The 54,740-nt window shown below is 63.1% G+C and carries 55 protein-coding genes, 1 tRNA gene and 2 rRNA genes (1 of these 58 cut by a window edge); 28 read left to right on the plus strand and 30 right to left on the minus strand.

Features of this window, described 5'->3' with window-relative positions:
- The 3 genes from FJ428_RS12490 to FJ428_RS12500 all read left to right on the plus strand — a co-directional run.
- Positions 1–2,234 (plus strand): 23S ribosomal RNA (locus FJ428_RS12490); it begins 577 nt to the left of the window's first position.
- Positions 2,235–2,506: 272 nt separating this feature from the next.
- Positions 2,507–2,621: ribosomal RNA gene (gene rrf, locus FJ428_RS12495) — 5S ribosomal RNA — on the plus strand.
- 233 nt (positions 2,622–2,854) lie between these two features.
- A tRNA-Met gene (locus tag FJ428_RS12500) sits at positions 2,855–2,931 on the plus strand.
- Between the two features lie 293 nt (positions 2,932–3,224).
- Here FJ428_RS12500 and FJ428_RS12505 read toward each other — a convergent pair.
- Positions 3,225–3,731 carry an Hsp20/alpha crystallin family protein gene (locus tag FJ428_RS12505; protein ID WP_140584074.1) on the minus strand — a complete coding sequence of 169 codons (507 nt, stop codon included), beginning with the start codon at positions 3,729–3,731 and terminating at the stop codon, positions 3,225–3,227.
- Between the two features lie 78 nt (positions 3,732–3,809).
- Positions 3,810–4,292 (minus strand): Hsp20 family protein, encoded by a 483-nt coding sequence (locus FJ428_RS12510; RefSeq protein WP_140500457.1) that lies wholly within the window; start codon positions 4,290–4,292, stop codon positions 3,810–3,812.
- A 26-nt stretch (positions 4,293–4,318) separates the two neighbouring features.
- Here FJ428_RS12510 and FJ428_RS30270 point away from each other — a divergent pair, with 26 nt between their 5' ends.
- Together FJ428_RS30270 and FJ428_RS12515 are read left to right on the plus strand one after the other, a co-directional pair.
- Positions 4,319–4,468 carry a hypothetical protein gene (locus tag FJ428_RS30270; RefSeq protein WP_181165362.1) on the plus strand — a complete coding sequence of 50 codons (150 nt, stop codon included), beginning with the start codon at positions 4,319–4,321 and terminating at the stop codon, positions 4,466–4,468.
- A gap of 91 nt (positions 4,469–4,559) precedes the next feature.
- The gene (locus tag FJ428_RS12515) at positions 4,560–4,877 is read left to right on the plus strand and encodes a DUF982 domain-containing protein (protein WP_140500455.1); all 318 of its coding nucleotides are present in this window, start codon (positions 4,560–4,562) and stop codon (positions 4,875–4,877) included.
- 123 nt (positions 4,878–5,000) lie between these two features.
- On the opposite strand, the gene FJ428_RS12520 is transcribed toward FJ428_RS12515, so the two are convergent.
- Entirely contained in the window at positions 5,001–5,279 is a 279-nt protein-coding gene (locus tag FJ428_RS12520) for an usg protein (RefSeq protein WP_140500453.1), read from the minus strand.
- 24 nt (positions 5,280–5,303) lie between these two features.
- The gene (locus FJ428_RS12525) at positions 5,304–5,645 is read right to left on the minus strand and encodes a hypothetical protein (protein ID WP_224518916.1); all 342 of its coding nucleotides are present in this window, start codon (positions 5,643–5,645) and stop codon (positions 5,304–5,306) included.
- Between the two features lie 336 nt (positions 5,646–5,981).
- Here FJ428_RS12525 and FJ428_RS12530 point away from each other — a divergent pair, with 336 nt between their 5' ends.
- From FJ428_RS12530 to FJ428_RS12545, 4 genes are all read left to right on the plus strand, one after another.
- Positions 5,982–6,296, plus strand: coding sequence for a co-chaperone GroES (locus tag FJ428_RS12530; RefSeq protein WP_140513826.1), 315 nt, complete (start codon positions 5,982–5,984; stop codon positions 6,294–6,296).
- 57 nt (positions 6,297–6,353) lie between these two features.
- Entirely contained in the window at positions 6,354–7,985 is a 1,632-nt protein-coding gene (gene groL / locus FJ428_RS12535) for a chaperonin GroEL (protein WP_140513825.1), read from the plus strand.
- A 72-nt stretch (positions 7,986–8,057) separates the two neighbouring features.
- Positions 8,058–8,369: a hypothetical protein gene (locus FJ428_RS12540; RefSeq protein ID WP_224518917.1), complete on the plus strand. Its 312-nt coding sequence runs from the start codon at positions 8,058–8,060 to the stop codon at positions 8,367–8,369.
- A gap of 338 nt (positions 8,370–8,707) precedes the next feature.
- Entirely contained in the window at positions 8,708–9,004 is a 297-nt protein-coding gene (locus tag FJ428_RS12545; RefSeq protein WP_140565961.1) for a DUF982 domain-containing protein, read from the plus strand.
- A gap of 87 nt (positions 9,005–9,091) precedes the next feature.
- Here the strand turns inward: FJ428_RS12545 and FJ428_RS12550 are convergent, their stop codons facing one another.
- Complete coding sequence (locus FJ428_RS12550) at positions 9,092–10,009, minus strand: LysR family transcriptional regulator (protein WP_140879510.1); 918 nt, start codon at positions 10,007–10,009, stop codon at positions 9,092–9,094.
- Between the two features lie 134 nt (positions 10,010–10,143).
- Here FJ428_RS12550 and FJ428_RS12555 point away from each other — a divergent pair, with 134 nt between their 5' ends.
- On the plus strand, positions 10,144–10,782 hold the full coding sequence (locus tag FJ428_RS12555) for a DsbA family protein (protein ID WP_140632842.1): 639 nt from the start codon (positions 10,144–10,146) through the stop codon (positions 10,780–10,782).
- Between the two features lie 34 nt (positions 10,783–10,816).
- On the plus strand, positions 10,817–11,428 hold the full coding sequence (locus tag FJ428_RS12560) for an NAD(P)-dependent oxidoreductase (protein ID WP_140879511.1): 612 nt from the start codon (positions 10,817–10,819) through the stop codon (positions 11,426–11,428).
- A 40-nt stretch (positions 11,429–11,468) separates the two neighbouring features.
- On the opposite strand, the gene FJ428_RS12565 is transcribed toward FJ428_RS12560, so the two are convergent.
- Together FJ428_RS12565 and FJ428_RS12570 are read right to left on the minus strand one after the other, a co-directional pair.
- Entirely contained in the window at positions 11,469–12,923 is a 1,455-nt protein-coding gene (locus FJ428_RS12565) for an ROK family protein (RefSeq protein ID WP_140879512.1), read from the minus strand.
- Between the two features lie 35 nt (positions 12,924–12,958).
- Positions 12,959–13,867, minus strand: coding sequence for a tagatose-bisphosphate aldolase (locus FJ428_RS12570; RefSeq protein WP_140879513.1), 909 nt, complete (start codon positions 13,865–13,867; stop codon positions 12,959–12,961).
- 282 nt (positions 13,868–14,149) lie between these two features.
- Here FJ428_RS12570 and FJ428_RS12575 point away from each other — a divergent pair, with 282 nt between their 5' ends.
- The 4 genes from FJ428_RS12575 to FJ428_RS12590 all read left to right on the plus strand — a co-directional run bounded on the left by FJ428_RS12575 (position 14,150) and on the right by FJ428_RS12590 (position 18,360).
- Entirely contained in the window at positions 14,150–15,055 is a 906-nt protein-coding gene (locus tag FJ428_RS12575; protein WP_140624446.1) for a sugar-binding domain-containing protein, read from the plus strand.
- Between the two features lie 427 nt (positions 15,056–15,482).
- Positions 15,483–16,460 (plus strand): ABC transporter substrate-binding protein, encoded by a 978-nt coding sequence (locus FJ428_RS12580; protein ID WP_140500438.1) that lies wholly within the window; start codon positions 15,483–15,485, stop codon positions 16,458–16,460.
- Between the two features lie 99 nt (positions 16,461–16,559).
- Complete coding sequence (locus tag FJ428_RS12585) at positions 16,560–17,621, plus strand: ribose ABC transporter (protein WP_140500436.1); 1,062 nt, start codon at positions 16,560–16,562, stop codon at positions 17,619–17,621.
- Complete coding sequence (locus FJ428_RS12590; protein WP_140500435.1) at positions 17,614–18,360, plus strand: ATP-binding cassette domain-containing protein; 747 nt, start codon at positions 17,614–17,616, stop codon at positions 18,358–18,360. The genes FJ428_RS12585 and FJ428_RS12590 overlap by 8 nt, the downstream gene beginning before the upstream one ends.
- Positions 18,361–18,372: 12 nt before the next feature.
- Here the strand turns inward: FJ428_RS12590 and FJ428_RS12595 are convergent, their stop codons facing one another.
- The 6 genes from FJ428_RS12595 to FJ428_RS12625 form a co-directional block, all read right to left on the minus strand.
- Complete coding sequence (locus FJ428_RS12595; protein WP_140624445.1) at positions 18,373–18,879, minus strand: L-2-amino-thiazoline-4-carboxylic acid hydrolase; 507 nt, start codon at positions 18,877–18,879, stop codon at positions 18,373–18,375.
- Entirely contained in the window at positions 18,876–19,667 is a 792-nt protein-coding gene (locus FJ428_RS12600; protein ID WP_140657216.1) for an ATP-binding cassette domain-containing protein, read from the minus strand. Before FJ428_RS12600 ends, FJ428_RS12595 begins: the two co-directional genes overlap by 4 nt.
- Positions 19,664–20,665 (minus strand): ABC transporter ATP-binding protein, encoded by a 1,002-nt coding sequence (locus FJ428_RS12605; protein ID WP_181167288.1) that lies wholly within the window; start codon positions 20,663–20,665, stop codon positions 19,664–19,666. Before FJ428_RS12605 ends, FJ428_RS12600 begins: the two co-directional genes overlap by 4 nt.
- Positions 20,662–21,492 (minus strand): ABC transporter permease, encoded by an 831-nt coding sequence (locus FJ428_RS12610; protein ID WP_140879514.1) that lies wholly within the window; start codon positions 21,490–21,492, stop codon positions 20,662–20,664. The genes FJ428_RS12605 and FJ428_RS12610 overlap by 4 nt, the downstream gene beginning before the upstream one ends.
- Positions 21,489–22,475 carry an ABC transporter permease gene (locus FJ428_RS12615; RefSeq protein WP_140558319.1) on the minus strand — a complete coding sequence of 329 codons (987 nt, stop codon included), beginning with the start codon at positions 22,473–22,475 and terminating at the stop codon, positions 21,489–21,491. The genes FJ428_RS12610 and FJ428_RS12615 overlap by 4 nt, the downstream gene beginning before the upstream one ends.
- A gap of 258 nt (positions 22,476–22,733) precedes the next feature.
- The gene (locus FJ428_RS12625; protein ID WP_140879515.1) at positions 22,734–24,344 is read right to left on the minus strand and encodes an ABC transporter substrate-binding protein; all 1,611 of its coding nucleotides are present in this window, start codon (positions 24,342–24,344) and stop codon (positions 22,734–22,736) included.
- 367 nt (positions 24,345–24,711) lie between these two features.
- Here FJ428_RS12625 and FJ428_RS12630 point away from each other — a divergent pair, with 367 nt between their 5' ends.
- The gene (locus tag FJ428_RS12630) at positions 24,712–25,899 is read left to right on the plus strand and encodes a Xaa-Pro peptidase family protein (RefSeq protein ID WP_140879516.1); all 1,188 of its coding nucleotides are present in this window, start codon (positions 24,712–24,714) and stop codon (positions 25,897–25,899) included.
- A 123-nt stretch (positions 25,900–26,022) separates the two neighbouring features.
- Here the strand turns inward: FJ428_RS12630 and FJ428_RS12635 are convergent, their stop codons facing one another.
- The 4 genes from FJ428_RS12635 to FJ428_RS12650 are packed head-to-tail and all read right to left on the minus strand — an operon-like array spanning position 26,023 to position 29,061.
- Positions 26,023–26,496, minus strand: a complete 474-nt coding sequence (locus FJ428_RS12635) for a hypothetical protein (RefSeq protein ID WP_140500419.1) — start codon at positions 26,494–26,496, stop codon at positions 26,023–26,025.
- A gap of 51 nt (positions 26,497–26,547) precedes the next feature.
- The gene (locus FJ428_RS12640) at positions 26,548–26,982 is read right to left on the minus strand and encodes a cupin domain-containing protein (RefSeq protein WP_140879517.1); all 435 of its coding nucleotides are present in this window, start codon (positions 26,980–26,982) and stop codon (positions 26,548–26,550) included.
- Between the two features lie 2 nt (positions 26,983–26,984).
- Complete coding sequence (locus tag FJ428_RS12645; protein WP_140500416.1) at positions 26,985–27,854, minus strand: phosphoenolpyruvate hydrolase family protein; 870 nt, start codon at positions 27,852–27,854, stop codon at positions 26,985–26,987.
- A gap of 10 nt (positions 27,855–27,864) precedes the next feature.
- Positions 27,865–29,061 (minus strand): Tm-1-like ATP-binding domain-containing protein, encoded by a 1,197-nt coding sequence (locus FJ428_RS12650; RefSeq protein ID WP_140879518.1) that lies wholly within the window; start codon positions 29,059–29,061, stop codon positions 27,865–27,867.
- Positions 29,062–29,182: 121 nt separating this feature from the next.
- On the opposite strand from FJ428_RS12650, the gene FJ428_RS12655 reads away from it, so the two are divergent.
- The 7 genes from FJ428_RS12655 to FJ428_RS12685 all read left to right on the plus strand — a co-directional run bounded on the left by FJ428_RS12655 (position 29,183) and on the right by FJ428_RS12685 (position 35,891).
- A complete protein-coding gene (locus FJ428_RS12655; RefSeq protein WP_140879519.1) occupies positions 29,183–29,866 on the plus strand; it encodes a TetR/AcrR family transcriptional regulator in 684 nt (227 codons plus the stop codon).
- A gap of 357 nt (positions 29,867–30,223) precedes the next feature.
- Positions 30,224–31,540, plus strand: coding sequence for an ABC transporter substrate-binding protein (locus tag FJ428_RS12660; protein WP_140500410.1), 1,317 nt, complete (start codon positions 30,224–30,226; stop codon positions 31,538–31,540).
- A 69-nt stretch (positions 31,541–31,609) separates the two neighbouring features.
- Positions 31,610–32,515 (plus strand): sugar ABC transporter permease, encoded by a 906-nt coding sequence (locus tag FJ428_RS12665; protein ID WP_140500408.1) that lies wholly within the window; start codon positions 31,610–31,612, stop codon positions 32,513–32,515.
- Between the two features lies 1 nt (position 32,516).
- Complete coding sequence (locus FJ428_RS12670; protein ID WP_140879520.1) at positions 32,517–33,476, plus strand: carbohydrate ABC transporter permease; 960 nt, start codon at positions 32,517–32,519, stop codon at positions 33,474–33,476.
- Positions 33,473–33,706: a hypothetical protein gene (locus tag FJ428_RS12675; RefSeq protein ID WP_140513808.1), complete on the plus strand. Its 234-nt coding sequence runs from the start codon at positions 33,473–33,475 to the stop codon at positions 33,704–33,706. Before FJ428_RS12670 ends, FJ428_RS12675 begins: the two co-directional genes overlap by 4 nt.
- Entirely contained in the window at positions 33,703–34,806 is a 1,104-nt protein-coding gene (locus tag FJ428_RS12680) for an ABC transporter ATP-binding protein (RefSeq protein ID WP_140500402.1), read from the plus strand. Before FJ428_RS12675 ends, FJ428_RS12680 begins: the two co-directional genes overlap by 4 nt.
- A complete protein-coding gene (locus FJ428_RS12685; RefSeq protein ID WP_140513807.1) occupies positions 34,806–35,891 on the plus strand; it encodes an ABC transporter ATP-binding protein in 1,086 nt (361 codons plus the stop codon). Before FJ428_RS12680 ends, FJ428_RS12685 begins: the two co-directional genes overlap by 1 nt.
- A gap of 328 nt (positions 35,892–36,219) precedes the next feature.
- On the opposite strand, the gene FJ428_RS12690 is transcribed toward FJ428_RS12685, so the two are convergent.
- From FJ428_RS12690 to FJ428_RS12700, 3 genes are all read right to left on the minus strand, one after another.
- Positions 36,220–36,651 (minus strand): DUF4437 domain-containing protein, encoded by a 432-nt coding sequence (locus FJ428_RS12690; RefSeq protein ID WP_140879521.1) that lies wholly within the window; start codon positions 36,649–36,651, stop codon positions 36,220–36,222.
- Positions 36,652–36,796: 145 nt separating this feature from the next.
- Complete coding sequence (locus FJ428_RS12695) at positions 36,797–37,768, minus strand: AraC family transcriptional regulator (RefSeq protein WP_140879522.1); 972 nt, start codon at positions 37,766–37,768, stop codon at positions 36,797–36,799.
- A 106-nt stretch (positions 37,769–37,874) separates the two neighbouring features.
- Complete coding sequence (locus tag FJ428_RS12700; RefSeq protein ID WP_140879523.1) at positions 37,875–38,861, minus strand: AraC family transcriptional regulator; 987 nt, start codon at positions 38,859–38,861, stop codon at positions 37,875–37,877.
- Between the two features lie 91 nt (positions 38,862–38,952).
- Between FJ428_RS12700 and FJ428_RS12705 the strand changes: the two genes are divergently transcribed.
- Entirely contained in the window at positions 38,953–40,167 is a 1,215-nt protein-coding gene (locus tag FJ428_RS12705; RefSeq protein WP_140879524.1) for an MFS transporter, read from the plus strand.
- 120 nt (positions 40,168–40,287) lie between these two features.
- Here the strand turns inward: FJ428_RS12705 and FJ428_RS12710 are convergent, their stop codons facing one another.
- Positions 40,288–40,635, minus strand: coding sequence for a GFA family protein (locus FJ428_RS12710; RefSeq protein WP_140650464.1), 348 nt, complete (start codon positions 40,633–40,635; stop codon positions 40,288–40,290).
- 120 nt (positions 40,636–40,755) lie between these two features.
- Between FJ428_RS12710 and FJ428_RS12715 the strand changes: the two genes are divergently transcribed.
- Positions 40,756–42,051, plus strand: a complete 1,296-nt coding sequence (locus FJ428_RS12715) for an amidase (protein ID WP_140879525.1) — start codon at positions 40,756–40,758, stop codon at positions 42,049–42,051.
- An 18-nt stretch (positions 42,052–42,069) separates the two neighbouring features.
- On the opposite strand, the gene FJ428_RS12720 is transcribed toward FJ428_RS12715, so the two are convergent.
- From FJ428_RS12720 to FJ428_RS12740, 5 genes are read right to left on the minus strand one after another with little or no spacing between them, the layout of a single operon-like run.
- Positions 42,070–42,459, minus strand: a complete 390-nt coding sequence (locus FJ428_RS12720) for a hypothetical protein (protein WP_140522584.1) — start codon at positions 42,457–42,459, stop codon at positions 42,070–42,072.
- A gap of 41 nt (positions 42,460–42,500) precedes the next feature.
- Positions 42,501–43,481: a hydroxyacid dehydrogenase gene (locus tag FJ428_RS12725; RefSeq protein WP_140879526.1), complete on the minus strand. Its 981-nt coding sequence runs from the start codon at positions 43,479–43,481 to the stop codon at positions 42,501–42,503.
- Between the two features lie 5 nt (positions 43,482–43,486).
- Complete coding sequence (locus FJ428_RS12730) at positions 43,487–44,203, minus strand: FadR/GntR family transcriptional regulator (protein WP_140513801.1); 717 nt, start codon at positions 44,201–44,203, stop codon at positions 43,487–43,489.
- A 2-nt stretch (positions 44,204–44,205) separates the two neighbouring features.
- Entirely contained in the window at positions 44,206–45,375 is a 1,170-nt protein-coding gene (locus FJ428_RS12735) for a mandelate racemase/muconate lactonizing enzyme family protein (RefSeq protein WP_140500381.1), read from the minus strand.
- A gap of 56 nt (positions 45,376–45,431) precedes the next feature.
- Positions 45,432–46,319 carry a sugar phosphate isomerase/epimerase gene (locus FJ428_RS12740; RefSeq protein WP_140513800.1) on the minus strand — a complete coding sequence of 296 codons (888 nt, stop codon included), beginning with the start codon at positions 46,317–46,319 and terminating at the stop codon, positions 45,432–45,434.
- A 399-nt stretch (positions 46,320–46,718) separates the two neighbouring features.
- Between FJ428_RS12740 and FJ428_RS12745 the strand changes: the two genes are divergently transcribed.
- The 3 genes from FJ428_RS12745 to FJ428_RS12755 are packed head-to-tail and all read left to right on the plus strand — an operon-like array spanning position 46,719 to position 49,907.
- Positions 46,719–47,774, plus strand: coding sequence for a sugar phosphate isomerase/epimerase (locus FJ428_RS12745; RefSeq protein WP_140513799.1), 1,056 nt, complete (start codon positions 46,719–46,721; stop codon positions 47,772–47,774).
- Positions 47,775–47,829: 55 nt separating this feature from the next.
- Positions 47,830–49,017: a Gfo/Idh/MocA family oxidoreductase gene (locus FJ428_RS12750; RefSeq protein WP_140500376.1), complete on the plus strand. Its 1,188-nt coding sequence runs from the start codon at positions 47,830–47,832 to the stop codon at positions 49,015–49,017.
- A gap of 38 nt (positions 49,018–49,055) precedes the next feature.
- Complete coding sequence (locus FJ428_RS12755; RefSeq protein WP_140879527.1) at positions 49,056–49,907, plus strand: sugar phosphate isomerase/epimerase; 852 nt, start codon at positions 49,056–49,058, stop codon at positions 49,905–49,907.
- A 363-nt stretch (positions 49,908–50,270) separates the two neighbouring features.
- Here the strand turns inward: FJ428_RS12755 and phnE (FJ428_RS12760) are convergent, their stop codons facing one another.
- From phnE (FJ428_RS12760) to phnC, 4 genes are all read right to left on the minus strand, one after another.
- Positions 50,271–51,629, minus strand: a complete 1,359-nt coding sequence (gene phnE, locus FJ428_RS12760; RefSeq protein ID WP_140513797.1) for a phosphonate ABC transporter, permease protein PhnE — start codon at positions 51,627–51,629, stop codon at positions 50,271–50,273.
- A 2-nt stretch (positions 51,630–51,631) separates the two neighbouring features.
- Positions 51,632–52,588, minus strand: a complete 957-nt coding sequence (gene phnE, locus FJ428_RS12765) for a phosphonate ABC transporter, permease protein PhnE (protein ID WP_140558348.1) — start codon at positions 52,586–52,588, stop codon at positions 51,632–51,634.
- Positions 52,589–52,646: 58 nt separating this feature from the next.
- Complete coding sequence (gene phnD / locus FJ428_RS12770; RefSeq protein WP_140500369.1) at positions 52,647–53,555, minus strand: phosphonate ABC transporter substrate-binding protein; 909 nt, start codon at positions 53,553–53,555, stop codon at positions 52,647–52,649.
- 92 nt (positions 53,556–53,647) lie between these two features.
- The gene (gene phnC, locus FJ428_RS12775) at positions 53,648–54,496 is read right to left on the minus strand and encodes a phosphonate ABC transporter ATP-binding protein (protein ID WP_140500368.1); all 849 of its coding nucleotides are present in this window, start codon (positions 54,494–54,496) and stop codon (positions 53,648–53,650) included.
- Positions 54,497–54,740: the final 244 nt, after the last annotated feature.

Here is a 54,740-nt window from a genome sequence, read left to right on the forward strand (position 1 = left end):
CTACAAACAGTGGGAGCCCGCAAGGGTGACCACGTACCTTTTGTATAATGGGTCAGCGACTTAGTGTGACGAGCAAGCTTAAACCGCTAGGTGTAGGCGCAGCGAAAGCGAGTCTGAACAGGGCGTTCAGTTCGTCGCATTAGACCCGAAACCGAGTGATCTAGCCATGAGCAGGTTGAAGGTAAGGTAACACTTACTGGAGGACCGAACCCATAACTGTTGCAATAGTTCGGGATGACTTGTGGCTAGGGGTGAAAGGCCAATCAAACTCGGAAATAGCTGGTTCTCCGCGAAATCTATTTAGGTAGAGCGTCGACCGAATACCCCAGGGGGTAGAGCACTGGATGGGCTAGGGGTCCTCACCGGATTACCAAACCTAACCAAACTCCGAATACCTGGGAGTACTAGTCGGCAGACACACGGCGGGTGCTAACGTCCGTCGTGAAAAGGGAAACAACCCTGACCTACAGCTAAGGTCCCCAAGTTATGGCTAAGTGGGAAAGGATGTGAGGATCCCAAAACAACCAGGATGTTGGCTTAGAAGCAGCCATCATTTAAAGAAAGCGTAACAGCTCACTGGTCTAAATAAGGGTCTTTGCGCCGAAAATGTACCGGGGCTAAAGCCATACACCGAAGCTTAGGGTTCGTGAGCAATCACGAGCGGTAGCGGAGCGTTCTGTAAGCTGATGAAGCCATACCCGTGAGGGGTGGTGGAGGTATCAGAAGTGCGAATGCTGACATGAGTAACGTAAGGGGAGTGAGAGACTCCCCCGCCGAAAGACCAAGGGTTCCTGCTTAAAGCTAATCTGAGCAGGGTTAGCCGGCCCCTAAGACGAGGCGGAAACGCGTAGTCGATGGGAACCACGTTAATATTCGTGGGCCTGGAGGTAGTGACGGATCACACAAGTTGTCCAATCTTATCGGATTGAACGGGCAGCGGAGTGGTTCCAGGAAATAGCTCCTCCTTATAGACCGTACCCGAAACCGACACTGGTGGTCTGGTAGAGTATACCAAGGCGCTTGAGAGAACTATGCTGAAGGAACTCGGCAAATTGCACGCGTAACTTCGGAAGAAGCGTGACCCTTTTCTGCGCAAGCAGAGGAGGGTGGCACAGACCAGGGGGTAGCGACTGTTTATCAAAAACACAGGGCTCTGCGAAGCCGCAAGGCGACGTATAGGGTCTGACGCCTGCCCGGTGCTGGAAGGTTAAGAGGAGGGGTGCAAGCTCTGAATCGAAGCCCCAGTAAACGGCGGCCGTAACTATAACGGTCCTAAGGTAGCGAAATTCCTTGTCGGGTAAGTTCCGACCTGCACGAATGGCGTAACGACTTCCCCGCTGTCTCCAGCATAGACTCAGTGAAATTGAATTCCCCGTGAAGATGCGGGGTTCCTGCGGTTAGACGGAAAGACCCCGTGCACCTTTACTATAGCTTTACATTGGCATTCGTAGTGGCATGTGTAGGATAGGTGGTAGGCTTTGAAGCCTGGGCGCCAGCTCAGGTGGAGCCACCCTTGAAATACCACCCTTATCACTATGGATGTCTAACCGCGGCCCGTTATCCGGGTCCGGGACAATGTATGGTGGGTAGTTTGACTGGGGCGGTCGCCTCCTAAAGAGTAACGGAGGCGCGCGATGGTGGGCTCAGAACGGTCGGAAATCGTTCGCTGAGTGCAATGGCATAAGCCTGCCTGACTGCGAGACTGACAAGTCGAGCAGAGACGAAAGTCGGTCATAGTGATCCGGTGGTCCCGCGTGGAAGGGCCATCGCTCAACGGATAAAAGGTACGCCGGGGATAACAGGCTGATGACCCCCAAGAGTCCATATCGACGGGGTTGTTTGGCACCTCGATGTCGACTCATCGCATCCTGGGGCTGGAGCAGGTCCCAAGGGTATGGCTGTTCGCCATTTAAAGCGGTACGTGAGTTGGGTTCAGAACGTCGTGAGACAGTTCGGTCCCTATCTGCCGTGGGTGTAGGAATATTGAAAGGATCTGTCCCTAGTACGAGAGGACCGGGATGGACGGATCTCTGGTGGACCTGTTGTGGCGCCAGCCGCATAGCAGGGTAGCTATATCCGGACGGGATAACCGCTGAAGGCATCTAAGCGGGAAACCCACCTTAAAACGAGTATTCCCTGAGAACCGTGGAAGACGACCACGTTGATAGGCCGGGTGTGGAAGAGCGGCAACGCTTGAAGCTTACCGGTACTAATAGTTCGATCGGCTTGATCGTTCTCATTCCTTATGCCCATCGTGAAACACGATGGTCTGGCCAGCGCTCACGCATGAGCGGCCCTTACGGGCCTATGCTCCGCGAGGGCGCCGGACGACCGGCGACGCGCAGTCGCGCTTGCGGGCTTCGCCCGAAAGCAAACTGTGGATGTCGCTCAGGCACAAAAAGACAGGTGAAGAGCAACGAGCCAATAGCGAATAGGCATCCCCTATTCACTATTGCCTACTGCCCAATCCCTAACCCAGCTTCTCGAATAACGTGCGTTTTGCCGACCTGGTGGTTATGGCGGAGCGGCTGCACCCGATCCCATTCCGAACTCGGCCGTGAAACGCTCCAGCGCTGATGGTACTTCGTCTCAAGACGCGGGAGAGTAGGTCGCTGCCAGGTCTGCCAAACGCACGTTAAACTCACATCCAATCGGATGGATGTGAAATCTTCTCTTCACGAACAGGCCCGCCAACGGGACAACGGGCCGCGTAAGCGGCCCTTTCAATTTGGCGGCGCGAAGCAGGCAATCGCCCGCTTCCAAACATCGAAGCAGAAACACCTGCTTCCAGAAATCGAAGCAGAAAACACCTGCTTCCAGAGGTCGAAGCAAGCTCACGCTTGCTCATAGGTGGCGCGGGGTGGAGCAGCCCGGTAGCTCGTCAGGCTCATAACCTGAAGGTCACAGGTTCAAATCCTGTCCCCGCAACCAAATCAAAACAGCCCGGCTCACCCCGGGCTGTTCTTGTATCCGACTGATGGCCGCCCGCTGATTTGAGAACCCTCATCACAGGCCCAGCAAACACCCAAAGCCGACGCAGAGGGTCAAAAAGAAATCCAAGCCAAAGCCAAGCCAAAGCGTTCAGCGGGCCACCGCACAAAAGGCAGACCTGTCGCCGAAGATAATCCAGCCAGCAAGCGATCGCGTCCGCAGTGTAAGCCGTCAATACTGCCGTCTCGACCAGAACCGGCGGGTGGGTTTGTCCCACCGCCGGCATAGGTGGTTCAACTCTTGATCTCGATCCGCTTTGCCTGCGCTTGCGCTCTCGCGGTCTTCGGCAATGTAACCGTCAGGACGCCGTTCCTGAAGCGCGCTTCGACATTGTCTTGCTCTACCTCGATGCCGAGCGGAATGCGGCGCTCGAAACGACCGTAATAGCGCTCGGAGAACTGGCGCTCCTTGTCCTCGGTCTCGGACCGCTTTTCGCCCTTCAGGGTCAGCACGTCGTCATCGAGCAGGACCTCGATGTCCTTTTCCTCCATGCCGGGCACTTCGGCCGTGACACGGACCTCCTTTCCAGTGTCGGAGATCTCGACGCTTGGCCAGCGTGCGCCGTCGGCGGCAACGGAAGACAAGGACGGCAGCCCCGAACCGAAACCACGGAAAACATCGTCGAAAAGACGGTTGACCTCGCGGTGCAACGACATGAACGGATCACGTTCGCCATCGCGCAAAAGGCTGGGCACCTGTCCGCGTTCCCGGCCAAAAGGAATGAGATCACGTACGCTCATTGTCTTTCTCCTCTTTGCTTGCGTCTCCACCACCGGGCGACCGGCGTCCGGTTGGTGGAAGCCCTGACCCGAATTGCCTCACGCGGCCTGTTTTTCCACTTGCACGGGCTTTGCCGCGGATTTTTCCTTGGCTTTGGCCATGCTGGTGCCGATCTCGATCTTGCGCGGTTTCATCTCTTCGGGAATCTCACGCTGAAGATCGACGGTCAGGAGACCGTTGACGAGGCCGGCGCCGGTCACCTTCACATGGTCGGCAAGTTCGAAGCGTCGCTCAAACGGCCGTCCGGCGATGCCGCGATGCAGGTATTCGCCATTGTCCTCTCCGGCACGCTCGCCGGCGATGACGAGCATGTTGGGTTCATGCACGATGCTCAATTCGTCTTGACCGAAGCCGGCTACCGCCATGGTGATGCGGTAGGCGTCGTCACCGGTCCTGGAGATGTCGTAGGGCGGCCAGTTGTCGACGTTCGCCGTGCGGCTGGCATTCTCCAGCAGGTCGAAAATGCGGTCGAAGCCTATGCTCGACCGATAGAGCGGTGAAAAGTCGAAAGCGGTTCTCATAGCCATATCCTCCTTCGCTGAGCAACATGGGTACGAGGAGTGCCAAGGATGCGGCACTCCTTGACCTGCCGGCCCTTCCGGCGCCGGCGGAATCGATCTGGGAACTGACGGGCGTGGCGTCAAGAGGCCTGATCGAACGTCTCGTCGAGATTCCGGCGGCCCTTGACGCGGCCTGAACGGCTGACCATCTCGATCACGGATGGACGGTCGCCGGTGACGCCATCCGATTGCTTACTCGCAAAAAGACGTCAAAAAACGGAGGAAGTGATGAACGATATTCGGTTTCCCCAGCCGATTACCCTCGAATTGTCGGACGCCCCACGCAAGGTCGCCAGCAGCTTCGAGGCTCTGGAATGCCTGGATCAACAATGGCCGAAATGGGCGCGCGGACCAAGCTGGCGCGCCGCCGGCCGTGCATGCCGTGATGCGCTGGATGGCTGGCGCAGCGGGCGTGCCGCCTACAAGGCCTTCTTGAAGGCGGCCAAGCGAGCCGGCCTGACGAGGGGCCGCTCCGCTTCGCCCCAGCAATTCCGTTCCGCGGCGATGTCAAGGACGGCCCAGCCGATGGCTGTCAGAGCAGGATGACACGAATCCCATCACTCATCCTGCTCGGGAACTCTGATTTTAGGTATGCTCAATCGAGCCTTTGAGCGCGCCGCGTTGCAGGCGACGCGCTTCAGGTTTTTTGATCCGCTCAATGTGATCCGCTCAATGGATGGCAACGATGCCGTCAACGGCGCGCCATTCCGACGGTGTGATTAGACGATGATGTGCGACGCGCACGGAATGCAGCGTGCCGTCCAGTTCGCTTTCCCAATAGCCAAGGAAGCCCTTCAGCTCCGGGAAATCGGGAGCGAGGTCGTATTCCTGCCAGACATAGAGCTGCAGCAGGTTGGGGTAGTCAGGCATATGATAGTGAATCTCGGCCGTGGTCAGGCCGTAGCCATCCATCTGCAGGCGGAATTCTCTGCTGACCGCAGTCACCATATGTTTCTCCTTTCGCTTACGACCTCATGCATTCATCCTGGCGAAGTCGTGCCGGAATTCATCCGGCGTGGACCGCGGCGCCGGCACGTCGATGTCGAGCTTGCACAAGGCCTCCATGACGTGGTCGAAGGAAACCGGCCGCTCGACTCCCGGCGGCAGGCGCAGTTCCGGCATCGACTCCACCGCGCAGGCATCCGAGGCCCAAGACGACAGGATCGCCCGCTTTTCCCAGAGGTCGAGCGCGTCGTCTTCCAATACCTCGTCAGGATGTTTGAAGTGCCTCGCCGGCGAAAGCAGCCGGTCAAGCGAGGTGTCGGGCGTGTCAGTCAGGGAAGGCATGATCGGCGAAAATTTCTGTCGGTCCATCGTTGTCCTCCGTCTGCAAAAACTCCTCGATAGCGTCCAGTTTCCGGCTGTGCTTCGGCAGCGCCGGCCAGGATAATCTTGTTGGCCCTCTACCAAAATTCAAGCGGTGAAATCGTCGACTTGGTGAGAATTCCTGCATGATAACAACGCGTTGGCACTCTCGTGCGACGAGTGCCAAAATTTTTGCGCCAACCTCTTGAAACCGGAAAATTCCAAAACTAGCTCGATATGCGCGCGCGATGCCTGAACAAGGGTCGCGGCACCTCGTGCCGGGCCGATATTGCCGGTCCGGCGCGGAGGAACCTCAAAAACTGTTTGTCCTTGAAGGAGAACGACATGACGTTCCGCCCATTGCACGACCGTATCCTGGTCCGCCGCATCGAAGCCGAGGAGAAAACGGCTGGCGGCATTATCATTCCCGACACAGCCAAGGAAAAGCCGCAGGAAGGCGAGGTGATCGCCGCCGGCCCCGGCGCCCGAAACGAAGCCGGGCAGCTACAGCCGCTCGACGTCAAGGTGGGTGACCGCATTCTGTTCGGCAAATGGTCCGGCACCGAGATCAAGCTCGGCGGCCAAGACCTGATCATCATGAAGGAAAGCGATGTGATGGGCGTGATCGAGCAGACCGCGACCGTGAAGAAGGCCGCCTGACGGCTTCTTGCCAAGTTATCAGTCAACGAAAGCTGCCTAAATTGAAGGAGTGATCCAATGGCTGCCAAGGAAGTGAAATTCCATACCGAAGCCCGCGAGAAGATGCTGCGCGGCGTCGACATTCTGGCCAATGCGGTGAAGGTGACGCTCGGTCCCAAAGGCCGCAACGTCGTTATCGATAAATCCTTCGGCGCGCCGCGCATCACCAAGGATGGTGTGACGGTGGCCAAGGAGATCGAACTGGAAGACAAGTTCGAAAACATGGGCGCGCAGATGGTGCGCGAAGTCGCTTCGAAGACCAACGACATCGCCGGCGACGGCACCACGACCGCGACCGTTCTGGCCCAAGCCATCGTCAAGGAAGGTGCCAAGGCCGTTGCCTCGGGCATGAATCCGATGGATTTGAAACGCGGCATCGACAAGGCCGTGGAGGCGGTCGTCGCCGAACTGAAGGCCAACGCTCGCAAGGTGACGAAAAACGATGAGATCGCCCAGGTCGGCACCATTTCGGCCAATGGCGATCCCGAGATCGGCCGGTTCCTCGCCGAGGCGATGGAGAAGGTCGGCAATGAAGGTGTCATCACGGTGGAGGAGGCCAAGACCGCCGAGACCGAACTGGAGGTGGTCGAAGGCATGCAGTTCGACCGCGGCTATCTCAGCCCGTACTTTATCACCAACCAGGACAAGATGCGCGTCGAGCTCGAAGAGCCCTACGTGCTGATCCACGAGAAGAAACTGTCCAACCTGCAAGCCATGCTCCCCGTCCTCGAGGCAGTCGTGCAGTCGGGCAAGCCGCTGCTGATCATCGCCGAGGATGTCGAGGGCGAGGCGCTCGCCACGCTGGTCGTGAACAAATTGCGCGGCGGCCTGAAGGTCGCGGCAGTCAAGGCGCCCGGCTTCGGCGATCGCCGCAAGGCGATGCTGGAGGATATTGCCATCCTCACCGGCGGCACGGCGATCAGCGAGGATCTCGGCATCAAGCTCGAGAACGTCACGCTGCAGATGCTGGGCCGCGCCAAGAAAGTGGTGATCGAAAAAGAAAACACCACCATCGTCGACGGCGTTGGCCGCAAGGAAGAGATCCAGGGCCGCATCGCCCAGATCAAAGCGCAGATCGAGGAGACTACCTCCGACTACGACCGCGAGAAACTGCAGGAGCGGCTGGCGAAGCTCGCCGGTGGCGTCGCCGTCATCCGTGTCGGCGGTTCGACGGAAGTCGAGGTGAAGGAGCGCAAGGACCGTGTCGACGACGCGCTGCATGCGACCCGTGCGGCGGTCGAGGAAGGCGTACTCCCGGGCGGCGGCGTCGCGTTGCTCCGGGCCGCCAAGGCGCTCGATGCCTTGCCGATCGACAATGCCGACCAGAGGACCGGTGTCGAGATCGTGCGGCGTGCGATCGAGACCCCGGTGCGCCAGATCGCGGAGAACGCCGGCGCCGAGGGCTCGATCATCGTCGGCAAGCTGCGTGAGAAGAGCGAGTTCGGCTGGGGCTGGAACGCCCAGACCAACGAGTTCGGCGATCTCTACGGTCAAGGCGTCATCGATCCGGCAAAGGTCGTGCGCACCGCGCTTCAGGATGCCGCTTCCGTCGCTGGCCTGCTGGTCACCACCGAGGCGATGGTAGCCGAGAAGCCAAAGAAGGAGGCCGCGACCCCTGCCATGCCCGCCGGCGCGGGCATGGACTTCTAGGACGCTTGGAGGCCGCCCGCTCCCAGAAGTGGGAGCGGGCGCTTCCCGGGGAAAGTTTGGAGAGAGACCACTATGACCGGTATCGGTTCGGTTTCGGCGCCCACGCATCCGGCAAACGAATTTCTCGCCTACGAGGCAGAATGCAGGAGCGTGCTGGGGCCATTGTTGATGCGCGTTCTCGACATGGCCGAGTCCGCAGGCTGGAGCCGCCGTACGGCGGCGTCGACGCTGATGTTCCTGGCCGCGCAGCATGTGTCGGCAGCCTCGGAAGGCTCCGGCGGCTCAACCAGGGATGGAGGACGCGATCATCGGAGCCCCACAGCAAACGATGGACCGATGTCCGGTTGGGAAGAGGACCGACATGATCGTGGGCCAATTGCGTGAATGCCTGAAAACGTTGAGGTGGAAAGCGGCAGACCTCGTCGACGAGCTTGGTTGCCCGCAAAGCCAGGTCGCCGCCTGGCTCGATGGGCGGGCGCTTCCGCCGCTTTCCGTCCTTGCCTGGCTCGAGGCGCTCGCCAGGGCGCATAGGGCGCTACCGGCGCCTGGCCGAGGCTCGCCGGTGCTCAAGCCAAGCCCGGTCGAGCCAGCCGAGATCAGGCTCGTGGCCGCCGGAAATCCGACGACACCGGCGCACCCGCCCTATCCGCGCCGACCTGTCTTCGCGCACCAGGCTGCGCGACATGCTTCGGTTCGTTTGCCATCGAATGGAGGTTTAAATCATGGCACAGATGCGCTTTGAAGAACCCGTGACGATCTTGGTCGGAATGGGGCTTCCGGTAACGATCGAGACTGCGATGGAAGCATATGCCGTGTTGCAGGACTGGCCCGTTGCCAGCCGAAACGGCGCCCATGCCGTCGCCCTCAACGCTTGCAAAGCCGGCATTGCCGGCAAGATCGATGCGGAAACCGTGCGGGCGACCTTGATCGCCTTCGCGCGCCGCAATGACATTCTGGTGCCGAATATGATCTCGCCTGCCAGTATCGCATCCGGTGGCCGCGCCGTGCGAGCGGATTGAGTATCTATTTGCGACCTATCGGTGAGCGCCCCGGCGATCCAAAATGATCGGCCCGTCAGCCTCGAGCTGGCGGGCTGTCTCGTCGCCTCAGGCCGTTTCGACGAGACGCGAGCGTTTCTTCTCGGCGGCCGCCAGCAACTCGACGAAGGCGCGGACCTTGGCTGGCCGGAACCGGGCCGGAGGGAAAACGGCATGGATGCCGCCGGCAGGCAACATCCAGTCGGCAAATACCGGCACGAGACGCCCCTCGGCGATATCGTCGCCGACACTGTAGTCGGGAAATACGCCCAATCCGATACCGGCGAGCACGCAGGCAAGAGCCGCCGGGCTCTTGTCGCACATGATGACCGGGTTGAGTTCGGTCAACACCGTTTCTCCCTCTCTTGAAAACAGCCATTGGCCGATGCCGCGCAGCTGGGCGTTGCCGACCCAGGCAAGCGATCTTGCCTGGCGCGGGGTGACATCGGGCGGCAGGCTTGCGGCGAAGGTCGGGTTCGCCACCACGACCTGCTGTATCGTGCCCAGGCGCCGCGCCTGATTGGACGAATCCGCAAGCCAGCCGACGCGGATGCCGAGGTCGATCTGCTCGTCCACCAGATTGCTGACGGCGTCATCGAAAATCGCCTCGACGCGCATATGCGGATAAGTTCGGAGATAGGCGGCCATGACCGGCGCAACGATCTTCGTGCCATAGTCGAGCGGCGCGGTCAGCCTCAGCATTCCCTTGGGTTCGACTGCCCCGTGCGAGATCTCACCATAGGCCGCTTCTGCTTCGCGCAGGATGATCATCGCGCGGTCGTAGAAGAGGCGACCCTCCTCGGTCGGCGTGACACGCCGCGTCGTGCGCCGCATGAGCGTCGCGCCCAATTCCTGCTCAAGCCTGCCGACCTGGTGGCTGACCACGGCCTTGGCCACGCCAAGCCGGTCCGCCGCCGTGGTGAACGAGCCTGTCTCCATCACCGTGGTGAAATAGACGAGCCGATTGAGATTGAGGAGTTCGGTCACATGCTTTGTCTGATTAGATCAGACAGTTTGTATTATTGGGCACCATTTATTGCAAGACCATCACCTGCCACATGTAAGCCAAGACATTTGGCGGACGGGGCAGCCAACGCCACCGCAACGGAGACCGGGCGACCGTGGGCAATCCAGAAGTGACCTACCTTTTCGATCCGCTCTGCGGCTGGTGCTATGGCGCAAGCCCGATGCTCGAAAAACTGTCCGGCAGCGGCGTGCGCGTCGAGCTCTTGCCGACCGGCCTGTTTTCGGGGGCAGGCGCTCGGCCGATGGATGACGGTTTTGCCGCCCATGCCTGGGCGAACGACCAGCGCATCGAGCGGTTAACGGGACAGGTTTTCACGCAGGCCTATCGCGACAACGTGCTGAATGTTCGCGGCACGTTGCTGGATTCCCATGCCGCGACCCTCGCGATTACCGCAGCGGGCCCGGAAGATCCCGGCCGCCGGCTGGCCGCGCTGAAGGCGATCCAGAACGCGCGCTATGTCGATGGGCGCGATATCGTCACGGTCGGCGGTGTCGCCGAGGTGCTCGCCGACGCCGGCATGGCCGATGCCGGCGAACTGGTGAAGGCGCCAACCGAAGGATTGCTGACAGCTCACCGCGAACTGGTCGGCCGAGGCCGCGCGCTGTTCCAGCGCCTGCATTCCAACGGCGTGCCTTCGCTCGCCATCATGAGCAACGATGCGCCGCGCCTCATCGGTTCGAACGCGCTGTTCGGCAGTTTCGACAATCTCCTCGCTCATATCGCGGCCGCGTGATCCCCAACCGACCTCCAAAGGAATGGAAAAAGACATGGCAAAAGTCGCTCTCATCGGCGCATCGGGCGCAGTCGGTTCGCGCCTGCTCAAAGAACTCTCCGGCCGTGGCCACACGGTCACCGGCATCGCCCGCAATCCTGAAAAAATCGCGGCGCTGCCTGGCGTGACGGCCAGGAAGGGCGATGTCTTCGACATGGAAGGCCTGGCCAAGCTGATCCGCGGCCATGATGTGGTGACCAGTTCGGTGCATTTCCTCGACAGCGATGCCGACACGCTGATCGCCGCGGTGCGAGCCTCCGGCGTGAAGCGCTACCTGGTCGTCGGCGGTGCGGGCAGCCTTGAGGTCGCGCCCGGCAAGCGGCTGGTCGACACGCCCGAATTTCCCGACATCTACAAGGCCGAGGCGCAGAAGGGCGCCGACTTCCTCGACAAGCTGAAGACCATCGATGACCTCGATTGGACGTTCCTGTCGCCATCCGCCATGTTCATCCCGGGCGAGCGGACCGGCAAGTTCCGCCTCGGCAAGGACACGCTTCTGGCTTCGGACAAGGGCAGCAGCATTTCCTTCGAGGATTACGCCATCGCGATGGTCGACGAGATCGAGAAGCCCGCCCACATAAAGCAGCGCTTCACCGTCGGTTATTGACTAGGCAGGCCAGGCCAGCTGCTTCTTGTCCACCAACATTCTAAACGTCGCCCGTCATCGTCGCTCGCAGCCATGCCGTGATGGCATCGAGGTCGATCGGTTTCGTCGTGTCGACGTCGAAGAGCGGGCCGCGCCGCAGCGGTTCGGCGCGCCTGGCGAGTTCGATCAGTTCGGGGATATAGGACGCGCCTGGATGGCCGGGGAGACGCTGGCCGAGCCGGGCGCCGTAACGCTCGGCAAGGACTTCGCCGGGCGCATGGCACCAGATTTCGACGGTCTGTTCGACCCCGGCATTCCTGAGATGATCATCGAGCAGCTCGCGCGGCTGGAAACCGAACCAGGCGTCGACGATGAATGTGGAGCCCGCTGGGGCTTCGCCGACGACTGACCAGATCGCCCGATAGCTGGCGCGGCCGAGCGTGCGGTTGAATGCGCGGTCGCCGCCGCCGAGCACCTCGAGAAACGGATTCTTGATCGTGTCGAGCGCAAGCAACGGCCATCCCATGCGGTCGGCGATGCCGCGCGACACCGTGCTCTTGCCGCTGGCCGGGATGCCGTTGACCAGCACGGCGCGCCTGGCCGCGCCGGCTTGCACAAAATGCCGGCCAAAAATCGGCGCTGTCGCCATGTCTGTTCCGGCCAGCGCCTGCAATCCCGCCCCGATCACGCCGGCGTCGTCGCCGAGCTGCGCCGGCTCGACCGGGCACTGGTACCACGGCGCCAGGGCCGGCGCGCGGCCGAGCGCCTTGTGTGCCGCCCAGCCAAGACCGCCGCCGAGCAGGACGACACCGGGGTCGAACATGGCGACGCTGGTATCGATGGCGGCACGCAAAGGCATTGCCCAGGCTTCGAGTATAGTGCGCGCCTGGACGTCTCCGGCGGCGTTGCGGGCAAAGAGCTGGTCGACCGAAAGGTCGGGACGCAAGCCGGCCCGCGCGATGTGACGGCCAAGCGCGGTGCCCGAACTGGTGGTCTCGACACAACCGCGCCGGCCGCAGGCGCAGATCTCGCCATTGACGTCGACGGTGATGTGGCCGAGCTGCCCTGCCGTTGCCCGGCCACGCATGATCCGCCGATCTTGAGCGACGGCCCCGCCAATGCCAGTGCCGATGGTGAACATGGCGACGTCGTGATGACCCCGGCCGGCGCCGAGCGCCATCTCGGCGACCAGTGCCATGTTGCAATCATTGTCGATGACGACGGGCTTGCCGGCCATGTCCTCCAGGCACTGCGCCAGCGAGACGGAGGCCAGATTGACGTAGCCGCCGGACAGGACCGCGCGGCGATGCGCATCGACGCGGCCGGGAACACCGATGCCGATGGCCGAAACCTCCGATGTGTCGAGCCGGCGCACCATCCCGGCGATCCGCGAGAGCACAGCCTGCGGGTCCGGCGCGCTCTTTTCGGACAGACGTTCGAGGATTTCGCCGGCGCCCGAAATGCGGGCGGCCCGCAGATTGGTGCCGCCTATATCTATCCCTATGCTGGGAGGCATGACGTCCTGCACGTGTCGGTGATCCAACGCGGATATCAGGCGGCGGCCTTGCGCCGGTGATGCCCGATTACCGCCTGGATCTCACGCAATCGCGGCACCGCGATGGTCTTAAGCCTTTCGCGCTGAATGTCACGATCGAGCGAGATGCAGTCCTTCCACAGCGAGCGGCCGGCGATAACGCCGGAGGCGCCGTTCTGCATGGCAATCTCGACCTGGCCGAGGAAGGTGGCGTGGTTGACGCCGGCCGAAAGCACCGCCCACGGCACCTCGCCGGCCATTCTGGTGATGTTGGCGCAGGCCTCCGGCGTTCCGGGATACGGAAGCTTCAGCACCTTTGCCCCGCACTCCAGCGATATCCTTGTGCCTTCCTCGACGAGCCAGGGGGTCTTCGCCGCATAATCTTCAGGGCTTTCGCCTTCGAGCTGATAGGTCAGGAATTCGACGACGAGCAACAGATCTTCCTGCCCGAAATCGGCGATGCATTGGCGCAGGATGGCGATGTTGTGCTCATTCGCTTCGGGCTTGTCGGCCCGCAGATACACCATGATCTTGCCGCCCGTGCCACCCAGTTCGCGCACGCGGCGCGCATCGATGCCGGGGACAAGGCGCGACAGGCGATAGCCTTCAGGCGAGACGTCGAAACCCGAGGCGTCGAGGCCGATAAGCAGCGCGGTATCGCGGTTCAGCACGCCCTCCTCGACAACCCGCGGCACCGCGCAGAGCGGGTCGAGCAGCACGCAGGACGCGGCACTTGCAAGGTAGCGCGTGATGTCGGCCTTGGTGTCGCCGAGCATGTCGTTGGTGATCCTGGCCTGTTCGGCCGGATCCGACGCCAGCAAGGTGCGCATGCCGCCGCGCTGGTCGCAGGCGATGGCCAGCATGGCCCCGTCCTTGCCGCATATCTGCTGATAGCCGCGCAGCTCCGCGGTGGTCATCTTTGTCATGGTCTCTGTCCGATGTTGGCGCTCTCTGGCCGAGGGCGCGGATCCCGTGGAAACAAGAATGTTCAGTTTGCCCGCCTGCCGGCAGGAAGATTTGCCGTCTTGAAGCGCCGTCCATTGCCCGGAAAAGCACACCTTGCCGGCGCCTGGGCAGGACGGCCTCAAGTTGCGAGTTCGCCGGATTTGCGCGATAACTCCCATCGGCGTATACGTGTGTAACACGTTGCTGAAAGGAATTGCAAGCTGGCTGTCCCTCCCATTCAGGATGCGACCGCATCGCGCACGATGCTGCACACGGTCGCCAAACTGCATTACGAGGCGGAGATGTCGCAGGTCGATATCGCGCGGCAGCTTGGCGTCTCCACCGCGACCATATCGCGCCTCTTGCAGCGGGCGCGGGCGGAAGGGATCGTCCGTATCGAGGTTCTCGACCTGGCGGCACCTGAGGAGATCACCGGACAGCTGATCGATAGGCTAGGCCTGCGTGACGCAGCGGTGGTCGAGACGCCGGCCGCAGGCGCGCTGACGGCGCTGGCCGGCCCGCTCGGCGGCCTTCTCAAGCAGGCGCAATTGGTGGCCGGCTCCGTGGTCGCCATCGGCTGGGGGCGCGCGGTGCGCGAGGTGATCCGCGCCGGCCTGCCGCGCATTCCGGGCGTGCTGACCGTTGCCGCCACCGGCGGCATGCAGCAGCACGCGGCGCATTTTCAGGTCAACGAATTCGTCCGCCTCGCCGCCGAGGAGTTCGGCGGGACACCGCACTTCATTCATGCGCCCTATCTGCCTTCCAGTGAATTGCGTGAAGTCTTCCTTGGTGATGCCGCCATCAGCGATGCCGTCGCGCTGTGGGACAGGACCGATGTGGCGATCGTCGGCATCGGCCTGCCGCATGCCATCAATGCACCCGAGGCGAGCGCCGCCACGCCGAGCGAGCAGGCGCTGGTCCATGCGGCCGGCGATGTCCTTCGGCATTATTTCGATGCCGATGGCGCGCTGATCGCCTGGGAAGGAGAGGGCCGGATGATCGCTATGTCGCCGGCGCAGCTCCGCGCCGTGCCGCTGGTGATCGGTGTCGCGGCGTCGCCGGAAAAGGCGACGGCCATCATCGGCGCCGCTCGCGCCCGGCTGATCAACGCCGTGATAACGGATACGAAGACGGCGCAAGCCATCCTCGCTACCCTGCCGCCGCGATAGTGCCGCCCGCCGCCCCGCCGCCGCATTCCAGTTCGCGAGGGCGATTTTACGAAATCGGTTGTGCCGCCGAGAAGTCGAGGCAATAGTTCGGCGGGACTTTGTGGAGCAGTCGGATGTTGCGTGAAAAATCCGGCGTTGCGACCCGGAAAACCGAGTTGCAATTTATTTCTGCAAAGTGTTACAAGTTTGTGAACTTGGCGTGCAATGCATGCCGGGTGCCGTGGTTCTCTGACCTCGCGGAGGTGAGGAAGTGACCGTGGCTATCGTGCCGGTCGGCTGGACCGGCTGACATATCGACTGGAGGGCGCTTGGGAGGAGCTGCCCGCGAAAAGCAAACAGGCGTTCCCGGCCGTCTTGTCCCAAGCGGACGACGGCCATTCGATGTCACTTGCAACGGCAGATCTGCCAACACAATGAGGAGGATGTCATGAAGAAGATCGTTGCCGCGCTCGCGGCTCTCGCCGTCAGCGCGACGGTGCTTATCGCGCCCGCGCAGGCGCAGGACAAGAAATACACCATCGCGCTCGTTCCGGGCCTGACCACCGACGGTTTCTACATCACCATGCGCAAGGGCGCCCAGGCCGCGGCCGACGCCCTTGGCGTGAACCTGGTCTTCCAGGGCGCTCCTGAGTTCAATCCGGTCACCCAGGTGCCGGTGCTCGACGCGGTCATCGCCAAGAAGCCGGACGCGATCCTGATCGCGCCTACCGACAAGGTCCAGCTGGTCGAGCCGCTGCGCAAGGCCAATGACGCAGGCATTCCGGTCATCACCGTGGATACGTTCATCGGCACCGGCGCCTATCAGACCGGAGCGGGTGACGCCGATTTCCCGCTGGCCTACATCGCTTCGGACAATGTGCTGGGCGGCGAAATCGCGGCGCGGGCGCTTGCCAAGGCCGTCGGCGACAAGGGCAAGGTCTACGTCTCCAACGTCAAGCCCGGCATCTCGACCACCGACCAGCGCGAGGAAGGCTTCAAGAAGGAGATGGCCAACCATCCCGGCATCACCGTTCTCGAGACCCAGTTCAATGACGACGACGCCAACAAGGCGGCCTCGCAGCTGCAGGCGGTGTTCGCGCGCAACCCCGACCTCGTCGGCGTGTTCGGCGCCAATCTGTTCTCGGCGCTGGGCGCCGCCAATGGCGTCAAGCAGGCAGGGCAGACGGGCACCGTCAAAGTGGTTGCCTTCGATGCTCCGACCAGCATCGTCGACAACATCAACACCGGCCTTGTGGATGTGGCGATCGCCCAGCATCCCGCAGAGATCGGCTATTTCGGCGTCGTCTCGGCCTATGCCCACCTGACCGGCCAATCCATCCCGGTCACGATCGGCACCGGCTTCACGATCATGGACAAGTCCAACATCGCCGATCCGAACATCTCGAAGTATCTCTACTCCGAGTAAGTCCGGACCAGCTTGGCTCTTCCCGGTGCGCCGGGAGGAGCCTGTGCCGGTCCCGCCAGGGCGGGACCTGTTTGAAGGCAGCCGCGCCGCGGAGTACTCATGACCTCGACATCACCAGCACAGCCAGCCGAGAAGCATGTCGCCCCCCAGGCTGACCACGGCGATCCCGCCAGGAGCTGGATCGCACGCATCGCCGAGGGGCGCGCCTGGCTGTTTCTCGCCGGCCTGATCATCTGTTTCGAGATCTGGTCGCGGAGCGCCTTCGGCGCCACTTTCGTGCTCAATCCGTTCAATCTTCAATCCATCGCGATCTTCGCCGTGGCGCCGCTGCTTTTGGCGACCGGGCAGACCTTCGTCATCATTTCAGGCGGCATCGACCTGTCGCTGGGCTTCATCATGGGCCTTGCGGCGGTCATCGCCGCGCATGCCACCAACATGGCGGGCGCCGCCATTCCGTTGCCGTTGGCCATGCTGGCCGGCATCCTTGCCGCGGTGATCGTGGCCGGCGTGCCCGGCGTCATCAACGGCTTGCTGATCTCGCGGCTCAGGGTCCCGCCCTTCATCGGCACGCTCGGCATGTTCGGCGTCGCCCGCGGTGTCGCCTTCCTGCTTGCCGGCGGCACGACGGTGCCGGTACAGAATTCCTGGTTCGCACTGCTCGGCAACGGCAAGTTCCATGGCGTGCCCTATCTGGTGATGATCGCCGCTGTCTTCGTCGTCGTGATGCACTATCTGCTCAGCCAGACCCGGTTCGGCCAGCACAATTACGCCATCGGCGCCAATGTGCAGGCGGCGCGCCGCGCCGGCATCGACATCAGGGGCCACATCCTGCGGCTCTACGTGCTGTCGGCAATGTGCGCCGGCCTTGGCGGCGCGCTCTATGCCGCGCGCTTCACGGCGGGGGCAGCGCAGGCCGGCGAACCGCTGCTGCTCGACAGCGTCGCGGCGGTGGTGATCGGCGGCGCCAGCCTGTTCGGCGGCTCCGGCACGATCTTCGGCACCGTCGCCGGCGCGCTGGTGATCGCGGTCATCCAATACGGGCTGGTCTTCGTCAATGTGGAGCCGTTCTGGCAGTTCATCGCCGTCGGCGTCGTCATCATCATTTCCGTTCTCATCGACCAGGCGCAGCGCCGGTTCAGTGGAGCCCGTCAGGATGAATAGCACCGAGCCCCTCCTCGAAGTCCGGAACCTTTCCAAGCACTTCGGTGCGGTACGGGCGCTCAACGATTTCTCCATGGCCGTGCGGCCGGGCGAAGTGGTGGCGCTTGCCGGCGACAATGGCGCCGGCAAGACGACCCTGATCAAGGCAATATCGGGCGTGTTCCAGCCGACGGGCGGAGAAATCCTGCTCAGAGGTCAGCCGGTGGCTTTCGCCACGCCGCAGGAGGCGCGCGAAAAGGGCATCGAGACGATCTACCAGGATCTCGCGCTGGCCGACAATCTGTCGATCGGTGCCAACATCTTCCTCGGCCGCGAACCGATGCGCAAGGCGTTCGGCTTCCTGCCGGTGCTCGACCGCAAGGCCATGGCCGAGGCCGCCAGGGAGACGATGAAGCGGCTGGACTTCCACGTCAGCCGATTGAACGCGCCGGTCAGCAATTTCTCCGGCGGCCAGCGCCAGGCCGTGGCCATCGGCCGCGCCGTCTACTGGGACGCGCAGATCCTGATCATGGATGAACCGACGGCCGCGCTCGGCGTGCCGGAGCAGCGCAAGGTGATTTCGCTCATCCATCAGCTCAAGGCGCAAGGGCGCGGCGTGATCTTCATCTCGCATAATCTGCAGGACATCTTCGCCGTTTCCGATCGCATCGTCGTGCTGCGGCGCGGGATCCAGGCCGGCGAGCGCAAGATTTCCGAGACCAACCATGATGAGGTCGTCAGACTGATGGTCGGCGGCTAAGGCCGTCAATTGCTAGCCGGCATCGCGGTTGGTCAGCGCGATATGGCAGCAGCCGCTGCCGTGGCCGGGCGTCCAGGTGACATTGTCGAAGCGCACGCCGGTCGCCTCGAACAGGCCACGGTCGAAGGCGCCGGCGATGCGGCAGAGCGTCGCGAGTTTTTCCTCGCCGACGCCGGCCTCGACCCAAGCATCCTTGAGGGGGCAGCGTTTCACCTTGAAGGCGATGCGGTCGGGCCCGCGTTCGACATCGGTCGGATACATCCGGCCGTCATCCGGGCTGACCGACAGGAAAGCTTCGCCGATTGAGCGCGCGTCGTTGGGACCGAATGCGGCGAAGGCGGCTGCGGCCACTTCCTTGCCGCGCTGCTCGATGGTCCGGGTCATTATCGCCTCGGCTCTTTCGGCGCCCAGCTCTCCGGTCAACTGATCCAGGAACAGGCGATAGAGGTCGGCCCGGTTGCGGAATGCGGAATCGAGTTCGCGCGACAGTTTCTCGGCTCTGGCTTCGGGGTCGATCATGATGCTTCCTGCGTGGTTCTTCTGAGCTTTGGTGCGGCTGCCACGAGCGCCTTGCCGATAGCCGATCGCGGCGCATCGATGACGGCGCGGGCATCGCCGCTCTCGGCAATCCGCCCGCCGTCGAGAAGGATGACGCGGTGGGCGACGGCCCTGACGACGCCGAGATCATGCGAAATGAAGAGATAAGCGATCCGTTCCTGGCGTTGCAGGTCGAGCAAAAGATCAAGGATCTGTCCGCGCACCGAAACATCGAGCGCCGAAACCGCTTCGTCGAGCACGATCAGCGAGGGTTTCGTGGCCATGGCGCGTGCAATCGCCACCCGCTGTCGCTGGCCGCCCGAGATTTGATGGATGGCGCGAGAGGCAAGCTCCGCCGCAAGCCCGACGCGCTCCAGCAGGGCGGCGATACGGCGCGGGCGCTCGGAACGGGAGGCGAGCCCGTGGATACGCAAGGGATCGTCAAGCACGCGCGCCACCGTGGCGCGCGGATTGAAGGCGGCAAGCGGATCCTGGAACACCATCTGCAAGCGAGCGCGACGCGCACGCAAGCCGGCGCCGCCCAGAGCCAGGAAATCATGGCCTTCAAACTCGATCCGGCCGGCATCCGGCTCGATCAGCCGCAACACCAGCCGGGCGATCGTCGACTTGCCGCTGCCGGAGGGTCCGGCCAGCGCCAGCGTCTCGCCGGGCCCGATTTCGAAAGAAACGTCGTCGGCCGCGGTAACCGTCTTGCCGCCACGGCGGTAGTGCCTGGTAAGGTTGGAAACTGCAAGCACGGGGACGCTCATGCGATCATGCCGTGGTGCAGCGGTTCGGCGTCGAGGCCGATATGGGCCTCGAGCAGCGCGCGCGTGTAGGCTTCAGTTGGCGCACTGACGATCTGTTGCGTGGCGCCAAGTTCGATCAATTCGCCATGCCGGAACACGGCAATGCGGTCCGCCAGCTCGGCGGCCAGCGCAATGTCGTGACTGATGAACAGCAGCGTCATGCCGTCTTCTTCCACCAGCCGCCGGATCAGTGCGACGATCTCGGCCTGCACGATGGTGTCGAGCGCGCTGGTCGCCTCGTCGGCGATCAAAAGTCTTGGGCCGGCTGCGATCGCGGCTGCAATCGCCACACGCTGCTTCTGGCCGCCGGACAGCTGATGCGGATAGGCGCGCAGGGCGGAGTCCGGGTCGGCCAGGCGGACGCGTTCGAGCAGGTCCTTCGCGCTGGCGTATGCCTGAGGCCATGTGAGACCGAGATGGGTGCGGGAGACTTCGGCGATCTGTTTGCCGACAATCATGACAGGATCGAGGCTGGCGGACGGGTCTTGAAAGATGAAGCCGATATCGCGGCCGAGGAGGGGTGTGGGGCTTGGTTTGGAAGTGGTCTTTTGGACGCTGCGTTCTATGAGGCCCCCCTCTGTCCTGCCGGACATCTCCCCCTCAAGGGGGGAGATTGCACCTTCATCTCGGCCTTCGCCAATCCCCAATGGTGTAGGGGAGCCATCGGCGAAGCTGCCAATCTCCCCCGTTGAGGGGGAGATGTCCGGCAGGACAGAGGGGGGTGCCTTCGCACCCAACGCTGGCAAAACCCAATCGATACGTCCGTCAATCCTGGCGCTCGCCGGCAACAACCCCGCAATCGCCAAAGCCAGCGTACTTTTGCCCGAACCGCTTTCGCCGATGACGGCCAGCCGCTCGCCAGCCTTGATGTCGAGGCTGATGTCCCTCAGCGCCACCACCTCGCCGTCGTCACGGCGGTAGGTCACCGCGAGGTTGCGGATCGAAGCCAGCGCGGTCACGACAGGCCTCTTCTGATCGCCGTGGTTTCAACGATGCCTTCACCGGCGAGATAGACGCCGAGCACCGTCAGGACCAGCGCTATGCCGGGCGCGATCGACAGGAAGGGCGCGGTGCGCAGCACCGCGCGGCCCTCCGCTATCATGCCGCCCCAGGTGACCCGATTGGGGTCGCCAAGGCCGAGGAAGGACAAAGCCGCCTCGGTGAGGATCGCCGCTGCCACGATCACCGAGGACAGCGCCAGCACCGGCGGCAAGGCATTGGGCAGCACCTCGCGAAAGGCGATTTCCAGCGGATGCATGCCGATGACGCGCGCGCCGGCGACGTAGTCGCGCTCGCGGATCGACAGCACTTCCGCGCGGGCCACGCGCGCGGGCCCGGTCCAGGTGCCGAGCGCTATTGCCGCCACGACGACGCCGATCGAAGGGCCGACCACGCTGACGAAGGCCAGAGCGAGCAAAAAGCCCGGCAGGGTCTGGAAGGCATCGGTGACGCGCATCAGCACCTCGTCGGTGAGGCCGCCGGCAAACCCGGCCACCGTGCCCACCACGGAGCCGATGGCCAGTGCGGCGGCCGCTGCCGCAAGGCCGACGGCAAGCGACGTGCGAGCGCCGTGGAAAAGCTCGGCCAGCACGTCGCGGCCGAGGCGATCCGTGCCGAGCGGCAGCGACCAGTCCTGGAAGGGCGGCAGCAGCGCCGGGCCGGCGATGGCTTGCGGGTCGCCCGGAAACAGCAGCGGCGCTGACAGGGCCGTGACGCACAATGCCGCCAGGAGGATGGCGCCGGCGACCGCCTCCGGCGTGCGCAGAAAGCGGCGGAGCGTGCTCATGTGCCGGCCTCGCTGGCGCCGACGCGCGGGTCGAGAAAGGCATAGGCGACATCGACGAGAAGATTGATGACGATGACCAGGACGGCGCTGACGAGAATGATGCCGAGCAGCAAGGGCGTGTCGCGCGCGGCCACTGCCTCCTGCGCCAGCCGACCCAGACCGGGCACGGCAAAGACACTCTCGATCACGACGCTACCGCCCAGCATCTGCGCCGACTGCAGGCCGAGCATCGTGACCAATGGCAGCAGCGCATTGCGGGCGACATGGGCAAGCACGATGCGGGGGAGCGACAAGCCCCTGGCACGGGCGGCCAGCACAAAATCCTGCCGCCAGACCTCGGTCATGCCGGCACGCATCATCCGCAAATAGAGCGCCAGGTAGATGAAGCCGAGGCCTGAGACCGGCAGGACGAGATGGATGGCGATGTCGGCGGCGCGGTCGAGGCCGGCCTTGCCGGAGGCGATGGTCTCGATGCCGCCGATCGGCAGCCAGCGCAGGTCGACAGCGAAGACGACGATCAGCACCAGGCCGAGCCAGAAACCCGGCACCGCGTAGAGCGCCAGCGAACCGATGGAGAGAAAACGGTCGCGAAAACTGCCCGGCCTGGCGCCGGCATAGATGCCCAGCGCCGAGCCGAGGCCGAAGGAAAGCGCGGTGGCGCTGCCCATCAACCACAGCGTGGTCGGCAGGCGCTCGAGGATCACGTCGCGGATCGGCCGCGAAAAGGTGACGGACTGGCCGAGATCGAGATGCAGCAGCGCCCAGAGATAGTTGGCGAGCCGCGTCAGCTCCGACTGGTCGAGGCCCCAGCGATGGCGCAACAGCTCGATCATGCCGGCATCGCCGCCGGTAGAGACGATATAGGCATCGACCGCGTCGCCCGGGGCGGCCTCGAGCAGCAGGAACGTGCCGATGACGACGATCAAAAGCACGAAGACGCTGCCGACGAGGCGACGGCGGAGGAGCGTGAGGGCGCGGTTCATGCGGCCCTCGATGGGTTGGCGATACGTTGGTTAGGACCGCGCCTGGGCACCCCCCTCTGTCCTGCCGGACATCTCCCCCGCAAGGGGGGAGATTGGCTGTCATTTTTGGCTTCGCCAATCCCCAACATCGGAAAATTCGCGGGACAGACAAGTTGCCAATCTCCCCCCTTGAGGGGGAGATGTCCGGCAGGACAGAGGGGGGCCTCGTAGAACTCAACGCCTACGATGATTTCGCGAACGTTCATCCGCGAAATACTGTCACGATTCCAGATATGTGTCCGCCCAGTTCGATACCGCCCAGCGCGGATTGTTGGCGATGTTGCCCACAGTGTCGCGGGCGACGCTGATGAAGCTCCATTCGGCGACGTTGATCAGCGGCAGGTCGGCGGCCACCTCTTTCTGGAACTCCTTGTAAAGATTGGTGCGGGCCGATGTATCGAGCGTCTCGGACGCCTTGGCGATGAGCGCGTCCAGCGCATCGTTCTTGTAGCCGCCCTGGTTGGAGAACGGCACGCCGTCCGGAATGCCGCTTTGCACCAGGATGGTGGTCGAGATCGCCGGGTCGCCGCGGAACACCGGCGGGCCGACGGCGAGGTCGAAAGCGTGGTCGGTGTAGACGGCCTTGATATGCGCGGCGGAATCGTTGTTGACGAGCTGGGCGTCGATGCCGATCGCGGCGAGCGCCTGGCGCAGATAGTCGCCGAACTGCTTGGTTTCGTTGAAATAGGGAGCCGGCAACAGTTTCAGCGAAAAGCGCTTGCCGTCGGCGCCCTTCTTGTAACCCGCCTCGTCGAGCAGCGCATTGGCCTTGGCGACGTCGAAGGCATAGGTCGGGACGTCGGCGGTATAGAACTGCGGGTCGTTCTTCGGCACCGGGCCGGTGGCGGTGGCGGCATAGCCGAGGAACACCGTCTTGACGACGAAATCCTTGTCGATGGCATGCGCGATCGCCTGGCGCACCTTCAGGTCGGCGAGCTCCTTGCGACGATGATTGATCTCGACGACGAGCTGGTAGGTCAGTCCCTCATAGCCCTTGGTGATCACCTTCAGGCCCGGCACTTTCGAGATGCGGTCAAGATCGGCCAGCGGCACGGCGGAGAAGGCGGCGAGCTGGATCTCTCCTGCTTCCAGCGCGCTCGCCGCCGAAGTGCGGTCGGGCAGCACCTGGTAGATGATCTCGTCGAGATAGGGTTCGTCCTTGCCCCAATAATCCGTGTTCTTCGTCAGCCGGTAGTATTGGCCGGCCTTGTATTCGGCGAACTTGAACGGGCCGGTGCCGATGGGCGCGTTGTTGGCCGGGTTGTCCTCGATCTTGCCAACTTCGTAAACGTGCTTCGGCACCACGCTGCTCAGCGCCGGCAGAGCGTTGCGGATCAGCTGGAAGGGCGTGGGCTTGGCGAATTTGAACACGGCGGTCAATTCATCAGGGGTATCTACCGCGGCCAGATCCTTGAACACGGTGCGGCCGAGATTCTGCAGCGGCTTCCAGATCTGCAGCGCCGAGAAGGCGACGTCGGCCGAGGTAAACGGCGTGCCGTCATGCCATTTGACCCCTTCGCGCAGTTTGAAGGTCGCCGACAGCCCGTCGGCGGCGCCTTCCCAACTGACCGCCAGGCGTGGTGCAAGCCCGTCCTTGCCATCGAAGGAGGCTTCGGCCAGCGTTTCGACGATCTTGCTGGAGATGAAGAAGACGCCGTTGGAGGCGACGATGGCCGGGTTGAGGTTGCGCGGCTCGGAATCGGCGGCGAGCACCAGGCGGCCACCCTTCTTCGGCGTCTGCGCCCAGCTCAAGGCCGGCATCGCGGTGGAGGCCAGAAGCATGGCAGAGCCCGCAAGCACCGTGCGGCGTGAAATCCTGAACTCCGACATCATCCTATTCCCCCTCTATCTCATATCTTGCACGGAGGCCTTTCGGGCGTTTCCATGCACGTTTGATTATGGGCCTTGCCGTGGCTTTCGCCAGAGACGGAATTGGCGCATCGTGGCGTGGCTTTGAAATTTTTGTTCGCTGGACCAGTTACGGGAGAGTGGTCGATAAACCTGACCTGGTAAGACCAGGTCATCCGATGCACCTCACATTATCGGCACCGGCGACGGCCATTCAGCTGGGCGAGCCTGTTTCTGGCTGGACCAGATGGGCGAAAATGGTGCAGATTTGACCCGAAGTCGGAAGACCTAACGGGATCGGGCATCCGGCGGTCCAGCCGATCCGCGCGGACATTCAGGGAGAGAGACAATGAACATAGCTCCGGGGAAGAGTGCCGTCGGCGACATCCCATTCGACCACGCCAGGGTCGATGGCCTGATGGAAGAGGCTGATATCGACGTCCTGCTCGCGACATCCAAGCACAACACCCAATATCTGCTCGGCGGCTACAAGTTCATCTTCTTCGCCGCCATGGATGCGATCGGCCACAGCCGGTACCTGCCGATCGTGATCTACGAAAAAGGCGGACCGGACCACGCCGCCTATATCGGCAACCGCATGGAGGGTGGCGAACACCAGAACCACCCGTTCTGGACGCCGACGCTGCATGCCGCCTGCTGGGGCACGCTCGATGCCGCCAATCTCGCTGTCGAGCATGTGCGCAAGATCGGCAAGGGCGACGCTCGCATCGGCATCGAGCCGGGTTTCCTGCCGTCGGACGCCTATGCCCTGATCCGCAAAGCGCTCCCCGACGCCAAGCTGGTCGATGCCACCGACATGCTGGAGCGCATGCGCGCCATCAAGACCGAGGCCGAGCTGGAGAAACTGCGGATCGCCTCCGAACTGATCACCGATTCCATGCTGGCCACCATCCAATGGGCGCGCGAAGGCACGACCAAGAGCGAGATGATCGAACAGCTTCGCCGCGAGGAGACCAATCGCGGCGCGCATTTCGAATATTGCCTGCTGACGCTGGGCTCCAGCCACAACCGCGCGGCGTCGCCGCAGGCGTGGAAAAAGGGTGAAGTGCTGTCGATCGATTCCGGCGGCAATTATCATGGCTATATCGGCGACCTCTGCCGCATGGGGGTTCTCGGAGACCCGGATGCCGAGCTGGAGGACCTGCTGGCGGAGGTCGAGGCGGTGCAGCAGGCGGCGTTCTCGAAGGTAAAGGCGGGTACGCTGGGTGGTGACATGATTTCCCATGCCGAAGGCGTGCTGAAAAAATCCAGGGTCGCGCCCTACACGGATTTCTTCGCTCACGGCATGGGGCTGATCACGCATGAGGCGCCGTTCCTGATGACCAACCATCCGGTGACCTATGAAGGCACCTATGCGGGCAAGCCGCTGGAGAGGAACATGGTGCTATCGGTGGAGACGACCATGCTTCACCCGACGCGCGGCTTCATCAAGCTGGAGGATACGGTGGCGATTACCGATACCGGCTATGTGATGTTCGGGGATCGGGGTCGGGCATGGAACCGGGGTGGCATGTAACCTGCCACATTACAAATGAGCGTGCCGGTCTCGATTGTCTCTAAGGCGCGTCGCGTCGAAACGAATTCATGCGCGGCGCTTGGCCGTTGCCGCTAAACAGAAGTCACTTTTGTGCGACAGGCACTAAACCATTCCAGTGCAGACGACTTCCAATCTTCCGTCGATCGTCTGGGTGCAGCATATGGTAAGCCCCTCGGATGCGGAGACGACGGCGCAATCGGATGCAAACGTTGACGCCCACGGACTGCCGGATTTGGCGTTGCGATGGAACCAGGAGAGTTGGCTCTGAAGCCCGGCCATGATCATAAGCAGGGCATTGATGTCACGTTGATCCGGCGAGGGCGGTGTAAAAGCGATCTTGACCAGCGGATGCTTATGGTCTTTGCAGTTGACCGTCCGTACCTGCTCGACCGTCTGGATCAAGCTCAGCGGCACGGGTATCCAGGATTCGCAGGACAAATCGGTCGAAAAGAGAAGCGTTGACGGGTCGGCGTCGTTGGCCTTGACAATACCGCCAACCGTCATGGCCGGGTTGCCATCCGGCAGGCTGCCCGTTGCGAGCTTCTCCACGAATTCCTGGGGACTGAAACGCGTCATCGCTTCTCTCTCAAGGAGGCATGCTGGACGATAGCATATCGGAAGGGCGCCTCAAAGTCGCGAGCGAGGGAAGTTCCCGGCCGGCAGCAACCTGAAATCCGGCAGTTCGCGCAATCCCAGTTCCGGCCCTGCCGGCGAATAGACGACGAACAGCTGCATCGGCCCGTCGCCGGTGTTGAGCGTCGAGTGGAAGCGGCTCTCCGGCACGTAAATGGTGCAGCCGGGGCCGACCTTCTCGACCACCGGATTGCCTTGCTCGTCCTCGACCATCTGCTCGCCATGGCCCGAAATGACAAAGATGATTTCTTCCGCGCCCGGATGGTTATGACGGGTATGGCCCTTGCCGGAAGGCAGGTCGACGACGCCGCCGGAAAAGCGGGTCGCGCCGTTCACTTCCGGAGCGACCGTCAGCGACAATTTTCCCCAGTCGAATCCGAAGGCGCTGACATCCTTCGGGTAGACGAACACCTTGCTCTTGTCGGTCATTCTCATGATCCCTTCTTTTTCTTCGTGGTCGTCTTCAGGCCGCCAAGCGTAACGGCCTTGAAATCGGCGGTCTGCCGGGCGATCGCCGCTTCCGCCGGCAGCCGCTCCATCGAGCTCGCGCCATAAAAGCCGTGCAGGCCCTTGCAGCGTTCGAGGATGTAGCGGGCGTCGTCCGGCATCGAGATCGGTCCGCCATGGCAAAGCAGGATGACATCCTTGCGCACCGAACGGGCCGCTTCGGCGATCGCGTCGATGGCGACCACGCAATCGTCGAGCGACTTGGCAGAGGTGGCGCCGATCGAGCCCCCCGTCGTCACGCCCATATGAGCCACGACGATATCGGCGCCGGCCCTGGTCATGGCGCGCGCCTCGTCCGGGTTGAAGACATAGGGCGTGGTCAGAAGGTCGAGCTTGCGGGCTTCGGCGATCATGTCGACCTCGAGCCCAAAACCCATGCCGGTCTCCTCGAAGCTCTGTCGCATGCTGCCGTCGAACAGGCCGATGGTGGGGAAATTCTGCACCCCGGAAAAACCCATCGTCTTCAGTTCGGAGAGCAGCAGCGGCATGATGACGAACGGATCGGTGCCGTTGACACCAGCCAGCACCGGCGTCTTCCTGACCACCGGCAGCACCTCGTAGGCCATCTCCTTGACGATCTCATTGGCATTGCCATAGGCAAGCAGGCCGGCGGCCGAGCCGCGACCGGCCATGCGGTAGCGGCCGGAATTGTAGATGATGATGAGGTCGATGCCGCCGGCCTCTTCGGCCTTGGCCGACAGGCCGGTGCCAGCGCCGCCGCCGACGATCGGCACGCCCTTGTCGATCATCCCCCTGAATTTCTTCAGTATGTCCTTGCGCGGTATTGCCGGCATGTCTTGGATCTCACTGTCTGGCGATTTCGAGGAAAGCCGCGACCGCGGCCTTGGCGAATCGGGGATCATTGATGTGCAGCGGCAGGCGTGTCAGCCGGCGCGTCGCGTTCGGCTTAATCCTGCGCTCAATGGCTTCGAACAGGGCGGCATCGGCTTGCGGGTCGAAGAAGGCGCCGCCTTCGATGTCGAGCGCCGAGACGCCTTTCTCCGGGATAAGGAAATGCACGGGCCCCTTGCAGTGGGCGAGCCTTGTGCCGATCCACTCGCCGATCTTGCGGCATTCCTGCGCCGTCGTGCGCATCAGCGTGACGTTCGGGTTGTGCTCGTAGAACAGCCGCCCGCGATAAGGGTCCGGAATGGTCGCAGGCGCCCAGAAATTGACCATGTCGAGCGCGCCAACCGAGCCGACATAAGGCAGGCCGGTGCGGGCAACGGCACCGAAACGATCCTCCGTCGCCGGCAGCACGCCGCCGAACAGGAGATCGCAGACCTCAGTGGTGGTGATGTCGATGGCGCCGGACAGCAGGCCGCTGTCGGCCAGTTTCTCCATGCTGCGGCCGCCGGTGCCGGTGGCGTGAAAGACCATGCAGTCATAGGTCGAACGGAGCTGATCCGCGATTGCCGTCACGCACGGCGTGGTGACGCCGAACATGGTGAGGCCGATCGACGGCTTCCCCTCGGGCGGCGGCGGCGGTCTGGCGGCCATGCCCGATATCGCCTGGGCCGCATTGTGCAGAACGACACGCGAGAGCTGGTTCAGCCCGGCCATGTCGGTCACCGACGGCATCATGATGATGTCCGAGATGTCGACATAGGGCGCGGTGTCGCCGGAAGCGAGCGTCGAGACCATGATCTTGGGCAGGCCGAGCGGCAGCGCGCGCATGCCTGCGCTAATGATCGACGTGCCGCCGCCGCCGCCGATGCCGATCATGGCGGCAATGTCGTTTCGCGATTGGACAAAGCGAGCGAAGGCAATGCCCATCGCGGCGACCGCGGTGCCGCGGTCATCGCCGGCGAGCACCGCGTCTCGCCCGCCGGGATGGTGGCCTGCCACATCCTCAGCGGCAATGTCGACCGGCACGCTCGCGCCGCGCGTTCCGACGTCGACCCGGCAGACAGCGGCACCCGTGGCGGCGATCGCGTCGGCCAGGAAGGCGAGTTCCTCACCCTTGGTGTCCGCGGTGCCCACCACATAAATGCGCTTCATCGATGCCTCCCTCTGCCGGTCCAAGTCACCCAGAGGCTCAGTGCTCTACAGAGCGTCAACCTAGCCATTCCGAAAACGAGGAGGTCATTGCAATTTTTTGAGACGCGCGTATCATATTGGTATGGATGTCTCACGTCAACACGCCGCAGCAAGCGACGACACCGCCGGGGGACCAGAGCGTGGACCGCGCGCGCGCACGAAACGGCTGATGCTGGAGACGGCGACGAGGCTGATGCAGGCAGGCGCAACACCTTCGGTCAGCGAGGTTGCCGAGGCGGCGCAGGTGTCCCGCGCCACCGCCTACCGGTATTTTCCGAGCCAGGCGGCACTGGTGCAGGCAGTGGTTAACGAGGGGCTCGGGCCGATCCTCACCTGGAAATCCACCTCTGCCGATGCCGAGCGCCGCGTCGCCGAGCTCTTCGATACGGCCATGCCGCGCATCGAGGCTTTCGAGGCCACATTCAAGGCGGCGTTGAAACTGTCGCTCGATCAGTGGGCGCGGCGCCAGGCCGGCACTTTGGGCAGCGAACCGACCTTCAAGCGCGGCCACCGCGTCGAGTTGCTTCAGGACGCGCTCGCTCCGCTCAATGGCCGGCTGCCGCCGCGCGACCTTCAGCGGCTGGCGCAGGCGCTGTCGCTGATCTTCGGCGTCGAGGTGCTTATCGTGCTGAAGGACATCTGGGGACTGGACGGTCGCCGGACGATGTCCGTTGCCCAGTGGGCGGCGGTCGCCCTGGTGCGCGCGGCGATCGCGGAATCAGTGTCCGAAGCACAGGCAAGCCAACCAACAAGGGTCACGAAATAGCAGGTATCTGGTTCTACCAGATTTGCATACTGGTTGCCGATATTAACCGCAATGCTGAAGCATGAACAAGGCCGATGTCTATCAATGAGTAGGAAAATTTAGGAAAAACAGGCAGATAAGGCTGGAATTCGAGACTTCGAGCTGTCACCATTGCTCAAGAAAGGGCTTGACGGAGCTTCAAAATTGGTAATACCAGATCAAAGGAGAAAAGCGGATCGAAAGTGAGGGCTGCGATCCATTTCCGGACGGGCGAGGAGGCTCCAAACCGGAAGGCGCGACCAAGGGAGGAACTACCAGGGCCGGCCCAGTTTGCCGGTTCGCTTGATACGGTAGAATGCGCACAAGGGAGGAAACATCATGCGCAAGATAGTGACCAGCTTGCTTGCTGGTATCGGCTTGACACTTGCCTGCGGAACATCCGTCTACGCCCAGGACAAATCGCTCACCATCTTCTGGGCGGAATGGGATCCTGCCAACTACCTCCAGGAACTCGGCAACGAGTACGAGAAGGAAACCGGCGTCAAGATCACGGTGGAGACCACGCCCTGGGCCGACTTCCAGACCAAGGCCTTCACCGAGTTCAACGCTCATGGCGATGCCTACGATCTGGTCGTCGGCGACTCGCAGTGGCTCGGCGCCGGCTCGACCGGTGGCCACTATGTCGACCTCACCGACTTCTTCAACAAGCACAAGCTCGGCGAGGTGATGGCGCCGGCGACGGTGAAGTACTACGCCGAATATCCTGGCAACAGCGGCAAGTACTGGGCCATCCCGCTCGAAGGCGACGCCGTCGGCTGGTCCTATCGCAAGGACTGGTTCGAGGATCCCAAGGAGAAGGAAGCCTTCAAGGCCAAATACGGCTACGACCTCGACGTGCCGAAGGATTTCAAGGCGCTGCGCGACATCGCCGAATTCTTCCACCGGCCGGACCAGAAGAGATACGGCATCGCCATCTACACCGACAATTCCTATGACGCGATGGCGATGGGCTTCGAGAACGCGCTGTTCTCCTATGGCGGCGAACTGGGTGACTATTCGACCTACAAGGTCGACGGTTTCATCAACTCCGACAAGGCTGTCGCCGCGCTCGACGCCTATAAGGAGCTTTACAAGTTCACGCCTCCGGGCTGGGCCAAGTCGTTCTTCGTCGAGGACAACCAGGCGATCACCGAAAACCTGGCCGCGATGAGCATGAACTACTTCGCGTTCTTCCCCTCGCTGATCAACGAGGCGTCGAACCCGAACGCCAAGAACACCGGCTTCTTCGCCAATCCTCCCGGGCCGAACGGCGACCAGTTCGCCGCACTCGGTGGCCAGGGCATCTCCGTCGTCTCCTACTCGCAGAAGCAGGACGAGGCGATGAAGTTCCTCGAATGGTTCATCAAGGACGAGACCCAGAAGAAGTGGGCGGCACTCGGCGGCTACACCTGCAGCGCAGCCGTGCTCAAGTCCGAAGAGTTCCAGAATGCGACGCCCTACAACAAGGCCTTCTACGAGACCATGTTCAAGGTGAAGGATTTCTGGGCGGTGCCGGAATATGCCGAACTGCTCCAGCAGCTCAACCAGCGCGTCTATCCCTACATGATCGGCGGCGAAGGCACCGCCAAGGAAACGCTCGACGCACTGGCCGCCGACTGGAACGCGACCTTTAAGAAATACGGCCGCGGCCAATAATCGTTCATGTCCCACGGAGGGGGCGCTCATGCCTCCTCCGTTTCTTTTTCTTCAAGCGGGAGCAGGGTCTTGGCGACCACGATGATCACCACGCTGGACAGATCTTCACGCGCGGCCGCGCGTGGCCTTAGCGATATTTCGATCCGCAATCTTTTCATCATCCCGACGATCCTGTTCCTGATCGTCTTCAACATCTTTCCGCTGATCTATTCGCTCGGCTATTCCTTCACCGATTTCCGCGCCTCGACCAACGCGCCGGCGAATTTCGTCGGGTTGCAGAACTACCGCGACCTGCTCAGCGACCCCTATGTCTGGTCCAACTTCGCGATCACCGCCAAATACGTGATCATCTCGGTCGCCGGACAGTTGCTGGTCGGCTTCGGCGTGGCGATGCTGCTCAACCGCGATATTCCGCTGAAGGGGCTGCTGACGACCCTGCTGCTGCTGCCGATGATGCTGTCGATGGCCGTCGTCGGCCTGTTCTGGAAACTGCTCTACGATCCGTCATGGGGCGTCATCAACTATGCGCTTGGGCTTGGCAATTTCGAGTGGCTGGCCGACCCCAAGATGGCACTCTACGCGGTGGCGCTGACCGACATCTGGATGTGGTCGCCCTTCGTCATGCTGCTGTCGCTGGCCGGCCTCTCGGCGGTGCCGAAGCACCTCTACGAAGCCGCCGCTATCGACCGCGCCGGTCCGTTCTACACCTTCTTCCGCATCACCTTGCCGCTGGTCGCGCCGATCCTCATGATCGCCGTCATCTTCCGCACCATGGAAGCGTTCAAGACCTTCGATCTGGCCTACATCCTGACCACCCAGCCGACGGCTGAACTGATCTCGATCCGGCTCTACAAGATGGCGTTCCAGGAATGGCAGACCGGGCGCTCCTGCGCGCTCGCCTACATCGTGCTGATCATGGTGCTGGCCATCACCAACATCTACGTCAAATATCTCAACAAAGTGAAGGAGCGCTGAGATGGCCGCCGTCCGCACTTCTTCCGAGATCGCCCTCAACCGCCTCGCAATCGTCGCCGTGCTGGTGGCGACAGTGATCTTCCTGGCACCGATCTACTGGATCGCCTCGACGGCGTTCAAGCCGCGCAACCTTGCCACCACCATCCCGCCGACGGTCGTGTTCCACCCGGAGATATCGCCCTTCGTGAAGCTGTTCACCAAGCGCTCGCAATTGCGCAGCCCGCCTTCGCCGGAAGAATACGCGGCGGCGCCCTGGTGGGAACGCGTCGTCTTCGACGGCGGCGAAAAGATCGTGCGCGACGGCAAGGGCCAGGTGCAATGGTCGGGCTATCCGAACCGTTTCATGAATTCGCTGATCGTCGCGATCACTTCGACGGTGCTGGCGGTCGGCATGGGTACGTTCACCGCCTATGGCTTCTCGCGCTTTAGGGTCAAAGGCGAGGCGGACCTTTTGTTCTTCATCCTGTCGACCCGCATGCTGCCGCCCGTGGTGGTGGCGATCCCGATGTTCCTGATGTACCGGGCGGTCGGCCTCAACGATTCCCATATCGGGCTGATCATCCTCTACACCGCCTTCAACCTGTCGTTCTCGGTTTGGCTGATGAAGGGTTTTATGGACGAGATCCCGAAGGAGTACGAGGAAGCGGCGCTCGTCGACGGCTATACGCGCATGGAAGCCTTCTTCAAGATCGTGCTGCCCGAAGCCGCCACCGGCATCGCCGCGACTGCCGTGTTCTGCTTCATCACGGCATGGAACGAATATGCCTTCGCGCTGATCATGACCAATCGCCGCGCCCAGACCGCACCGCCGTTCATCCCGAGCCAGGTCGGCTCCGGGCTGCCGGACTGGACGGTGATCGCCGCCGGCACTTTCCTGTTCCTGCTTCCTGTCGCCATCTTCACCTTCCTGCTTCGTAATCACCTGTTGCGCGGCATGTCCTTCGGAGCGATCCGCAAATGAGCTTTCGCGCCATCAACCAGAAATATCTGGAACCAGGCAGCCAGGTGCTGATGGTGCTCGGCATCGTTGCGCTCTGCCAGCCCTGGAACTTGCTGCTGCACAGCTATGGGCTGACCATCATCCTGATCGGCCTGATCGGCTTCAACATCACCTCCAAGATCGCACCGCAAGAGGAAGCCGGAACCGGCCAGTCAGGCGATCCGCAGCGAAATCCGGGAGCGCAGCATTGACCCAGATCGAGCTTCGCGGCGTCCAGAAGTTCTTCGGCGCCGTCCAGGTCATCAAGGACCTCAACCTCAAGATCGAAGACAACGAGTTCATCGTGCTGCTCGGTCAGTCGGGCTGCGGCAAGACGACGACGCTGCGCGCCATTGCCGGGCTGGAGACGATCGACGAGGGCGACATCCTCATCGACGGCAAGCCCATCCAGCATCTGAAGGCCGCCGATCGCGACATCGCCATGGTCTTCCAGTCGTTCTCGCTGTACCCGCATATGAGCGTCTACGAGAACATCGCCTTTCCCTTGCGCGCCACGCGAAAGAGCAAGAGCGAAATCGACCAGGAAGTTCGCTCGGTCGCCAAGACGCTGCAAATCACGGACCTGCTCGGCAAGAAACCGTCGGCGCTGTCGGGCGGCGACATGCAGCGCGTGGCGATCGGCCGGGCACTGGTGCGGCGGCCGAAAGCGATGCTGATGGACGAGCCGATCGGCGCGCTCGACGCCAAGCTGCGCGAGGAGATGCGGGCCGAGATCAAGCGGCTGCACATCAAGCAAGGCTCGACCACCATCTACGTCACCCATGACCAGATCGAGGCGATGAGCCTCGCCGATCGCATCGTCATCATGCATGAGGGGGTTCTCCAGCAGGTCGGCTCCCCCGACGAGGTCTATTCGCACCCGGCCAACCTGTTCGTCGCGCAATTCGTCGGCAGTCCGGTGATGAACGTGGCCGACGCGGCGGTGGCCGAAAAAGCCTCGTCGGCCTCGGTGACGGTGGGCGATGCGCCAACCGGTTTCGAATTCCCGCGCGCGCTCCTGTCGAAGCTCAACGGCCATGCGGGCGGCCGGCTGGCACTCGGCATCAGGCCGGAAGGCGTCCTCATCAGCCGTGAGGCGGCGGAGGGTTTCATGGCGGTCGAGACGCAGATCGTCGAGCCGCTCGGCTCGTTCGACATCGTCGACCTGAAAGTCGGCTCCAAGATGCTGCGCGCCCGCACCAAGAGCGGCTTCATTTCAGGTCCCGGCGAGAGGGTGTTCGCCAGGATCGATCCGACACAGGCGCATTTCTTCGACGCGGCGAGCGGCAAGTCGCTCGGAGTGAGACTCTGATGGCCCATATCCAGCTCAAGAACATCTCCAAGACGTTCGGCAATCACACGGCCCTGACCGGGCTCGACCTCGACATCGCCGATGGCGAGTTCTTCGTCCTGCTCGGCGAGACGGGCGCGGGCAAGACAACGACGCTGCGGCTGATCGCCGGACTGGAAAAACCGAGCGAGGGCCAGGTCTTCATCGACGGGATCGACGTTGCCGACTGGGGCGCCGCGGAGCGCGACGTGGCGCTGGTGCTACAGCAATATTCGCTCTACCCGCGCTATACGGTGCGCGAAAACCTCGAATTCCCGCTGAAGCCGAAGATCCGGCGGCTGCCCGACGCCGAAATCAAGGACCGTGTCGACCGCGCGGCGCGGACGCTCAGGATCGAGCATCTGCTCGACCGCAAGACCGACCGGCTGTCGGGCGGCGAGATGCAGCGCGTCTCGATCGGCCGGGCCATCGTGCGCAAGCCGCGCGTGTTCCTGATGGACGAGCCGCTGTCGGCGCTCGACGCCAAGCTGCGCGAGGCGCTGCGCACGGAACTGAAGAACCTGCAGATGCAGCTCGGCGCCACCTTCCTGTTCGTCACCCACGACCAGATCGAGGCGATGTCCATGGGCGACAAGGTGGGCGTGCTCAACCATGGCCGCATCGTCCAGACCGGCACGCCGCATGAGATCTACAACAATCCGCGCGACACCTATGTGGCGAGCTTCGTGGGCTCGCCGCCGATGAACCTCATCGACGGCAGGGTGGTCAACGATCGTGCGGTCATGGCGCCGCTGAATTTCGAATTGCCGCTTTCAGGGGGAGCCAAGGCGAGTGCGGCGACCGACGGTCGCCCGCTCGTCTTCGGCATCCGCCCCGAGGACGTCTATCTCGAGAGCGGTGCGCCGGTCGAGGCGCGCGTCCACGACGTCGAAAACCATGGCGTGGAAAAGATCCTGACGCTGCGCGTGGGCGAGACCACGCTGCGCGCCACGGTGCCGGCGCGGACCGATGTCGCGATCGAGCAGCCGGTGCGCTTTGCCTGGAATCCGGACAAGGTGGTGCTGTTCGACAAGGGCAGCGGCGTGAGTTTGCGGCACGCCGGATGAGGCGAATATCGCTACTGCGATGTTCCGGACAGCGCCCTAAACAAAAAGCCCGCCTTGCGGCAGGGCAACGAATCCGGGCTAACGGGTTCCTTCGGAGCTTTCGTCGGCGCGCTGTTGATGGAGCCTTGAACGGAAAAACCCGCCTGTGCGGCGGGTCCCTGGCGCAACTCAGCACCATAACCAAATATCTACCATAGTTGCCTTCACCCAGTCAAGAAAAAATTCCTATCATGGGAAACTGGCACAGCGGGACTGGCTGTGGTCAGGTCTTGTTAACCCGAGTTCTGAGCCCCCGCAGCAATGCCGGCCGGACAGCCGTCCCGCACCTCTACTTCGGCAGATAGGTCTCATAGGGCTCGGTGTTGATCAGCAGGATCACGCATTCCGTGTCCGAGAGGCAGGCGTCGGCATGCATCTCATTGGCCTTCTGGGTCCAGTAGGATCCGGGAGGCAGCTCGACCTTGCTCGCCTCGCCGCCGTCCATCTGCCAGTGCGCCCATAGGCCCTGGATCACCACGGCGCGATAATCGGCGGTGTGCGCATGAACAGGGGCGTGCCAGTTGCCCGGGACTTTCAGCAAGGTACCCGCGGGGCCCTTGACCCTTTCTCCCCATAGCGGTCCGAGACGCTGCGGTTGGTCCGGCGCCTCAGAAACATAGGGAATCTTGTTGGCCGGCAGATAGCTGTCCTCAAGGGCGGAGGCACGGCCGGGGACAGTGAGCATTGCGGCCAGCGTCAGGATTTTTAAGTGATTTGGCATCGCTTCTCCTCTTCGGGCCGACTGCCGCCAGCGCTCGTCTGTTGGATGACAAGCTATTGCAAATGGCCAAGCCGGGAATGGCATTCTGTCCGGAACACTTGGCAATTCATCCAGGCCGGAAATCGCCACTGCAAACAGCGTTGATCTAGCCTTTTCCCGAGGCGCCGCCCGCGGCGCGCAAATGGCTGGGCGCGCTGCCGACGATGCGCTTGAAGGCCCGGCTGAACGACGCTTCCGAATCGTAGCCCAATCTGGCGGCGATCACCGACACCCGCATCCCTTCTTCCTCGAGCCACCGCCTTGCCTGATGCATGCGTACCCCGGCGACATATTTTGCCGGTGTCTCTCCGACGACGGCCGTGAAACGTTCGGCAAAAGCCGACCGTGAGGCGCCCATCTCGCGGGCCAGCGCTTCGACGGTCCAGTTCCTGTCAGGCTGCCGATGAATGGCGACCAGCACGCGGCCGATGCCCCGATCCTTGATCGCCGCGATCCAACCCGTGATGTCACCGGCGCTGTTCTCCACCCAGGAGCGGATGATGGCTGCGGCCAATACATCGGCCAGCCGCGCCAGCATCATGCCGGAGCCGGCCCGGTTCCTCGTCGCCTCGTCGGCCATGGCTTCCAGCAAATGCGGGATGCCTGGCTCGCCAGCCATCAGCTCCTTCGCGCGCAGCATATCCGGTATCATGGCCAGCAGTGGATGCGAGCCATCGTGGTTAAAGTGCATGCTGCCGCAGAACAGCAGCGTTTTTGCACCATGGCCGCCGTTCGAGACGGCGTAGACATTGTCCTGCAGGGGCTCGACGCTGTAGCTTTCGAGCGGTTCGGCTTGTACACCGGGTGCGCTGGCAAGGATATGCTCGGCGCCGCGCGGCAACAGCAATGCATCGCCGGCTTTCAGTTCCATCCATTCGCCTGGTGGCGAAAGCAGCCAGCATCCGGCACGGCCGATGAAGTGAAACCGCGCCGCCTTCTGCACCGGAAAGAGCACGGCCCAAGGCGCGCCCAGTTCGCAGCGGCCATAGTCGACGCCCTCGAGGCGCAGCGCGCGCAACATCTCGGTCAACGCACCCCCCGGGGCCGGCACAGTGTCGTTGGGCGAGGTCAAGTCCATGCCGATTCCTACAGCAGTTCAGCGTCCCACGGAAACGCTGAACTGCTGTACCTCTTCGGGCAATTCCGGACGGAATTGCTCCAGCCTGGAGTCACGGCCTGCCGCTTCAGCCGGCCTGGCGGATCTCAGCATGTTCCTCGGCACGCAGGTGGCTGGGAGCCGAGCCGATGACGCGCTTGAAGGCCCGGCTGAAGGCGGCGTCCGACTCATAACCCAGGCGTGTGGCGACGACGGAAATCTTCTGGCGATCGCGCACCAGCCATTGTCGGGCCTGGTGCATGCGCACCTGGGTGACGTACCTGGCCGGCGTGTCGCCGACAATGGTGGCAAAACGCTCGGCAAAGCCCGATCGCGAGGCGCCCATCATCCTGGCGAGCGCCTCGACGGTCCAGTCGCGGTCCGGTTCGAGATGGATGGCGGCCAGAACGCGCCCGATGTCGGGATCCCTGACCGCCGCGATCCAACCGCTTGAATCGCCGCAGCCGCGCTCGACCCATGAGCGGATCACGGTGGCGGCAAGGACGTCGGCGAGCCGCGCCAGAATGCCGCCGGAGCCGACGCGCTCCATCGTCACTTCACGCGCCATCGAGTCCAGGAGATGCGGAATACCCGGCTCATAAGCTTCGAGTTCATGCGCGCGCATGACATCAGGCATCATGCCGAGCAGGGGATGCAGGCCATCGATGTTGAAGTACATGCTGCCGAAAAACAGCAGCGTGCCCGGACAGCGACCATCGGGGCACATGGCTTCATTGGACATGCAATAGACGTTCTTGCAGACTTCTTCGGCCGCGTAGCCCTGGATCGGCCAAGCCTTGGTGCCCGGTTCGCTTGCCAGCACATGCGCTGCGCCACGCGGCAGCAGTGCCGCGTCGCCCGCCTTGAGCTCGACCCACTCGCCCGAGGGCTGCATTAGCCAGCAGCCCTTGCGGCCGATGAAGTGGAATCGCGCCGCTGCCTGGGCCGGAAACTGGATGCCCCAAGGCTCCCGCATTTCGCAACGGGCGTAGTCGACGCCGTCGAGACGCAGCCCGCGCAATATGTCGGTCAGCGGATCGCCAGTGGTCGAAATTTTGGACGAACGGTCAAACATAATGGTGTTTCTAGCATGGAAACTCCAGGTCGTCACTCCCTATGTTGCAGTGCAGCCAAATGTTGCGCTGCAACTTCATCGGAGACTGACCATGGCCGAACCCGCGACGGGCGTCGTCGACGCCGCCCTATTGAACACTGTCGATCAGGAGGAACGAACCGAGCCGGCATGGGGCGCCGTCGTCTCGCTGGCGCTTGGTGTTTTCGGTCTCGTTACGGCGGAATTCCTGCCCGCCAGCCTGTTGACGCCGATGGCGAGCGATCTCGGCGTCAGCGAAGGCGTTGCGGGACAAGCGGTCACCGCGACCGCGATCGTCGGCGCCATTGCCGCCCCCACAATGGCGATCATGACACGGCGCATGGATCGCAGGCTGGTGATGTGGATGCTGACCGCGTTTCTGATCGCCTCGAACCTTTTGGCCGCCTTTGCCTCGTCGCTGTCCATGCTTCTGCTTGCCCGCGTCGTGCTCGGCGTTGCACTCGGCGGCTTCTGGGCTATGTCGGCGGCCATGGCGTTGCGGCTGGTGCCGATGCGGCTGATGCCGCGCGCCATGTCGATCATCCTGACCGGCGTTTCGCTGGCCACCGTCACTGCCGCCCCTGTCGGGGCCTATGTCGGCGACATCTGGGGCTGGCGCACGGCTTTCATGATCGCCACCGTCGTCGCCGCGCTGGCGTTGCTGGTGCAGGTCGCCACCATTCCGAAGCTGCCGCCGATGGGCGTGGCAAGTTTCCGCACCTTGCTCGAGGTGCTGGAACGCCCGTCCATCAGGGTGGCGCTGCTGGTCGTGCTGCTGGTCGCTTCGGGGCACTTTGCCGGCTTCACCTATGTGCGCCCCTTCCTCGAGAAGATCCCGATGCTCGGCATCGAGACAATCTCGCTGGTGCTCCTGGCCTATGGCATAGGCGGCTTCTTCGGCAATATCGCCGGCGGCATCCTGGCCGAACGCAATCTCAAGGCCGCCGTCGCGCTGGCACCCCTGCTGATCGCAGTGGCCGCCGCCTCGATGCTGGTCTTCGGCGCCTCGCCGGCGATCGCCGCCGCCGCCGTGGCGGCCTGGGGCTTTGCCTTCGGCGCGGTGCCGGTCGGGCTGCAGACATGGCTGGTGCGGGCCGCGCCCGATCAAGCCGAGAGCGCCGGCGGCCTGATGGTCTCCACCTTCCAGGTGGCGATTGCGCTCGGCGCAGTCTTTGGCGGCCTGCTGGTCGATCATGCCGGCGTCGCCAGTGCCTTCGCCTATTGCGGCGTGGCGACTTTGCTGGCGGCAGTCGTGGTGTTTCTGCTCGCCCCAAAACGCGCCGAGTAGGCTCTCCCGACAACCATCCCTGACTTGCGCAACGGCCCGAGAACCATCATGGTTCTCGGGCCGTTGCCTTTGCGATGGCGGCGTCGCTGACAGGCAGACGCGGCAGGCTGCCGGCGAAATTCAGGCTGAACGCCCATCGAAGTCGAAGATCGACAAGGCGGACGGATCGACATCGGTGACACAGTTGACATTAATATAGGCGCTGCGTTCACTCCCCTCGCGCACATCCTCGGCGAAAGGATGGATGCCGCAGGTGCGACAGAAGCGGTGCGCGATGGCGCAGTTGCCGAATGTGTAGGTGCCGATCTCGTCGCTCCAGGCCAGCACCCGCAGCGCCTGATGCGGAACGGCGCACAGCAAGGCGCCCTTGCGCGAGCAGATCGAGCAATTGCACCGCACGGCTCCGGTCAGTTCCGCCTCGAACTCGAAGGCGACCTTGCCGCAATGACAGCTGCCTTTGTAGAGCATCGTTCTCTTCCTTGCGTCCGCCAGGGGTGCAAAACCGCCCGCGCCGGGTTAAGTCTCGGCACGCCACGCGCCGGCTGCTAAGCTTAAGACGTCCCAGAGGTCCGGAGTCCGACACCGAAGATGCAATCCGTCCGCGATCACCTGGAAACTACCCTTGCGCGTCTCGCCGCCCGTGCCGGTGAAGAACGTGTGTTCACGAAACTCTATACCGAAGCCGCGCGAGCCGCAGCCGATGCCGCCGACGCGCGGCGGAGGGCCGGCGTGAGGCTCGGACCGCTCGACGGAACGATCATTTCGATCAAGGACCTGTTCGATGTCTGCGGCGAGGCGACCACGGCCGGATCACTGCTGCTCAAGGATGCTGCGCCGGCAATTGGCGACGCCATGATTGTGCGCCGGCTGCGGCAAGCCGGCGCGGTGATCATCGGCAAGACCAACATGACCGAGTTCGCCTTTACCGCCATCGGCGACAACCAGCACTATGGCACGCCTGGCAACGCGACCGATGCCGACCGCATTCCCGGCGGCTCTTCCTCCGGCGCCGGCGTTTCCGTCGGCGAGGGGACGAGCGAAATCTCCATCGGTTCCGACACTGGCGGATCGATCCGTATTCCGGCGGCACTTAACGGTGTCGTCGGCTTCAAGCCGACGGCGCGGCGGGTGCCGCTCACAGGCGCCTTTCCACTGTCGGCCACGCTGGACTCGGTCGGCCCGCTCGCCCGCACCGTGGCGCAATGCGCCGCAGCCGATGCGGTGATGGCGGGCGAGGACTTGGCGCTGCCGGCGCCACTCGCCCTTGCGGGGTTGCGCATCGGTCTCCCGCGCGGCGTGCTTTTCGGAGAGACTGAAGGCGCGGTGGCAGCAGCGTTCGAGCGCTGCCTCGGCAAGATCGAGCAGGCCGGCGCACGGGTCGCGGACCTGTCGATCGACGACCTGATCGCGGACCTTCGCGCGTTCACAAAACGTGGTTCGATCGCCGCGATGGAAGGGGCTGAAGTGCATGCAGACTGGTTGGCGGCAGGCGCTCCGGTGCCGGTTGACCCGCATGTGAGCGGACCCTTGTCGCGGGCGGCAATGCTGCCGACCCCGGTTTACATCAGGGCACTGCGTCGCCGTGCTGCGTTGGCCGCCGCCACGGATGAGCGGCTGACGTCGGTCGATGTGCTGGCCCTGCCAACCACGCCGGTGACGGCGCCGACCATCGTCTCCCTGGCGCAAGATGCCGGTCTGCGCGATCGCACGGAGGGCCTGCTGCTGCGCAACACGCAGGTGGCCAACCAGTTCGATCTCTGCGCGATCTCGCTGCCGATACCAGGCATGGCGCTGCCGGCCGGCTTGATGCTGGTGGCGCGCCACGGCCATGACCGCCGTCTGCTGAGCATCGCCGCTGAAGTGGAGAGATTGCTGGGCGGCTGATCGGGACTGAACCGAATGTCAGTGTGAAGAGCAGTGCTTGCGTTCGCTGTCCTTGGCGGCGCGCTCGACGGCCGTCGCGATCAGCCACGGCAGGCTGTATTGCTTGCCGGTGATGGTCTGGGTGCGTCGCTCGATCGATCCCCTGACGACAATCTTGCCGGCAGAGAGCGCATCCGAGGCCTCGACCATCGCCTTGTCCTTCGTCGGCAATCCGCCGGTGTCGATCGACACGCCCTTGATGATCTTGCCGGTGGCGAGGTCGAGCACGCTGTTCGATGGGCAGGGAGCCTTGAAACAGCGCAGCCCGTTGTCGCAATAGACATAGCTGCTTTTGGCCGCGGCGAGCGAGGGCAGCAGGCCCGCTGAAGTGGTGGCAAGGCAAAGGAATGCGAGGCGGAGAACGGACATGGCTCCAGCGTCGCGAAGAATTGGGGCGAAACGGCGATGGTCTAGCTGTCGGCGGGAAACCGTCGCCGATAGTGCCCGACCACTTCCGGGTTGCGCAGATTGACCGGCAATTTGCCTGCCAGCACCAGCAGGGCCTCGCCGGCCGCGCCAACGCCCATGCGCATCATCGATTCCTCGGTGATGCCGGCCATGTGCGGGGTGATGACGACATTGTCGAAGCTGAAATAGGGATGATCCGGTGGCAGCGGCTGCGTCGAGAACACGTCGAGCGCGGCACCGCCGATGCGGCGCTCCCGCAAGGCCTCGATCAGCGCGTCGTCATCGACGACGGGCCCGCGCGACACGTTGATCAGCAGCGCGTTGGGTTTCATGCGCGATATGCGTTCGCGGCTGATCAGGCCGCGCGTTTCCGGCGTCAGCGGACAGCACAGGACGATGATGTCGCTCTGCTCGGCCAGCGCGTCGATCGACAGGAAGCCGACCTTGTCCGGCGCCGGCTGCATGCTGCGGGTCGTTGCGACCACTTTCAGGTCGAACCCATGCGCGGCGATATGGCCAACGGCCTGTCCGACGGCGCCGAGACCGACGATGCCGATCGTCTTGCCGGCGAGCTCGATGTTGGAATTGGCGTGCTCGCGACCGGCAAGCCAGCCCTTGGCGCGCAGGTCGCGGTCGACGACACGAAACTGCCGAAGCAGGGCGAGGGCTGCAAACATCACATGCTCGGCCACCGAGCGTGCGTTGACCGCCGGCACGTTGGCGACCAGCACACCTGCCGCGGTCGCTGCTTCCATCGGGATCATGTCGAGCCCGGCGCCATGGCGGATCGCTGCCCGCAACCTGGTGGCACCCTCGAACAGCAGGGGCGGCAGGGGCGCGCGCACAATGACGATGTCGGCATTCCTCGCCTCGGCGGCCAGCGTGCCCGGATCGATGGCCGAGGCGACGACAAGCTCACCCGCCCCCGCCAGCATGGCCGCGGCGCGCGGATGCAGTCTGTGCGTCGACAGGATGCGCGTCATCCCCGTCAGGCCTGTTCGAGCGTCGGGTTTTGCGGCGCCGCCCCGAGGCCTTCGATCAGCCCCTTCCAGTAGCTTTCCGCGCCCTGCAGGTGGGCGCTCATCAGCGCCTGGGCGAGATTGCCGTCGCGCCGCAGCAGCGCCTCGTATATCTGGATGTGTTCGGCATGCGAGCGCACGCTGCGCTCCGGATCGTTGAAGTAGATCGGCAGGCGCTGCTCGCCCATCAAATAGTAAACGCTGCAGATGTTGTGGAAGACGCCATTCTTGGTGGCGCGCACGATCTCGAGATGGAATTCGCGGTCCTCCTTGGCGAGGCCTTCGCCTGCCGCGATGCGTTCTTCCGAGGCCTTCAGGATCTCGCGCAGCCGTTCGAAATTCTCCTCGGTGGCACGCGAGCATGCAAGTTCGGCCGCCTTGATCTCATGGATCTTGCGCAATTCGACCGTCTCGTAGATCTGCAAGGGATCGAGCGGCAGGCCGGCGCGCGCGAACAGCGCCAGCGCCTCGACGCTGGCCTGCTTGGTGTCGATATAGATGCCGGACTTGGCCCTGCGCTCGACGATGCGCATGGCCTCGAGAATGGCCAGCGCTTCGCGGATCTGGCCGCGGCTGACGCCGAAATGCTCCGCCAGTTCGCGTTCCGACGGGGTTCGGCCCGTCTCCTTGTCGGAATGGGAGAACAGATAGGCGGCAAGCTCCGCGAGAAGGTTGTTTTCTTTCATCGTCAATTGCGTTGCGCGTGCGCCTCCAGGAATCGCTCCGAAATGGTGAATCCCAATCCGGGCTTTTCGGGGATCGCTATCATACCGTCCCTGGCTTCGACAGTCTCTTCGACAAGGTCGTGGATCATCGGATTGGCACCGAGCGAGTATTCGACGGTGAAGCTCGACGGCGAGGCGGCGCAGACATGCAGCCCGGCGAAGAAGCAGGGCGCGCCGGCCCATAGATGCGGCGCAAAGCGCAGGTTGAAGGCGCTGGCGATGGTTCCGATCTTCATGGCCTCGCTGATGCCGCCGCAGAAGGCGGGATCGGGCTGGAAGATGTCGGCGGCCTTGAGCACGGCGAGGTCGCGGAAGGCATAGCGGGTCGCATCGCTTTCGCCGGTGGCGATCGGTATGGCACCGGAGGCACGGACTTCGGCAAGGCCGGACTTGTCGTCGGCGATCACCGGCTCCTCGAACCAGGCAAGGTCGAGATCGCCGGCGAGATGGATGAAACGCTTGGCCTCCGCCACCGTATAGGTGCCATGGGCGTCGACCATCAACTCGACGTCGGGGCCGAGCGCCTCACGGGCGGCGCGAACGCGAGCGGCCGACACATGCGCGGCGCCATCCATGGCGCCGATGCGCATCTTCAGCGCCTTGAAGCCGCCCCTGGCGACATAGGATTTGAGCTGGTCGCCGATCGCGTCGGCGGACGCCCAGCCACCCGAGGCGTAGGCCGGCATGCGATCGAGCTTGCGCCCACCGATCAGCCGCCAGACCGGCTGCCCGAGCGATTTGCCCAGTATGTCCCAGAGCGCGATGTCGACGGCGCTGATGGCGGCCACGCTCATGCCGCGCCGCGCCAGCTGCGGCATGGCATGGCCGGCGCGCGCCGCGCTGTCGTGGCGCACGCCGTTGTAGAGCATTTCCCAGATGATGCCGATATCGGCCGGATCGCGGCCGACGAGCTGCGGCCCGACCTCGCGGTTCAGCATATGGACGAGCGCACCATAGCTGCCGGCGCTGCCGGCGGCGTTCTTGCCTTCGCCCCAGCCGACCAGCCCGTCATCGGTTTCGATGCGCAGGATGGCGGCGTCGAAGGTCGTCACCTGACCGAAATCGCTGCGGTGCTGCTTGGCCGCCTCGATCGGTATGCGAATCCACCAGGCCTGGACGCTTTTGATGCGCATGGTCTTCCCCGGCCCTGCCGCCGGATGGCGGGAGGGCTCATTCCCAATCGGATCGGCTACTTGATCAGCGGCAGCAGCGTTTCGGCAGTGATCCGCATCTGGTCGGTGTAGAACTTTTCCGTCAGCACGCTGGAGCCGTGATCCTGGATGAATTTGAGCTGCTCGGGCGAGATGTCGACCGGGTGGCGTTCGACCATGTCGGGGTAGGGCGCGGCCGGGGTGCGGTCGACAGGCGCGACGAACTCGTTGGTCAGCGCCCCGTCATAGCCGACCTCCCGCAAGGTCGCGACGATCTTCGGCCAATCGATCTGGCCGAGGCCTGCGGCGAAGCGGTTGTTGTCGGCGACGTGGAAGTCGAACAGGCGCTTTCCGACCTTACGGATCGCGTCGTAAACGTTAAATTCCTCCATATGGATGTGGTAGGCGTCCAGGCAGACGCCACATTCCGGGCTGACCGCGTCGGCCAGCGCCAAGGCCTGGGCGCCGCGATTGAACAGGTAGGTCTCGAAACGGTTGAGCGGCTCGACCGCGATCTTGACGCCGACCTTCTTGGCGTGGGTGAAGCACTCCCTGGTGGCATCGACCACCCACTTCCATTCCTCTTCCTCGGTGCCGTCCGGCACGACCTTGCCGACGGTCGCGGGAACCAGCGTGATGATCTCGCCGTCGAGTTCGCTGACCATGGTCAACACGTCCTTGACGTATTGCACGGAGCGCTCGCGCTGGCCCTGGTCCCGGGCGGCAAGGTTGCGTTCGCCCAGCATCAAGGTCACGGCGCCCCAGCAGCGTATGCCGTGCTCCTTCAGGAGCGCGCGCGTCTCCTTGGTCTTGTATTGGTCGGGCTCGCCGGAAATCTCGATCGACTCATAGCCGAATTTCTTGATGCGCTTGAGCGTCGTCTCCAACGGTTCCGCGCGCATCCAGTTGTGCGTCGAAAGATGCATGGTCTGTCCTTCCCGGATCGTCCCTAATGGTTCGCCTGCAACATGCCGTCACCGGATGTGACGGACGGTTCCTCCCCAGGGCGTTCCAGCATTTCTTCGCAAACTGGTTCGACCAATTGGGCCCAAGACGAGGTCTACAGCAATTTCCCACGCGCGGCAAGAACTGTGCGATGGCAACTTGATGTCTGGATTACTCCATTGATTATATTGGACTATGCTGCCCTCCCGTGGCACAGTGGAAGGCTCTGAATGTGAGTGGCAAGGCTTGACCAAATCGCCACGTTTGGTAATACCAGAATGACAATGCATGCAAGTGACCGTTGAGAACAGACCAAAGTGGCTGGCCCTGTCTTCAATCGGCGCTATGCTCGGGCGCGACAACAATGAGGGAGGATGCCGATGCCTACGACGATGAAGGGCCCTGGACTGTTCCTGGCGCAGTTCGCGGGCGATGCAGCGCCGTTCAATTCGCTTGCATCGATCACAAAATGGGCGGCCGGTCTCGGCTATAAGGGCGTGCAGATCCCGACCTGGGACGCGCGCTTGTTCGACCTCCAAAAGGCTGCGTCTTCCAAGGCCTATTGCGACGAGGTGAAGGGCATCTGTGCCGACGCCGGCGTTGAGATCACCGAACTATCGACGCATCTGCAGGGGCAATTGGTGGCGGTGCATCCGGCCTATGACGCGCAGTTCGACGGCTTTGCGCCGGCTTCGGTGCACAACAACCCCAAAGCGCGGCAACAATGGGCGGTCGAACAGATGCAGTTCGGGGCCAAGGCGTCGCGCAATCTCGGGCTCGACGTCTCGGTGAGCTTCAGCGGCGCGCTGGCTTTCCCCTACCTCTATCCCTGGCCACAGCGGCCGGCCGGATTGATCGAAGAGGCGTTCGCAGAACTAGGCAAGCGCTGGAAGCCGATCCTCGATGTCTACGAGGACAATGGCGTCGACGTCGGCTACGAAATCCATCCCGGCGAGGATGTGTTCGACGGGGCGACGTTCGAGATGTTCCTCGACGCGGTCGGCGGCCACAAGCGCTGCAACATCAATTACGATCCGTCGCACTTCCTGTTGCAGCAGCTCGACTATCTCGAATTCATCGACATCTACCACGAGCGCATCAAGGCCTTCCACGTCAAGGACGCCGAGTTCAATCCGACCGGGCGGCAAGGCGTTTATTCCGGCTACCAGAGCTGGACGAACCGCGCCGGCCGCTTCCGCTCGCTCGGCGACGGACAAGTGGATTTCGGCGGCATCTTCTCCAAGCTGACGCAGTACAATTATGATTCCTGGGCGGTGCTGGAGTGGGAGTGCTGCCTGAAGCATCCGGAAGATGGCGCGGCCGAAGGCGCGCCCTTCATCCAGCACCACATTATCCGGGTGACGGAGAAGGCGTTCGACGATTTCGCCGGCGGTGCCACGGATAAGAAGGTGCTGCGCGCCATGATGGGAATCTAGCGCGGGTTTTCCCTCTCCCTCGAGGGGGAGGTATCTCAGACACGAGGGAGACGACATGGTTGGTGCATCGAAGTCGGAAACGGGAGGCGGCCCGATCCGCTATGGCATGGTCGGTGGCGGGCAAGGCGCTTTCATCGGCGCGGTGCACCGGATCGCGGCGCGCATGGACAATGAGTTCGTGCTGGTCGCCGGCGCGCTGTCGTCCGATCCGGCGCGCGCCAAGGCCTCTGCCGCCGAGCTCGGGCTCGACCCTTCGCGCAGCTACGCGTCCTATGCCGAGATGGCCAAGGCCGAGGCAAAGCGCCCGGATGGCATCGAGGCGGTGGCCATCGTCACTCCGAACAATGTGCATGTGCCGGCGGCCAGGGCGTTTCTTGAAGCCGGCATCCATGTCATCTGCGACAAGCCGCTGGCGACGACGCTGGCCGAGGCAAAGAAGCTCGCGGCGATCGTCGAGAAGACCGGCAAGGTGTTCGTGCTGACCCACAATTACACCGCCTATCCGATGATCCGCCAGGCGCGCGAGATGGTGGCCAAGGGCGTGCTCGGCGACATCCGCATCGTGCAGTCGGAATATCCGCAGGACTGGCTGACGGAGGACCTTGCCGCCACCGGTCAAAAACAGGCGGCGTGGCGTTCCGACCCCAAGCAGGCCGGTGCCGGCGGCGCGCTCGGCGACATCGGCACGCATGCCTACAATCTTGCCCGCTTTGTCTCCGGGCTGGAACTCGACACGCTGTCGGCCGATCTCGACGCCTTCGTGCCGGGACGGCAGCTCGACGACAATGTCAACGTGATGCTGCGCTTCAAGCCGGTCGGCAAGACGCATGCGGCAAAAGGCATGATCTGGGCAAGCCAGGTGGCGCCCGGCCATGAGAACGGGCTGAAGCTGCGCATCTATGGTTCGAAGGGCGGGCTGGAATGGGTGCAGGCCGATCCGAACTATCTCTGGTATACGCCGTTCGGCCAGCCCAAGCAGCTGATCACCCGCAACGGTGCCGGCGCGTTGCCGGTTGCGGGCCGTGTCAGCCGCGTTCCTTCCGGCCATCCCGAAGGCTATCTCGAAGGCTTCGCCAACATCTACCAGGAGGCCGCGCGCGCCATCCGCGCCGCGCGGCGCAAGGGCGGCAAGCCTGCCAAGGACGTCGTGTTCCCGACCATTCAGGACGGCGTGGAGGGCATGGCCTTCATCGAGGCCTGCGTGAAATCGTCGAAGAAGAATGGAGCGTGGACGAAACTTTAAATTGACCTCGCGGGGGATCATTTTGGGGAGGGGCGTCGATGAAAATCGGCATGTGCATGTTCTTGTGGACGACGGCCGTATCGAAGAAGCACGAGCCATTGCTTCGCGACATCAAGGCCACCGGCTTCGACGGCGTCGAGATACCGATCTTTGCCGGTATGCCGGACGACTACAGAAAACTCGGCGAGTTGCTCGATCGCATAGGGCTTGAACGGACCGCCGTTTCAGCGATGGGCGATCCGGCGATGAACCTGATCTCGGCCGATGTGGCAACGCGCAAGGCCGGCGTCGACTACATGAAATGGGCGATCGATTGTGCAGATGCCCTCGGCGCCCGAACTTTGAGCGGCCCGCTGCATTCGACACTCGGCGCCTTTTCCGGGTCCGGGCCGACCGCGGCCGAGAGGAAACGTTCCGTCGCCTCGCAGCGCGCCATCGGCGATCATGCCGGCAAGCGGAACGTCACCATCGGGCTCGAGGCGCTCAACCGCTTCGAATGCTATCTCCTCAACACGATGGCCGACCTGTCGGAGCATATCGATGCCATCGACCGGCCGCACATCAAGGCGATGTACGACACCTTCCACGCCAATATCGAGGAGGCCGACCCGATCGGCGCCTATACGAAGCATCGCAGGAATGTCGTGCATATCCATATATCGGAGAACGATCGCGGCGTGCCGGGTCGTGGCAACATCCCCTGGAAGGAAACATTCTCGGCCATCCGCAAGAGCGGCTATGACGACTGGCTGACGATCGAGGCGTTTGGACGTTCGCTGAAGGATCTCGCGGCGGCGACCAAGGTGTGGCGCGATTTTTCCGAGAGCCCGGAAGCGGTTTATCGGGATGGATATAAGCATATCAAGAACGGGTGGAAGAAGGCCGCCTAGGTGCCTTGGTCGGGCGATAGTGACGCGAACAAGACCTGCGTCGGCGACCCTTGGCGCAAGGCGAGGCGTTGATTGCGCCTGGCCCATTTTCCAGTTGCGTTCGCGGCGGTTTCCAGGTGGTTCCCCACTCCGTCTCGGCTTCGCCGAGCCACCTGTCTCCCTCCGGAGCCCTCCGGAGGGAGAGGAAAGGGACCCGGTGGCCGGGGATAGAAAGAAGCGTCGGCCTAGAGGACAGGCGTGGGACGGCCTGGCGCCTTTCCTCTCCCCCGTCGATCGGGGGAGAGGTGTCGAGCGCAGCTCGACGGAGTGGGGGTCGACCCTTGGCGCGGCACCATACGATGCCCGTGCTTATGCGTCACAAGGTTAGCCCTGCTCGGCCTGCAACCTGTTGTAGTCGTGAATCGTCCGGCTCAGCCTGCGGCGCAGGAAATTGGAAATGTTGTCGAAGATGAAGACCACGACCAGCGTCAGCAGCACCATGTAGAAGACGTTGGCCCAGTTCGAATTGGTGCGCATCGCTTCCCACAGTTTCAGACCGATGCCGCCGGCGCCGACGGCGCCGATAATGGTTGCGCCCCTCGTGTTGGATTCCCACTGATAGAGCGTCTGGCTGATGAACACCGGCACCACTTCCGGCAGTACGCCGTAGCGCTGCACCAGAAGACGGTTGGCGCCTGTCGACACAACACCTTCGCGCGGCTTGTCATCGATGTTCTCCAGCGCCTCGGAATAGGTTTTGCCGAGCGTGCCGATCTCGGTGAAGAAGATCGCGGCGCTGCCGGCCAGCGGACCCGGTCCGAAGGCGCGCGTGAAGAACAGTGCCCAGATCAGCATATCGATGGAGCGCATGAAGTCGAAGAAGCGCTTGAGCAGCTGGTTTACCAGCCGGTTGGGGGTGATGTTGCGGGCGGCGAAGAAGGCGAGCGGGAAGGCGACGATGCCGCCGAGCGCGGTGCCGAGAAAGGCCATGACGATGGTCTGCAACAGCTTTGTCCAGACATCGCCATGCTGCCACTGCGCATTGTTCCAGATGTTGTTGCCGGCGAGCGCCAGATTGGAGGTGCCCGCTTTCAGCTCGGGGCCCGACGTGATCAGTGACACCACCTCGCCGGCGGATTTTCCGAAGAAGGGCGAGCGTGTGTCGAAGACGAAGTTCGCCCAGCCGAGAAAGCGCTTGCGGATCCTGACGCGATCGGGGGCGACGCGGACCTCGCCGGCGAAGCCCATGTCGGCGACGACCTCATCCTCATGCACGGTGACCCAGTCGGGAACAGGTCCCGAGACCAGCGGCTTGCCGCTGTCCAGCGCCACCGCCACGCTCGTCCCAGCGGCGACGATCGTTGCTCGTGCCTTGTCGAAGGTGACCGACTTCGCCGTGCCGTCGATCAGGACCGTCACCGAACCGTCGGCGTTGGTCTTGACCCAATCCGGGTGGGGATTGGGGCCGAGTACAGAAAAGCGGGGGTATTTGGCCGTTATCTGCGGCTCGTCGAGGCGGAAGATCGGCTGCACGTCGTAACTGATCCACTGGGTCAGGAACAGCGGCAGCCGCTCCCAATGCGATTCCCGCAGCACTTGCGGCAGATTGAAGAACCACAGCGCGTAGAGCAGGTAGAGCAAGATGCCGCCAAGCAGCAGCAGCGGCCCGAAACGCTTGTGGAACGGCCGGCGGAACACTTGCGGGAAGCGTTCCTCGATCGACTGGATTTCGGCGGCGGTCATGATCAGGCGCTCATCACAAAGGCCTGTTCGCCGACCAGCTTGCGGCGCAGCCAGGCGGAGAACTGGTCGACGATGAAGATGGTCGTGAACAGGAGCAGCACCAAGGCTATCGTCTTGGCGCCGAAGCCGCGCGAGATCGACAGCTTCAGCTCCTCGCCGATGCCGCCGCCGCCGACCGCGCCCATGATGGTGGAGATGCGCACGTTGATCTCGATCCTGAGCAGCGTATAGGACATGAAATTGGGCAGCACCTGCGGCAGGCCGGCAAAGCGTACCCGTTCGAACCAGTTGGCGCCGACGGCCCGCAGGCCTTCCTCGGCGCGCATGTCGATGTTCTCGTTGATCTCATAGAACAGCTTGCCCAACGCGCCGATCGAATGCAGACCGATGGCGATGATGGCGGCGATCGGACCTATCGAAACGATGGCCGCGAACAGGCCGGCGATGACGATCTCGGGAAAAGCCCGCAGCAGTTCCATGAAGCGCTTGACGACAAGCCGCAGCAGCGGATGCGGCGTCAGGTTGCGCGCCGCGATGAAGGAGAACGGCACGGCGAAGACGAAACCAATTGATGTCGAGACCAGCGCCACGTTAAGCGTGGTCAGCATCAGCTCGAAATATTCGGGGATGTAGAAGCCGCCCCAGACATAGGCGCGGCCGAGCGGAAAGTTGAATTCCTGCGTGCCGGTGTCATGCGGGGAGGCGATGTCGAACAGCGCCCGCCAGACATCGTTCCAGTCCTTGGGAACGAGCCAGCTCAGGAAATCCAGTATGTGCGGAAGCCGGTCGAAGAAGTGTCCGGCATTGGCATCGTCGGCGAACCACATGGTGCCGCCGAGTGCGACCAACAGCAGGCCGACGCCGATGGCGGTGTAGAGCCGGCGCAAGGAGGTCTGGCGACGCCAGGCGTCGGCCATCTGGTGCGTGGCGCCGGAAGGAGCTGTCAGGGAAAGGGTCATGGTCGGAGATGCAAGAAGGGCGGCGTTTTCTCGACGCCGCCCTTCCTGACTTCTGCCTTTAGCCGCCGATGGCTGCCTTACGGGCTTCGACGATGACGTTATAGAAATCCGCCTTCACCGGAACGTAGCCGGTAAAATCACCGCCTTCGACGCCTTCGAAGCAGGCCTTGTCCTTCTTGGGCAGGTCGGTGAAGAAGGCCGCCAGCTTGGCCGTCATCTCGTCGCCGAGCGCCGTGCGCACGACCAGCGGACCGTTCGGGATCAGGCCCGAGCGCCAGACCTCGACGAAGTCGTTGGGGTCGACGGCGCCCTTGGCGACTTCCTTGTGGAAGGTGCCGGAGGTGTAGCCGTCCTTGAAGTCGCCGATGCCGGAGGAATCGTCCACGGCCACGTCGACCTTGCCGTCTCGCACGGCGAGCACATTGTTCTCATGGCCGCCATTGAACTGGGTCGAGGCGAAGAAGGTCTCGTTCGACGCCCCCGTGTCCTTCGGAATCTGCGTCAGCGGGATCAGATAGCCGGAGGTCGAATCCGGATCGGCGTAGCCGAGCTTCTTGCCCTTGGCCGACTTGATGTCGGTGATGCCGGAAGACTTCAGCGCCAGGCCGATCGAATAGTAGCCGGTCGCGCCGTCGGTCTGCTGGGTGGTGAGGATCGGGGTCACCGCCTTGGGATCCTTGAGGACGACGCTGGCATAGCCGGAAGCGCCGAGTTCGGCGAAGTCGAGCGTGCCGCCGAGAAGGCCCTGGATGACACCGTCATAGTCGGCGGCCGGAAACAGCGAGACCTTCTCGAAGCCGAATTCGGCCTTCAGGTGATCGGCGAGGCACTGGTAGTTGCGCAGCCGGTCGGTTTCGTTCTCGCCGCCGAGGATGCCGACGCGGAATTCCTTCATATCGGCGGCATGCGCCGCGCCGGTGGCCATTGCGAGCACCGAAACGGCGCTGAAAACCATCTTCCTGAACATCTGATTTCTCTCCTGTAGGTTCCGGCCCCGCGCCGGCGGCGTTGGTGATTTTGACGGGTGCCCTGACGCGGGCTGGCGATCCATGTCCGCTCTCAGTAACCCGGGAACGCGGGTTCGAGCGGTCCGGCGGATGCGGCGATCTTTTGCTTGAAGGCAACGCTGGTGGAGGTGATGGCCTCGGAGATTTCGCCGCCATTGCTGTCGGCGCCATAGACGAGACGGACGGCCTCGCGGTTGAGCTCCTCCGGCGGCCCGTCGAACACGACCTTGCCCGCGGCCATGCCGATGATACGGTTGCAATAGGTACGGGCGGTGTCCAGCGTGTGCAGGTTGGTGACCACGGTGATGCCTTCGCGCAAATTGATGTCCTGCAGCGAATCCATCACCACCTTGGCGTTGAGCGGGTCGAGCGAAGCGATCGGTTCGTCGGCCAGGATCACCCGGGGCTGCTGCATCATGGCGCGGGCAATGGCGACACGCTGCTGCTGGCCGCCCGACAAGGTGCCTGCGGGCTGCAGCGCGGTACGGGCGATATCGAGCCGCTCGAGGGCGGCGACCGCCTGCGCACATTCGGTTCGCGAGAACATGCCGAAAAGGTTCGACAGGGTCGGACGATGGTTCAGCCGGCCGAGCAGCACATTGGTCAGCACGTCGAGGCGCGGCACAAGGTTGAATTGCTGGAAGATCATGGCGCAGTCGCGCTGCCAGCGCCTGAGCGGCGAACCGCGCAATTGCGAGACCTCGGCTCCGTCGAAGAAAATCGATCCATGGCTGGGATCGATGAGCCGGTTGATCATACGCAGAAGGGTCGACTTGCCGGCGCCGGAACGGCCGATGACGCCGACCATCTGACCCTGCGGGATCGAGATGCTGACATCGTTAACGGCGGTGTTCTTGCCAAATCGTCGGGTGACGCCGCGGATTTCGAGCGTGGCTGACATGGTGCGTTCCCGTCCAGTCGCGGTTGAAGGTCCTGTTGACCCTCGCTAGCGCAGCGCCATGAACCTGCGGTGTCGGATTGATGTCAGTTTTGTTACCACCCACAGCCGTGTCGTGCGCGATCAGGCCAGGACCAATCAGTTCCTCGAAGTGCTTCCATGTCCCTGAAGCTGCGGAAGGCAGGCGGCTCGAGAAGACAGCCCCCTGCCCGAACTCTGTGTAAGGGATGCGAATAGTGAGCAGCCC

Source organism: Mesorhizobium sp. B2-8-1, assembly GCF_006440955.1.
Classification (GTDB): Bacteria; Pseudomonadota; Alphaproteobacteria; order Rhizobiales; family Rhizobiaceae; genus Mesorhizobium.

Excerpts from the sequence above, each read along its gene's own strand:
- FJ428_RS12705 (WP_140879524.1), top strand. The coding sequence starts at position 38,953 with ATGGCCGAACCCGCGACGGGCGTCGTCGACGCCGCCCTATTGAACACT.
- FJ428_RS12755 (WP_140879527.1), top strand. The coding sequence starts at position 49,056 with ATGAAAATCGGCATGTGCATGTTCTTGTGGACGACGGCCGTATCGAAG.
- FJ428_RS12595 (WP_140624445.1), bottom strand. The coding sequence starts at position 18,879 with ATGATCGACCCCGAAGCCAGAGCCGAGAAACTGTCGCGCGAACTCGAT.
- FJ428_RS12630 (WP_140879516.1), top strand. The coding sequence starts at position 24,712 with ATGAACATAGCTCCGGGGAAGAGTGCCGTCGGCGACATCCCATTCGAC.
- FJ428_RS12635 (WP_140500419.1), bottom strand. The coding sequence starts at position 26,496 with ATGACGCGTTTCAGTCCCCAGGAATTCGTGGAGAAGCTCGCAACGGGC.
- groL (WP_140513825.1), top strand. The coding sequence starts at position 6,354 with ATGGCTGCCAAGGAAGTGAAATTCCATACCGAAGCCCGCGAGAAGATG.
- FJ428_RS12615 (WP_140558319.1), bottom strand. The coding sequence starts at position 22,475 with ATGAACCGCGCCCTCACGCTCCTCCGCCGTCGCCTCGTCGGCAGCGTC.
- FJ428_RS12735 (WP_140500381.1), bottom strand. The coding sequence starts at position 45,375 with ATGCGCATCAAAAGCGTCCAGGCCTGGTGGATTCGCATACCGATCGAG.
- FJ428_RS12655 (WP_140879519.1), top strand. The coding sequence starts at position 29,183 with ATGGATGTCTCACGTCAACACGCCGCAGCAAGCGACGACACCGCCGGG.
- FJ428_RS12670 (WP_140879520.1), top strand. The coding sequence starts at position 32,517 with ATGGCCGCCGTCCGCACTTCTTCCGAGATCGCCCTCAACCGCCTCGCA.
- FJ428_RS12675 (WP_140513808.1), top strand. The coding sequence starts at position 33,473 with ATGAGCTTTCGCGCCATCAACCAGAAATATCTGGAACCAGGCAGCCAG.
- phnE (WP_140558348.1), bottom strand. The coding sequence starts at position 52,588 with ATGACCCTTTCCCTGACAGCTCCTTCCGGCGCCACGCACCAGATGGCC.
- FJ428_RS12515 (WP_140500455.1), top strand. The coding sequence starts at position 4,560 with ATGAACGATATTCGGTTTCCCCAGCCGATTACCCTCGAATTGTCGGAC.
- FJ428_RS12600 (WP_140657216.1), bottom strand. The coding sequence starts at position 19,667 with ATGAGCGTCCCCGTGCTTGCAGTTTCCAACCTTACCAGGCACTACCGC.
- FJ428_RS12660 (WP_140500410.1), top strand. The coding sequence starts at position 30,224 with ATGCGCAAGATAGTGACCAGCTTGCTTGCTGGTATCGGCTTGACACTT.
- FJ428_RS12590 (WP_140500435.1), top strand. The coding sequence starts at position 17,614 with ATGAATAGCACCGAGCCCCTCCTCGAAGTCCGGAACCTTTCCAAGCAC.
- FJ428_RS12545 (WP_140565961.1), top strand. The coding sequence starts at position 8,708 with ATGGCACAGATGCGCTTTGAAGAACCCGTGACGATCTTGGTCGGAATG.
- FJ428_RS12715 (WP_140879525.1), top strand. The coding sequence starts at position 40,756 with ATGCAATCCGTCCGCGATCACCTGGAAACTACCCTTGCGCGTCTCGCC.
- phnE (WP_140513797.1), bottom strand. The coding sequence starts at position 51,629 with ATGACCGCCGCCGAAATCCAGTCGATCGAGGAACGCTTCCCGCAAGTG.
- FJ428_RS12750 (WP_140500376.1), top strand. The coding sequence starts at position 47,830 with ATGGTTGGTGCATCGAAGTCGGAAACGGGAGGCGGCCCGATCCGCTAT.
- FJ428_RS12720 (WP_140522584.1), bottom strand. The coding sequence starts at position 42,459 with ATGTCCGTTCTCCGCCTCGCATTCCTTTGCCTTGCCACCACTTCAGCG.
- FJ428_RS12570 (WP_140879513.1), bottom strand. The coding sequence starts at position 13,867 with ATGACAAAGATGACCACCGCGGAGCTGCGCGGCTATCAGCAGATATGC.
- FJ428_RS12575 (WP_140624446.1), top strand. The coding sequence starts at position 14,150 with ATGCTGCACACGGTCGCCAAACTGCATTACGAGGCGGAGATGTCGCAG.
- FJ428_RS12725 (WP_140879526.1), bottom strand. The coding sequence starts at position 43,481 with ATGACGCGCATCCTGTCGACGCACAGACTGCATCCGCGCGCCGCGGCC.
- FJ428_RS12650 (WP_140879518.1), bottom strand. The coding sequence starts at position 29,061 with ATGAAGCGCATTTATGTGGTGGGCACCGCGGACACCAAGGGTGAGGAA.
- phnD (WP_140500369.1), bottom strand. The coding sequence starts at position 53,555 with ATGTTCAGGAAGATGGTTTTCAGCGCCGTTTCGGTGCTCGCAATGGCC.
- FJ428_RS12710 (WP_140650464.1), bottom strand. The coding sequence starts at position 40,635 with ATGCTCTACAAAGGCAGCTGTCATTGCGGCAAGGTCGCCTTCGAGTTC.
- FJ428_RS12505 (WP_140584074.1), bottom strand. The coding sequence starts at position 3,731 with ATGAGCGTACGTGATCTCATTCCTTTTGGCCGGGAACGCGGACAGGTG.
- FJ428_RS12730 (WP_140513801.1), bottom strand. The coding sequence starts at position 44,203 with ATGAAAGAAAACAACCTTCTCGCGGAGCTTGCCGCCTATCTGTTCTCC.
- FJ428_RS12610 (WP_140879514.1), bottom strand. The coding sequence starts at position 21,492 with ATGAGCACGCTCCGCCGCTTTCTGCGCACGCCGGAGGCGGTCGCCGGC.
- FJ428_RS12530 (WP_140513826.1), top strand. The coding sequence starts at position 5,982 with ATGACGTTCCGCCCATTGCACGACCGTATCCTGGTCCGCCGCATCGAA.
- FJ428_RS12695 (WP_140879522.1), bottom strand. The coding sequence starts at position 37,768 with ATGGACTTGACCTCGCCCAACGACACTGTGCCGGCCCCGGGGGGTGCG.
- FJ428_RS12585 (WP_140500436.1), top strand. The coding sequence starts at position 16,560 with ATGACCTCGACATCACCAGCACAGCCAGCCGAGAAGCATGTCGCCCCC.
- phnC (WP_140500368.1), bottom strand. The coding sequence starts at position 54,496 with ATGTCAGCCACGCTCGAAATCCGCGGCGTCACCCGACGATTTGGCAAG.
- FJ428_RS12525 (WP_224518916.1), bottom strand. The coding sequence starts at position 5,645 with ATGGACCGACAGAAATTTTCGCCGATCATGCCTTCCCTGACTGACACG.
- FJ428_RS12645 (WP_140500416.1), bottom strand. The coding sequence starts at position 27,854 with ATGCCGGCAATACCGCGCAAGGACATACTGAAGAAATTCAGGGGGATG.
- FJ428_RS12685 (WP_140513807.1), top strand. The coding sequence starts at position 34,806 with ATGGCCCATATCCAGCTCAAGAACATCTCCAAGACGTTCGGCAATCAC.
- FJ428_RS12640 (WP_140879517.1), bottom strand. The coding sequence starts at position 26,982 with ATGACCGACAAGAGCAAGGTGTTCGTCTACCCGAAGGATGTCAGCGCC.
- FJ428_RS12625 (WP_140879515.1), bottom strand. The coding sequence starts at position 24,344 with ATGTCGGAGTTCAGGATTTCACGCCGCACGGTGCTTGCGGGCTCTGCC.
- FJ428_RS12520 (WP_140500453.1), bottom strand. The coding sequence starts at position 5,279 with ATGGTGACTGCGGTCAGCAGAGAATTCCGCCTGCAGATGGATGGCTAC.
- FJ428_RS12690 (WP_140879521.1), bottom strand. The coding sequence starts at position 36,651 with ATGCCAAATCACTTAAAAATCCTGACGCTGGCCGCAATGCTCACTGTC.
- FJ428_RS12745 (WP_140513799.1), top strand. The coding sequence starts at position 46,719 with ATGCCTACGACGATGAAGGGCCCTGGACTGTTCCTGGCGCAGTTCGCG.
- FJ428_RS12740 (WP_140513800.1), bottom strand. The coding sequence starts at position 46,319 with ATGCATCTTTCGACGCACAACTGGATGCGCGCGGAACCGTTGGAGACG.
- FJ428_RS12565 (WP_140879512.1), bottom strand. The coding sequence starts at position 12,923 with ATGCCTCCCAGCATAGGGATAGATATAGGCGGCACCAATCTGCGGGCC.
- FJ428_RS12540 (WP_224518917.1), top strand. The coding sequence starts at position 8,058 with ATGACCGGTATCGGTTCGGTTTCGGCGCCCACGCATCCGGCAAACGAA.
- FJ428_RS12560 (WP_140879511.1), top strand. The coding sequence starts at position 10,817 with ATGGCAAAAGTCGCTCTCATCGGCGCATCGGGCGCAGTCGGTTCGCGC.
- FJ428_RS12510 (WP_140500457.1), bottom strand. The coding sequence starts at position 4,292 with ATGAGAACCGCTTTCGACTTTTCACCGCTCTATCGGTCGAGCATAGGC.
- FJ428_RS12580 (WP_140500438.1), top strand. The coding sequence starts at position 15,483 with ATGAAGAAGATCGTTGCCGCGCTCGCGGCTCTCGCCGTCAGCGCGACG.
- FJ428_RS30270 (WP_181165362.1), top strand. The coding sequence starts at position 4,319 with ATGGGTACGAGGAGTGCCAAGGATGCGGCACTCCTTGACCTGCCGGCC.
- FJ428_RS12700 (WP_140879523.1), bottom strand. The coding sequence starts at position 38,861 with ATGTTTGACCGTTCGTCCAAAATTTCGACCACTGGCGATCCGCTGACC.